44 protein-coding genes and 2 pseudogenes are annotated in these 49,128 nt (G+C 71.4%); 17 read left to right on the top strand and 29 right to left on the bottom strand.

The window, feature by feature from the left end; all coding sequences use genetic code 11:
• Positions 1 to 20: 20 nt before the first annotated feature.
• On the bottom strand, positions 21 to 803 hold the full coding sequence (locus ACFXB5_RS19860; protein ID WP_385209478.1) for a helix-turn-helix domain-containing protein: 783 nt from the start codon (positions 801 to 803) through the stop codon (positions 21 to 23).
• A gap of 13 nt (positions 804 to 816) precedes the next feature.
• Positions 817 to 1,059 carry a hypothetical protein gene (locus ACFXB5_RS19865; protein ID WP_201846368.1) on the bottom strand — a complete coding sequence of 81 codons (243 nt, stop codon included), beginning with the start codon at positions 1,057 to 1,059 and terminating at the stop codon, positions 817 to 819.
• Between the two features lie 685 nt (positions 1,060 to 1,744).
• On the opposite strand from ACFXB5_RS19865, the gene ACFXB5_RS19870 reads away from it, so the two are divergent.
• Complete coding sequence (locus ACFXB5_RS19870) at positions 1,745 to 1,954, top strand: hypothetical protein (RefSeq protein ID WP_385209481.1); 210 nt, start codon at positions 1,745 to 1,747, stop codon at positions 1,952 to 1,954.
• 34 nt (positions 1,955 to 1,988) lie between these two features.
• Here ACFXB5_RS19870 and ACFXB5_RS19875 read toward each other — a convergent pair whose 3' ends face one another.
• Positions 1,989 to 2,195, bottom strand: a complete 207-nt coding sequence (locus ACFXB5_RS19875; protein WP_385209484.1) for a hypothetical protein — start codon at positions 2,193 to 2,195, stop codon at positions 1,989 to 1,991.
• Here ACFXB5_RS19875 and ACFXB5_RS19880 point away from each other — a divergent pair.
• Positions 2,188 to 3,381: an MFS transporter gene (locus tag ACFXB5_RS19880; protein ID WP_385209487.1), complete on the top strand. Its 1,194-nt coding sequence runs from the start codon at positions 2,188 to 2,190 to the stop codon at positions 3,379 to 3,381. The genes ACFXB5_RS19875 and ACFXB5_RS19880 overlap by 8 nt on opposite strands.
• Before the next feature lie 371 nt (positions 3,382 to 3,752).
• Here ACFXB5_RS19880 and ACFXB5_RS19885 read toward each other — a convergent pair whose 3' ends face one another.
• The 3 genes from ACFXB5_RS19885 to ACFXB5_RS19895 are packed head-to-tail and all read right to left on the bottom strand — an operon-like array spanning position 3,753 to position 9,594.
• On the bottom strand, positions 3,753 to 5,210 hold the full coding sequence (locus tag ACFXB5_RS19885) for a short-chain fatty acid transporter (RefSeq protein ID WP_385209489.1): 1,458 nt from the start codon (positions 5,208 to 5,210) through the stop codon (positions 3,753 to 3,755).
• Positions 5,207 to 6,172 (bottom strand): ornithine cyclodeaminase family protein, encoded by a 966-nt coding sequence (locus tag ACFXB5_RS19890; RefSeq protein WP_385209492.1) that lies wholly within the window; start codon positions 6,170 to 6,172, stop codon positions 5,207 to 5,209. The genes ACFXB5_RS19885 and ACFXB5_RS19890 overlap by 4 nt, the downstream gene beginning before the upstream one ends.
• Before the next feature lie 29 nt (positions 6,173 to 6,201).
• Positions 6,202 to 9,594, bottom strand: coding sequence for a molybdopterin-dependent oxidoreductase (locus tag ACFXB5_RS19895; protein WP_385209495.1), 3,393 nt, complete (start codon positions 9,592 to 9,594; stop codon positions 6,202 to 6,204).
• 105 nt (positions 9,595 to 9,699) lie between these two features.
• Here ACFXB5_RS19895 and ACFXB5_RS19900 point away from each other — a divergent pair, with 105 nt between their 5' ends.
• Positions 9,700 to 10,440: a GntR family transcriptional regulator gene (locus tag ACFXB5_RS19900; protein WP_385209498.1), complete on the top strand. Its 741-nt coding sequence runs from the start codon at positions 9,700 to 9,702 to the stop codon at positions 10,438 to 10,440.
• Positions 10,441 to 10,469: 29 nt separating this feature from the next.
• On the opposite strand, the gene ACFXB5_RS19905 is transcribed toward ACFXB5_RS19900, so the two are convergent.
• A complete protein-coding gene (locus tag ACFXB5_RS19905; protein WP_385209501.1) occupies positions 10,470 to 11,357 on the bottom strand; it encodes an aldo/keto reductase in 888 nt (295 codons plus the stop codon).
• A gap of 83 nt (positions 11,358 to 11,440) precedes the next feature.
• Here ACFXB5_RS19905 and ACFXB5_RS19910 point away from each other — a divergent pair, with 83 nt between their 5' ends.
• Complete coding sequence (locus ACFXB5_RS19910) at positions 11,441 to 12,019, top strand: TetR/AcrR family transcriptional regulator (RefSeq protein WP_385209504.1); 579 nt, start codon at positions 11,441 to 11,443, stop codon at positions 12,017 to 12,019.
• 75 nt (positions 12,020 to 12,094) lie between these two features.
• Here the strand turns inward: ACFXB5_RS19910 and ACFXB5_RS19915 are convergent, their stop codons facing one another.
• Both ACFXB5_RS19915 and ACFXB5_RS19920 read right to left on the bottom strand, forming a co-directional pair.
• Entirely contained in the window at positions 12,095 to 13,573 is a 1,479-nt protein-coding gene (locus ACFXB5_RS19915; protein ID WP_385209507.1) for an ATP-binding protein, read from the bottom strand.
• Positions 13,570 to 14,304 carry a response regulator transcription factor gene (locus ACFXB5_RS19920; RefSeq protein WP_385209510.1) on the bottom strand — a complete coding sequence of 245 codons (735 nt, stop codon included), beginning with the start codon at positions 14,302 to 14,304 and terminating at the stop codon, positions 13,570 to 13,572. Before ACFXB5_RS19920 ends, ACFXB5_RS19915 begins: the two co-directional genes overlap by 4 nt.
• A 148-nt stretch (positions 14,305 to 14,452) precedes the next feature.
• Here ACFXB5_RS19920 and ACFXB5_RS19925 point away from each other — a divergent pair, with 148 nt between their 5' ends.
• The 3 genes from ACFXB5_RS19925 to ACFXB5_RS19935 are packed head-to-tail and all read left to right on the top strand — an operon-like array spanning position 14,453 to position 17,082.
• Positions 14,453 to 15,817, top strand: coding sequence for a ferric reductase-like transmembrane domain-containing protein (locus ACFXB5_RS19925; RefSeq protein ID WP_385209513.1), 1,365 nt, complete (start codon positions 14,453 to 14,455; stop codon positions 15,815 to 15,817).
• Between the two features lie 37 nt (positions 15,818 to 15,854).
• Positions 15,855 to 16,307 carry an FMN-binding protein gene (locus ACFXB5_RS19930; RefSeq protein ID WP_385209516.1) on the top strand — a complete coding sequence of 151 codons (453 nt, stop codon included), beginning with the start codon at positions 15,855 to 15,857 and terminating at the stop codon, positions 16,305 to 16,307.
• 43 nt (positions 16,308 to 16,350) lie between these two features.
• Positions 16,351 to 17,082, top strand: coding sequence for an FAD:protein FMN transferase (locus ACFXB5_RS19935; protein ID WP_385209587.1), 732 nt, complete (start codon positions 16,351 to 16,353; stop codon positions 17,080 to 17,082).
• A 30-nt stretch (positions 17,083 to 17,112) separates the two neighbouring features.
• Here the strand turns inward: ACFXB5_RS19935 and ACFXB5_RS19940 are convergent, their stop codons facing one another.
• Positions 17,113 to 19,749, bottom strand: a complete 2,637-nt coding sequence (locus tag ACFXB5_RS19940; RefSeq protein WP_385209519.1) for a cation-translocating P-type ATPase — start codon at positions 19,747 to 19,749, stop codon at positions 17,113 to 17,115.
• A 194-nt stretch (positions 19,750 to 19,943) separates the two neighbouring features.
• Here ACFXB5_RS19940 and ACFXB5_RS19945 point away from each other — a divergent pair, with 194 nt between their 5' ends.
• The gene (locus ACFXB5_RS19945) at positions 19,944 to 20,822 is read left to right on the top strand and encodes a universal stress protein (protein WP_385209590.1); all 879 of its coding nucleotides are present in this window, start codon (positions 19,944 to 19,946) and stop codon (positions 20,820 to 20,822) included.
• Positions 20,823 to 20,843: 21 nt separating this feature from the next.
• Here the strand turns inward: ACFXB5_RS19945 and ACFXB5_RS19950 are convergent, their stop codons facing one another.
• The 3 genes from ACFXB5_RS19950 to ACFXB5_RS19960 are packed head-to-tail and all read right to left on the bottom strand — an operon-like array spanning position 20,844 to position 25,136.
• Positions 20,844 to 23,573 (bottom strand): GNAT family N-acetyltransferase, encoded by a 2,730-nt coding sequence (locus ACFXB5_RS19950; protein WP_385209520.1) that lies wholly within the window; start codon positions 23,571 to 23,573, stop codon positions 20,844 to 20,846.
• Entirely contained in the window at positions 23,570 to 24,451 is an 882-nt protein-coding gene (gene ppk2 / locus ACFXB5_RS19955) for a polyphosphate kinase 2 (RefSeq protein WP_385209523.1), read from the bottom strand. The genes ACFXB5_RS19950 and ppk2 overlap by 4 nt, the downstream gene beginning before the upstream one ends.
• Positions 24,420 to 25,136 carry a universal stress protein gene (locus tag ACFXB5_RS19960; RefSeq protein ID WP_385209526.1) on the bottom strand — a complete coding sequence of 239 codons (717 nt, stop codon included), beginning with the start codon at positions 25,134 to 25,136 and terminating at the stop codon, positions 24,420 to 24,422. Before ACFXB5_RS19960 ends, ppk2 begins: the two co-directional genes overlap by 32 nt.
• A gap of 271 nt (positions 25,137 to 25,407) precedes the next feature.
• On the opposite strand from ACFXB5_RS19960, the gene ACFXB5_RS19965 reads away from it, so the two are divergent.
• Complete coding sequence (locus ACFXB5_RS19965) at positions 25,408 to 26,661, top strand: Acg family FMN-binding oxidoreductase (protein WP_385209529.1); 1,254 nt, start codon at positions 25,408 to 25,410, stop codon at positions 26,659 to 26,661.
• Positions 26,662 to 26,758: 97 nt separating this feature from the next.
• Here ACFXB5_RS19965 and ACFXB5_RS19970 read toward each other — a convergent pair.
• From ACFXB5_RS19970 to ACFXB5_RS20035, 14 genes and pseudogenes are all read right to left on the bottom strand, one after another.
• Positions 26,759 to 26,981: pseudogene (locus ACFXB5_RS19970) on the bottom strand (HPP family protein); the annotation flags it as partial.
• A gap of 5 nt (positions 26,982 to 26,986) precedes the next feature.
• Entirely contained in the window at positions 26,987 to 28,006 is a 1,020-nt protein-coding gene (hypE, locus tag ACFXB5_RS19975) for a hydrogenase expression/formation protein HypE (RefSeq protein ID WP_385209592.1), read from the bottom strand.
• Between the two features lie 34 nt (positions 28,007 to 28,040).
• Entirely contained in the window at positions 28,041 to 29,162 is a 1,122-nt protein-coding gene (gene hypD, locus ACFXB5_RS19980; protein ID WP_385209532.1) for a hydrogenase formation protein HypD, read from the bottom strand.
• Positions 29,159 to 29,458, bottom strand: a complete 300-nt coding sequence (locus ACFXB5_RS19985) for a HypC/HybG/HupF family hydrogenase formation chaperone (protein WP_385209535.1) — start codon at positions 29,456 to 29,458, stop codon at positions 29,159 to 29,161. Before ACFXB5_RS19985 ends, hypD begins: the two co-directional genes overlap by 4 nt.
• 18 nt (positions 29,459 to 29,476) lie before the next feature.
• On the bottom strand, positions 29,477 to 31,792 hold the full coding sequence (gene hypF, locus ACFXB5_RS19990) for a carbamoyltransferase HypF (RefSeq protein WP_385209538.1): 2,316 nt from the start codon (positions 31,790 to 31,792) through the stop codon (positions 29,477 to 29,479).
• A gap of 190 nt (positions 31,793 to 31,982) precedes the next feature.
• Positions 31,983 to 32,492, bottom strand: a complete 510-nt coding sequence (locus tag ACFXB5_RS19995) for a hydrogenase maturation protease (RefSeq protein WP_385209540.1) — start codon at positions 32,490 to 32,492, stop codon at positions 31,983 to 31,985.
• Complete coding sequence (locus ACFXB5_RS20000; RefSeq protein ID WP_385209543.1) at positions 32,489 to 33,844, bottom strand: Ni/Fe hydrogenase subunit alpha; 1,356 nt, start codon at positions 33,842 to 33,844, stop codon at positions 32,489 to 32,491. Before ACFXB5_RS20000 ends, ACFXB5_RS19995 begins: the two co-directional genes overlap by 4 nt.
• Positions 33,841 to 34,683 carry an oxidoreductase gene (locus tag ACFXB5_RS20005; protein ID WP_201846412.1) on the bottom strand — a complete coding sequence of 281 codons (843 nt, stop codon included), beginning with the start codon at positions 34,681 to 34,683 and terminating at the stop codon, positions 33,841 to 33,843. Before ACFXB5_RS20005 ends, ACFXB5_RS20000 begins: the two co-directional genes overlap by 4 nt.
• Before the next feature lies 1 nt (position 34,684).
• The gene (locus ACFXB5_RS20010; protein ID WP_385209545.1) at positions 34,685 to 35,497 is read right to left on the bottom strand and encodes an FAD/NAD(P)-binding protein; all 813 of its coding nucleotides are present in this window, start codon (positions 35,495 to 35,497) and stop codon (positions 34,685 to 34,687) included.
• A complete protein-coding gene (locus ACFXB5_RS20015; protein WP_385209547.1) occupies positions 35,494 to 35,949 on the bottom strand; it encodes a cyclic nucleotide-binding domain-containing protein in 456 nt (151 codons plus the stop codon). Before ACFXB5_RS20015 ends, ACFXB5_RS20010 begins: the two co-directional genes overlap by 4 nt.
• On the bottom strand, positions 35,946 to 37,103 hold the full coding sequence (locus ACFXB5_RS20020; protein WP_385209550.1) for a 4Fe-4S dicluster domain-containing protein: 1,158 nt from the start codon (positions 37,101 to 37,103) through the stop codon (positions 35,946 to 35,948). The genes ACFXB5_RS20015 and ACFXB5_RS20020 overlap by 4 nt, the downstream gene beginning before the upstream one ends.
• Before the next feature lie 160 nt (positions 37,104 to 37,263).
• Positions 37,264 to 38,010, bottom strand: coding sequence for a hypothetical protein (locus ACFXB5_RS20025; RefSeq protein WP_385209553.1), 747 nt, complete (start codon positions 38,008 to 38,010; stop codon positions 37,264 to 37,266).
• A gap of 253 nt (positions 38,011 to 38,263) precedes the next feature.
• Positions 38,264 to 39,370, bottom strand: coding sequence for a M20 family metallopeptidase (locus tag ACFXB5_RS20030; RefSeq protein WP_385209555.1), 1,107 nt, complete (start codon positions 39,368 to 39,370; stop codon positions 38,264 to 38,266).
• A gap of 32 nt (positions 39,371 to 39,402) precedes the next feature.
• On the bottom strand, positions 39,403 to 40,440 hold the full coding sequence (locus ACFXB5_RS20035; RefSeq protein WP_385209558.1) for a LacI family DNA-binding transcriptional regulator: 1,038 nt from the start codon (positions 40,438 to 40,440) through the stop codon (positions 39,403 to 39,405).
• Between the two features lie 155 nt (positions 40,441 to 40,595).
• On the opposite strand from ACFXB5_RS20035, the gene ACFXB5_RS20040 reads away from it, so the two are divergent.
• The 8 genes from ACFXB5_RS20040 to ACFXB5_RS20075 all read left to right on the top strand — a co-directional run bounded on the left by ACFXB5_RS20040 (position 40,596) and on the right by ACFXB5_RS20075 (position 47,726).
• A complete protein-coding gene (locus ACFXB5_RS20040; RefSeq protein WP_351904564.1) occupies positions 40,596 to 41,480 on the top strand; it encodes a BtpA/SgcQ family protein in 885 nt (294 codons plus the stop codon).
• A complete protein-coding gene (locus tag ACFXB5_RS20045) occupies positions 41,477 to 42,415 on the top strand; it encodes a carbohydrate kinase family protein (protein WP_385209561.1) in 939 nt (312 codons plus the stop codon). Before ACFXB5_RS20040 ends, ACFXB5_RS20045 begins: the two co-directional genes overlap by 4 nt.
• Before the next feature lie 14 nt (positions 42,416 to 42,429).
• Positions 42,430 to 43,440, top strand: a complete 1,011-nt coding sequence (locus tag ACFXB5_RS20050; RefSeq protein ID WP_201846427.1) for a substrate-binding domain-containing protein — start codon at positions 42,430 to 42,432, stop codon at positions 43,438 to 43,440.
• A complete protein-coding gene (locus tag ACFXB5_RS20055) occupies positions 43,440 to 44,207 on the top strand; it encodes an ATP-binding cassette domain-containing protein (protein ID WP_044566644.1) in 768 nt (255 codons plus the stop codon). The genes ACFXB5_RS20050 and ACFXB5_RS20055 overlap by 1 nt, the downstream gene beginning before the upstream one ends.
• Position 44,208: 1 nt before the next feature.
• Entirely contained in the window at positions 44,209 to 45,228 is a 1,020-nt protein-coding gene (locus ACFXB5_RS20060) for an ABC transporter permease (protein ID WP_385209564.1), read from the top strand.
• Positions 45,225 to 46,280 (top strand): phosphotriesterase, encoded by a 1,056-nt coding sequence (locus ACFXB5_RS20065; RefSeq protein WP_385209567.1) that lies wholly within the window; start codon positions 45,225 to 45,227, stop codon positions 46,278 to 46,280. Before ACFXB5_RS20060 ends, ACFXB5_RS20065 begins: the two co-directional genes overlap by 4 nt.
• A 76-nt stretch (positions 46,281 to 46,356) precedes the next feature.
• Positions 46,357 to 47,103 carry a glutamine amidotransferase gene (locus tag ACFXB5_RS20070; protein WP_385209569.1) on the top strand — a complete coding sequence of 249 codons (747 nt, stop codon included), beginning with the start codon at positions 46,357 to 46,359 and terminating at the stop codon, positions 47,101 to 47,103.
• Entirely contained in the window at positions 47,100 to 47,726 is a 627-nt protein-coding gene (locus ACFXB5_RS20075; protein WP_385209572.1) for a TenA family protein, read from the top strand. The genes ACFXB5_RS20070 and ACFXB5_RS20075 overlap by 4 nt, the downstream gene beginning before the upstream one ends.
• Before the next feature lie 21 nt (positions 47,727 to 47,747).
• On the opposite strand, the pseudogene ACFXB5_RS20080 reads toward ACFXB5_RS20075, so the two are convergent.
• A pseudogene (locus ACFXB5_RS20080) lies at positions 47,748 to 48,415 on the bottom strand (nucleotidyl transferase AbiEii/AbiGii toxin family protein).
• On the bottom strand, positions 48,412 to 48,771 hold the full coding sequence (locus tag ACFXB5_RS20085; protein WP_385209594.1) for a hypothetical protein: 360 nt from the start codon (positions 48,769 to 48,771) through the stop codon (positions 48,412 to 48,414). The pseudogene ACFXB5_RS20080 and the gene ACFXB5_RS20085 overlap by 4 nt, the downstream one beginning before the upstream one ends.
• Between the last annotated feature and the right edge of the window lie 357 nt (positions 48,772 to 49,128).

Consider the following 49,128-nt stretch of genomic DNA (forward strand, 5'->3'; position numbering starts at 1 on the left):
TGTTATTTAATACCTCTGGTTTAATTAATACCCGCGGCGGGCCGTTGCCGCGGCACACCACCCGGGGGCGGGCGCGGGCCCCGCCCCGCGCGCGGCGGGGGGCGGGGGCAATCGCCCTGACCATGGCGGTTCAGGCGGGCCCTCATGTGCTGATGGTCGTCGTGCTGTGCACCAGGAGCGCCGCGGTGCGCCGAACGGCTGTTGCTGCCCGTGGCCCACCGGCGGTAGGCGTCGGCCCGGGCCCAGGCGTCCTCCCAGGCGCCGGTGGGCGCGCGGGAGACGCCACACGCCTGAACGAAGTGGATCAGCAGCATTCTCGAGGGCATCCGCTCCCCGCGGAGTACCGCGCCGACGGTGCTGTGCGGCAGGAGCGTCACTCCGTGGGAAGTCGCCCTGTCCTCCAGTTCCCGCAGGGACAGGCCACCGGCCTCGATCTGCATCGCGCGCATCGACTGGAGCAGCTGCGCCGGGTTGTGGATGAATTCCGGACGCAGGACCGGCTCACCGCGGTCACCCGGCACGGCCGAGCGGAGGGAGCGGCGCTGCTCCGCGGCAACGGCCCACATCCGGCGAGCCTGCTCCAGATCGCCACCACAGGCGGTGGCGAAGGCCTCGACGACGGGCCAGCGCGCCACGGTGGTACCGCGGGCGGCCCGCCAGAGCGTGGCCGGTGCGAAGCCGGCCTGCGTCTTGTGCGCCATCTGCTGGTAGGTCAGTCCCGCCTGCCGGCGCAGCGACCGCAGCCACTGCGCCAGCTCGACGGCGAGATCAGCCTCCGCGGGGGCGCTTAGGGTGCGCCCCATTCCGGTTCTCCTTCTACAGAGTCCGGGAACGGGGGGCGAGGGCCGCGATCGCGCGGCGGAGGAGCTCCACCGCGAGGAGACCACCGGCGGTGATGGTGCTGATGACCGTCTCCAGCGGCATCCGGCAGACCACCATCGCGGCGGTGAGGAGGACGACCACGATCACGACGGCCACGGCAGGGGCCGGCAGCCGCGTGCTGCCGGCCCGGCCGGGGCCCTCCACACACAGCAGGTGAACCGGAATTTCGTTGTTCAAATTCTTCTCCCTCGGCTCGTTGCCACCCGACTCGGCCCCGGCACGGGATCCGCCGCGTTGCAGCGCAGCGAATACGGGACCTCAGCGAAATGGTCGGCTGTCAAGGGATGAGGCGACAAGGCGCTTATGCGCTTTCATTTCACCTTGTCCCAGCTGGAGTTGAAACGTCGATCAGGCAGCCCCGCAGGTCACCGGATACTTCGGTACTACCGACGCGGGGTCCGTCACCTACGTCTGTCCGACATAGCAGCCTTGATCGGCATTGCGTCTCCCCCACCCTCATCTGCTTCTCTGTACTGGTAACCCGCCACGGCACCGCGCAACTATCCGGAAGGGAGGCGGAGATGACCCCGGCCGTCCACGGGGGAGATCCAGCAGGCCCTCCTTCGCGCCACCCTGGCCGTGCGCACACGGCGCCCCGCACACGCATGGGCGTGTGACGCCCGGGCCCGAACATCTCACACAAGGCTTCCCCGGCCGTTGCCACTCGACGCAACAGGGGATTCGGTCGTCAGTTGTTGCAGCGGCGGCGACCTTTGGTGTGGCCGCCCGCGACTCGCGTACGGCCACACCAAAAAGACTCCACCGTCTTTTCGGGACGAGCGGGACTCTCGCGCAGCCGTCGGGTGTCCGGACCCGCCCCGATCAGGGCGTTGCCGACCTCGCCCAGCCCGTGCATCGCTCGGTGGAAGAAGCCACCGTATTGGCGTTGATGATGGAACATGCCGCCGCGCTCCAGATCCGCGCCGAGTCGACCGGCGGCACCATTGCTGCCATCCCGGATGCCTTGGCTCGGGAGGCCCAGGAGTTCCTTCTCCAGCCCGCCATCATCGAAGCCACGTTCAGGTCGTTCGCCGACCGGATCCTTCGAGAGCATCCGACGATGCTCGACTGAGATCGAACCACATGGTGCCACTCGCCGAACGCGGTCACCGCAGGAACTGGCGCAGCATGCTGGTCAGTTCGCGAGGCTTCTCCTCGGTGACCCAGGGACCGGAACCACGGAGCACCCTCCCTCCGACGTGTGTCACGTACTCGCGCCACTGGTCGGCGACGCTTTCGGCGAGTGCCTTGTGTCCGCCGGTCGCGAGGACCGGCATCGGCAGCTTTCGCGAGGAGACGCCCCCCGTGGCCACCACATCTCTTGCCCCGCCCCCCACCCATGCCCGGCAGGGCCTTCCCGTCCTGGCACTGGCCATGATGGCCTGCACCGGATTCCTCGTAATCACGACTGAGACGCTGCCGGCCGGTCTGCTGCCTCAGCTGGCATCGGGACTCCGGGTCTCCGAAGGCGGCGCGGGCCAGTTGGTCAGCGCCTATGCGCTCGGCACGGTGCTCGCGGCGATCCCCGCGGCCGCGCTGACCCGCGAGCTGCGGCGGCGGGGCCTTCTGCTGGCCGGCCTCGGGGGATTCCTGGTGGCGAACGCCGTCACCGCCCTGGCGCCCTCCCTCACCCTCGCCCTGGCAGCCCGGTTCGTCGCGGGAGCCTTCTCCGGCCTGCTGTGGGGCATGCTCGCCGGTTACGCACGCCGCATAGCGGCACCCGAGCACGCCGGGCGGGCCCTGGCCGTCGCCATGGCCGGAACCCCGGTAGCACTGTCCGTCGGGACGCCTCTGGGGGCGTGGCTCGGCGGCACGCTCGGCTGGCGGTGGTCTTTCGCCGCGATGTCATTGCTGGCGGCGTTGATCATGATCGCTGTCCGCGCCGTAGTGCCCGACGCCCCGGGACAGCGCGCACAGACACAGATGCCACTCCGGCGAGTGCTGACATTTCCCGGGGTGCCCACCATCCTGGTGGTCGTCTTCACGTGGATGCTCGCCCACAACCTTCTCTACACCTACATCGCCCCCTACCTGCGGGAATCGCACCTCCCGCTGCGCCCGGACCTCGCCCTGGTCGCCTTCGGTGTCGCCGCTCTCATCGGGATCTGGATCACCGGCCTGTTCATCGACCGTGCTCTGCGCAGGCTCACGCTGGTGAGCGTGGCACTCTTTGCCGTCGCCGGGGCGATTCTCCTGGCCACCCAGGGTTCTCTCTCCTTCGCACTCCTCGCCATCGCTCTGTGGGGAGTGGCCTTCGGCGGCGCGGCAACGCACCTGCAAACAGCCATGGGCGCGGCCGCCGGCGAGAACGCCGATGTAGCGAACGCTATGCTCACGACCGCTTTCAACGCCGCGATCTTCGGCGGTGGAGCCCTCGGGGCGGTCGTCGTCGACGGTCTTGGTGCCCGAACGCTTCCCGCAGTACTGGTCGCCCTCGTCCTCATCACGCTCGTCGTCGTCGGCTTCGGCCGACGCGAAGCCTTCCCCGTGAACACATGAGCGCGGACGAACGGGCAGAAAGCACCGGTCACGCCGTACGGGCCGACTGTCCCACCGGGGGCTGTGGCCAGGAGGCCGCCGACCGCCTTCCCCCAGCAGCGCGGCTGAGTGCGCGTCCATATGACGGGATCGGCCGAGCCCGCCCGCGACTTCTGCTCCGGATCCTGCGCGACGTACGGCATCGCGCTCGCGGAACTCCGCATGAGCAACGTTGCCTGAGCTGGGGGCCGCCCGTGCCGTCCCAGCCCGTTCACCAAGGCAGGGGCGGCCGGACGGACCCGCGGCCTGCGCCGAATCCCCAAGAGAAGGATCAGGTGTTGCCTTGCTCCGCCTAGCCAATTGTGGTGGTTGGCTCGGACATGGCCCGTGACCTAGGGCTGGACAGGCGGGTGGTAGGGCAGCGTGGTGGACAGCAGGGTGAGCAGGCCGAGCACGATGGGCAGCAGGGCGACGAGGTAGAGGAAGGTGTAGCCGACGATGTCGCGGGCCTTGAGGCCGAGGACGCCCAGCAGCGGGAGCATCCAGAACGGGTTGATGAGGTTGGGAAGTGCTTCGGCCGCGTTGTAGACCTGGACGGTCCAGCCGAGGTTGACGTTGAGGTCGTTGGCGGCCTGCATGACGTAGGGCGCCTCGATGATCCACTTCCCGCCGCCGGAGGGGATGAGGAAACCCAGGACGACGGAGTAGGCGCCCATCATCAGCGGGAAGAGGGTCGAGGATCCGACGCCGGTGAAGGCCGAGGCGAGGTAGTGGGACAGGCTGTCGCCGCCGCCGTTGGTGGCCTGGGTCATGATGGCGGCGATGCCGGCGTAGAAGGGGAACTGGATGAGCACGCCGGCTGTGGCCGGAACCGCCTTGGTCACCGCCGCGAGGAACCGGCGCGGGCGCCAGTGCAGCAGCATGCCGAGCGTCAGGAAGAGCAGGTTGTAGGTGTTGAGTGCGGAGATCGCGACGATGGGGTCCTTGTCGGCGAACTCCTGCACGGCCCATCCGGCGACAAGGGCGACGACAACGAAGGTGAGCAGAGGGCTGTACTCCAGCCACTCCCCCGGCCGGGTGCGGGGCTCGTCGTCCTCGACCGGGTCGCTGGGGTCAATGCCGAGGTCGGTCGCGGTGCGCACGCTGTCGCCACGTGGCGCGGTGAGGTAGGCGACGGACACGCAGACGACGATCACGACAGCCGCGAGGGTGAGGGACTGCCAGGTGAAGATGGTTTCCCGGAAGGGGATGACGCCGGTGATCGACAGCAGGGAGGGCGACAGGCTCTCCGCGTTGGCCTGGAGCTGAGCGGCCGAGGAGCTGAGACCGAGCGCCCAGCTGCCGCCCAGGCCGAGGTACGCGGCCGCTGAGGCGGCCCGGTAGTCGACGCGCAGATTGTCGCGTTCGGCCAGGCGCCTGACCAGCAAGGCGCTGAAGATGAGGCTGAGTCCCCAGTTCAGCAGGGCGGAGGTGAGGCTGATGGTGGCGACCATGGCGACGGCACCCCGCTCTGTAGCGGGGATCTGGGCCAGGCGGACGATGACTCGCTGGACGGGGCGGGAGGTGGCCACGACATAACCGCCGATGGCGACCATGGCCATCTGCATGGTGAAGGGGATCAGGTCCCAGAAGCCGTTGCCGAAGACAGAGGCGACCTTTGCCGGGCCTGATCCGATGCCCATCGCCGCGATGGCCACGACAGCCACGGTGAGGAGTGCGAAGACGAGGGTGTTGGGGAACCACCGCTCGGCCACGGCCGCGCTGCGGGTAGCGGCGCGGGCGAGGAATCCATCGCGTGGCGGTTGCTGCGGTGCGGAGTCGTCGCCCCCTTTGGGCCTCTGCTCGATCATGATGGCTCCTGGCGGGTGTGGGCCCGGGGGGACGGGCCGTGTGAGCGGTAGACCGCCGAGGCGGCGGTGAGGTCGGCGAGTGCGCTGCCGACCGCTTTGAAGACGGTGATCTCTTCCTGGGTGCGGCGGCCGGGGATGGTGCCGGCGCACAGATCGGGCAGGGTGCCGGCGATGTCGTCCGGGGTGAGGAGGCCGGCGTCGATGGGCTGCGTCAGATCACCGGATTCGTGCAGCGCCTGTGGCGTGTCGATGAAAATGGTGCCGCGGCGTATGCACTGGTCGTCAGCCTCTCGCATGGTGGGGCGGAAGCTGCCGATGAGGTCGAGGTGAGTGCCGGGTTCCAGCCAGTCGCCCTTGATGACGGGCTCGGTCGCGAGGGTGGCACAGCTGATGATGTCGGCTTCGGCGGCCGCGGGGGCCAGGTCGGCGACGGCACGGGCATCGAGCCCCTGTTGGTTCAGGGTGTCGGCCAGGCGATGGGCGTGGCCGGAGGACCGGTCGTGGACGAGCACTGTCCGGATGTCGAAGACGCTGCGGTAGGCCTCGGCGACGAGGCTGCCCACATGCCCTGCTCCGACCACCAGGTGGGTGGTGCTCTCGGGCCGTGCGAGGTAGGTGGCGGCCAGAGCGGAGGTCGCCACGGTGCGGCGCCGGGTCAGTTCATTGCCGTCGATGATGGCCAGGTGCTCCCCGGTGGCGGCGCTGGCCAGGACGAATGCGGAGGACAGGGCCGGCCTGCCGTGGAGGGCGTTGGCGGGGAAGACGTTGACGAGCTTGACACCCAGGAACTCGCCATGGGACCAGGCGGGCATGAGCAGGAGGGTGGCGTCGGTGTCGGCGTCGACGGTGTGGTGGTGGCGGGCCGGAGTACTGGCGCCGTGAACGAAGCCTTGCCGGAGCGCGGGGATGAGGTCGTGGAACGGCAGTGCGGTGATGGTCTGTTGGGCGTCGATATTCAGCATCGTCGTCTTTCGATCAGGCGGTCAAGCGGTCAGGCGTCGAGAGTGACGTCGGTCACGGGCATGGCCTGGCAGGTCAGGCACTGGTCGTCGGCCAGGTCCTCCGGGCGGGTGACCAGATGCGCGACGCGCCCGTCCAGGACGGTGATGGCGCAGCTTTCGCACTGGCCCAAGCGGCAGCCGCTGGGCAGGCGGATCCCTTCCCGCTCCGCCAGTTGCAGCAGAGTGCCGTCTTCTCTGCGCCAGGTGACCTCGCGGTTGGCGCGGGTGAAGCGGACGGTGGCCTGTGCGCTGTCGGGGATCTCGACGCGCTGTGGGGCGGCGTGGAACCTTTCGGCGAAGATGTCGAAGCGCGGCACGCCTCGGGCGACAAGGCCGACGGTGAGGTCGGAGAGCATGTCCTCCGGTCCGCAGAGGTAGAACCGGGCGCGGCGTTCGATGAGTCGGGCATCGACGTCGGTGGCGCTGATGCGTCCGAAGTGGTGGTAGTCGCGGCCGAGGGCGTCGTGGGGTTCCGGTCGGCTGTAGTGGGTGTGGACGCGTAGCTGCGGGATGGCGTCCCGTAGTTCGCTCGTGCGGTCCCGGAAGGCGTGTGAGGTGGAATTTCGGCTGCCATAGTGCAGTACGACCTCGGGGACGCCGCCGCCGCTGCGGGCCAGCGTCTCGAGGTAGCCGATGAACGGCGTGATCCCGATTCCGGAGGCGAGGAGCACGACTGGCCGGCTGATGTCGGGCGGGATGGCGAAGAGTCCTGCCGGCGCCGTCAGTCGCACGCGCTTCCCCGCACGGGCGGTCGCGTGCACCTGGCCGGAGACCTGTCCGTCCGGTACGCGGCGTACGGCGATGCTGTACGAGGTGCGGTCCTTGTCCTGCGCGGGGCCGGTCAGGGAGTAGCAGCGTGCCGGTGATCGTTCCGCGCCTGCGGGGCCGGTGGTGGGGAAGCCGAGGGTGATGTGCTGTCCTGGCCTGAAATCGGGCAGCTCAGAACCGTCGGCGGGTTCCATGCTCAAGGCCAGGACATCGGCTCCCTCCGGTACGGCGGAGACGATGACGAACTCCTTGGTTCCTTCCCAATGAGACGTCGCGATGGGCCGGATGTCGCAGCTGCCGGACCTCATCGGCACCGAACCGCTGATCGGGTCGCGTACGTCGTCGCCGATCAGGAGGTTGTAGTTGCTGCCGGCTTCGTCATAGGGATCGAAACTCGGTAGTGCCAGGTCCGGAGCCTGCTGCCACCAGCCGTATTCGGCGCATACGACGTCCTCGTGCAGATCGTGGTCGATACGTGCGCGCATGCGGATCGTCCCCATGCGCGTGGACAGCGCCACCCACTGGCCATCGCTGATGTCGCGCCGCTGTGCCAGTGCCCCGCTGATGTCGACCGTGGGTTCCGGGCTGCGCTTACGCAGGGAGGACAACCCGCGGTGCTGGCTGTGGCAGAAGTAGCCGTTCTTCGCGCACGTCAGCGACAACGGGTAGCGGGAGTCGGGTTCGGTACCGGGCGCGGAATGGATGGGGACAGCGGAGTAGCCGTGCGACGCGAGCCGTTCCGAGTACAGCTCGACCCGTCGGGTCGGGGTGGCGAACCCGGTGACCTGGCCGTCTTCCGTGCTCTGGGCGTACTTGCGGTAGACCGTTTCGAGTGGGACCCGGAGGCCGCGAGGATGGCGGCGGAGTTCGTCGACGGTCAGCCCCAGGGGCCCCAGTTGATGATTCCAGCCGGCCGTGACGGCGCCGTTGAAGAAGTCGGCGCCCATGCCCAGACGCTGCGCGAGGTCGAAGACGACTTCGGTGTCGGAGCGGGACTGGCCCACCGGCTCCACCATGCGCGGCCGGAGCTGGACGTGTTCCTGAGCCCGCCGGCTGATCTCGAATCCCGCTCTGATCGCCTCGTGTTCCCAGGGGCTGTTGACCGGAAGCACAATGTCGGCGAACTGGGAGGTGGGGTTGGGGAAGAGGTCGAGGTGTACGTAGAAGTCGAGGTTGCGAAGAGCGGCGGCGGTGCGTCGCGGATCCGGCTGTGAGAGCACCAGGTTGCTGCCGAATCCGACCAGGGCTCGTACCGGGTAGGGATCGTGCGACAGGATCGCGCGGCACAGATCCCGGCCGCTGATCCAGCCCTGGGCAGGGGGGCCGAGCGGGTGTTCCGCCATGCCGAGGGCCTTGGCCCGCTGGTCGTGCGGGAGCTGGGTCAGGTCGGTGGCCGGGTTCAGGGCGTGCCGTGGCCATATGACGTTGCCTCCGGGCGTGTCGTAGCTGCCGGTCAGCGCGTACAGCGTGGCGATGGCTCGCTCGGTCTGGGTGGCATTGGCGTGTTGCCCGACGCCGGTCCACGCGTGGTAGGACACGGACCGTGCCCGGATGAGTGCGTCGGCGAAGGCGGTCAGCTCCGCCGGTTCGATGCCGGTGGTGCGGGCGGTTTCCTCCACGGTCCATGGCCGGCAGGCGTCGCGGTACCGCTCGAAGGCGGGCTCGCAGTCGACCGTGCCGCCGGTGCGGGTGCGCACTCGATGGGTGCCGTGCAGGGCGAAGCGGCCGGGGTCCCGCGCGGCGCGGAGGGTGTCGTATGACCGCCAGGTGTCGTCAGCGGTGTCCCAGACGACGTAGCCGTCGAGGTCCGGATCGACCTCTTGGGCACGCAGAAAGCGTCCTGTGTCACGGCGAACGAGCAGGGGAGCGTTTGTCCAGGCCCGAACGAATTCGTCGTCGTAGCCGTGACGTTCCAGCACGAGCCGGGCGATGCCCAGGGCGAGGGCCGCGTCCGCACCGGGGCGGACCCGCAGCCAGTGGTCCGCTTCCAGCGCACTGGTCGAGCGGCGGGGGTCGATGACCGCCAGGCGGGCTCCATCGGCTCGGGCTCGCGCCAGGGCCGCCGACTGAGCCAGCCATGTCTTGGCGGGGTTGTGGCCCCAGAGCACGGCGAGGTCTGTCGCGGCGAAGTCCGCGGTCGGCAGTGAACTTCCGAACGTGAAGGCGTGGGCCCAGTCCTTGTGCCAGTTGCAGACTTCAGTGGAGTAACAGGTGTTGGGGCTGCCGAAGAGGCGGATGAAACGCTCGATCCAGTCGATGGAGTCCGACAGTGGGGTACCGCTGGGCGACGTCACGGCGAAGGCCACAGCTTCCGCGCCGTCCTGAGCCTTGATCCGTCCCAGCTTTTCGGCGGTCTCGCTCAGTGCCTCCTCCCAGCCGATGGGCTCCCACCTGGGGTCCGGATCGGACTTGGGAGTGGTCCGCCGAAGCGGCTGGGTCAGGCGGTCGGGGCTGTGCACGATCTCTGGTGCCGCCCGTCCTTTCGGGCACATCGCCGCACCCGTCGGATGCTCGGGGTCGGGCCGCACTCCCCGCAGAGCGCCTGCCTCAATGGTGTAGACGGCACCGCATCGAGAGCGGCACAGAGTGCAGTATCCGTGCTTCTCAGTCATCATTACTCCTGAGTAACCGGTTACCGGCCACCGGTCGCCGGTAAGACGCTAAGATGCATCCAAGTGGGAGCCACGTCAAGAAGAGATGAAGAGATGAACGGAGAGCCGATGGCACCCGACGCGCTCACCGGACCGCTTCAGCGCACGAACCTGCGCGAACAGGTCCTTGCCCTGGTCCGACAGGCCTTGGTATCCGGGGAGATCCGACCGGGAGACATCTATTCGGCCGCGGCCCTGGCGACCAGGCTGGGTGTCTCCAGCAGCCCGGTCCGGGAAGCCATGCTGACACTGGTGAACGAGGGCCTTATGGAGCCCGTCCGCAACCGCGGCTACCGAGTGATCCCCATGAGCGAACACGACCTCGACGAGGTCTACACCATGCGGTTGCTGTTGGAGGTCCCCGGCACTCTGCAAGCGGCCGCGAATGCCCAGCCTGAGGATCTCACTCGCCTGACGGTCATCGCGGACGAGATCGAGAAAACGGCTCGGGAAGGTGATGTCGTCGGCTTCCTCGAAGCGGACCGACGCTTCCACCTCGGCCTGCTCCAACTGTGTGGCAACCGGCGCTTGGTGGCCACTGTCGCCGCGATGCGGGATCAGACCCGGTTGTACGGCCTCGAGGCACTCGCGGAACGGGGGGTTCTCGACAACTCCGCCCACGAGCACCATCACATGCTCGAAGCCATCGCCCGCGACGACATGGACAGCCTGGAGAACCTGATCCGCCACCACCTGCTGCATGTCCGCTCCGACTGGGCCCGACCTGACAGCGTCTCCCCCGCTGGCGATCGCCGGCCGCGAGCGGGCGGGAAGCATGACATTCGGGGGACTTCAGCGCTTGAGGGCTGAGTGGCCGCGAGGAGCGCTGGAGGCGCGGGCTATCCCTCCAGCGCGGCCAGCGCCTCCTTATCGAGCATGACGTCGCCGGCCGCGAGGTTCTCCTCAAGGTGGTCGATGCTGCGGGTGCCGGGGATGAGGAGCGTCCGCGGCCCCCGGGTGAGCACCCATGCCAGCCCGACCTGGGACGGGGTTGCGCCCAGCCGCGTCGCCACCTCCCGCACGGCGGGCTGGTCGGCGACCTTCGGCAGCTCCGGGAACCCCGACCCGAGCGGGAAGTACGGCGCCCAGGCGATGCCCTGCTCGCGGCAGAGGTCGAGCACGGGCTCGGACGAACGGTCGACGAGGCTGTAGGCGTTCTGTACGCAGACGACACCGGCCGGCAGGGCGTGCCGTAGCTGGTCGGCGTCGACGTGGCTGAGGCCGATTCCGCCGAGCAGCCCGGCGTCGCGCAGGGCGATCAGCTCGGCGAGCTGGTCGTCGAAGTCGACTCGCTGGTCGGCGGGGATTCCTGGCGTCCGGTACATCGGGTAGATGTTGACCACGTCGAGGCGCTCGGCGCCCAGTGTGCGCAGGTTCGCCGTCAGCTCGGAGCGCAGTTCGGCGGGTTTTTGCGCCGGACGTAGCCCGTATTGGCCGCCCGGGTCGCTGGTGGCACCGACCTTGCCGGCCAGCACCAGGTGCTCGGGGTAGGGATGCAGTGCGGCCCGGATGCGCGCGTTGACGCGGCCCGCTCCGTAGAACTCGGCGGTGTCGATGTGGTCGACGCCCAGCTCGACGGCCCGGCGCAGCACGGCGAGGGCGGGCTCGTCGTCACCGTGCTCGAGCTGCATCGCGCCGTAGCCGATGCGGGCGACGGGACGTCCGGCGAGAGACGTGAGCCCGCCGGGGTGTGGGCGTGCGCCCGAAGTGGTGCGAGTGGTGGTCATGGTGGGACTCCCGTGGAACGGTAGGCTCACGGTTAAGCGGAGGGTCCTCCGCAACGTAGCACAATCGGAGGTGCCTCCGCTTCATGGCCGCTGCCGACCGTGAACCACGCCTGCGGGCCGACGCCCAGCGCAACCGGGACCGCCTCCTCGAGGTGGCCCGCGCCGCCTTCACCGCCGGACAGACGCCGACTCTGGAGGCCGTCGCCCGCGAGGCCGGCGTCGGGATCGGCACGCTCTACCGGCACTACCCGACCCGCGAGGCGCTGATCGAGGCGGTCTACCGCGCCGAGCGCGCGCAGTTGTGCTCCCGTGTGGAGCCGCTGCTCGCCGAGCACGAGCCCGTCACCGCACTGCGCACGTGGATGGACGACTACGCCGACTTCATCGCCACCAAGCGCGGCATGGCCGAGGCGCTCAAGGCGATCACCGCCGAGGGCACGGTCGCCTCCGCCCGCGCGCGAGCGGACATCAACGGCGCCGTCGGCACGCTGATCGCCGCCGGGGCGCGGGAGGGCACGCTCCGGGCAGACGTGCGCCCCGACGATGTCGTCAGCACCCTGGTAGGGATCTTCCTCGCGACCGACGACCGCGAGCAGGCCGGGCGGATGCTCGACCTGCTCGTCGACGGCTTGCGGGCCGGAACGTCAGCGAAGCGCGGCTGACGGGGTCCGGGCTCTTCTCAGTGTCGAGAGCGTGATCTGGACGATCTCCGGCCGTGGTCCTCTTGCGGTGTCACGTCAGCCCGGATCGGGTGCCGTGGTGCGGCGGGGTAGCCGGGCCCGGAAGACGGTGGCGCCCGGTTCGCTGGTCAGCAGGACCGTGCCGCCGTGCGCCGCGGTGACGGCCCGGACGATCGCCAGACCCAGTCCGGTGCCGCCTGCGGTCCGCGCCCGCCCCGGGTCCGCGCGGGCGAACCGCTCGAACACCTCGTCCTGGAGCGACTCGGGGACCCCCGGCCCGTCGTCCGCCACGCTGAATTCCACCCAGTCCTCGCCGGCCGGTCTCAGCCGGACCGTGACCCGGGTGCCGGGCGGGGTGTGGGTACGGACGTTGGTCAGCAGGTTGCCCACCACCTGCTGGAGCCGGTGCTCGTCGCCGAGCACCGTCACCGGTTCCTCGGCCAGCTCCAGCGTCCAGTGATGGTCCGGCCCGGCGGCCCGTGCGTCGCCCGTCGCGTCCAGTACCAACCGGGTCAGATCGACCGATCGGCGGGCCAGTGGCCGTCCGGCGTCGAGCCGGGCGAGCAGCAGCAGATCGTCCACCAGCGTGGACATCCGCTCCGACTCGGCCTGGATCCGCTCCAGCGCGTGCCGCACCTCGTCCGGTACCGGGCCCGGATGGCGCAGCGCCAGCTCGGCGTGGCCGCGGACGGATGCCACCGGGGTGCGCAACTCATGGCTGGCGTCGGCGGCGAAGTGCCGCAACCGTTCCTCGCTCGCCTGGCGACGGGCCAGCGCGTCCCCGACGTGGCCGAGCATGCGGTTGAGCGCGGTGCCCACCTGGCCGACCTCGGTGCGCGGATCGATGTCCGGCACCGGTGGCGGCATGGCCACCTCACCGCTGGCCAGCGGCAGCTCGGCCACCCAGGCGGCGGTCGTGGTCACTCGTCGCAGCGGCCGCAGCGACAGCCGTACCCACAGCGCCCCGGCCACCCCGGTGACCAGCAGCGCGCTGCCGAACACCACGGTCTCCACGATCTCCAGCCGGTGCACGGTCTCCTCCACCGGACGCAGTGGCAGCCCGGTGACCAGGACATCCCCGTCGTCTCCGTGGACGGCGACCACGCGGTAGCCGCCGAGCGCGGACAGACGCACGCTGTGACCGTCGCCGTCCACCGGAAGCCCCGCCAGGACCCGCCGGTCGGCGCCGGTCAGCGGCACGGCGGCGTCCGTCTGGTCGCGCACCACGGCGGCATCGGTCGTCGTACCGCGCAGCAGCCGGGCGCCGAAGGTGCGGTCCGACTGGCCGCGGGTGTCGGGCGCGTTGTCGGCGTCGGGGTGCCGCTCACCGTGTTCCAGGCTGGCCGGGAACCGGCCTCCGGTCGCCGTCAGCTGCTGGTCCAGCCGGCGCACCAGAAATCCCTCCAGCGCGAACACCGTGGTCAGCCCCACCGCCAGACTCGCCACCGCCAGCAGCACCACCAGCCCGGCGGTCAGCCGGGCACGCAGCGTACGGGGCGGCCACCACGACAGCCACCTGGTGAGCGGCCGCGTCATGAAACCTCCGCCTTCAGGACGTAGCCGACCCCGCGCACGGTGTGGATCAGCGGCGCCCGCCCCGCGTCGAGCTTCTTGCGCAGATAGCTGATGTACAGCTCGACCACATGGGCCTGGCCGCCGAAGTCGTAGCTCCACACCCGGTCCAGGATCTGCGCCTTGGACAGCACCCGGCGGGGGTTGCGCATCAGGAACCGCAGCAGCTCGAACTCGGTGCGGGACAGCTCCACGGCCACACCCCCGCGGGTCACCTCCCGCGCCTGCTCGTCCATCACGAGATCCGCGACCACCAGCCGGTCGTCCCCCGGCTCCCGCGCCATCCCGGCCCGGCGCAGCAGCCCGCGCAGCCGGGCCAGCACCTCCTCCAGGCTGAACGGCTTGGTCACATAGTCGTCACCGCCCGCCGTCAGCCCTGCGATCCGGTCCTCCACCGCGTCCCGCGCGGTCAGGAAGAGCACACACACATCCGGCAGCTCCGCCCGCACCGCGCGCAGCACCGCCAGCCCGTCGGTGTCCGGCAGCATCCAGTCGAGCACCACCGCGTCCGGCCGGAACGCCCGCGCGGCGTCCAGCGCGGACCCGCCGTCGGCGGCGGTACGGACCTCCCAGCCCTCGTAGCGCAGCGCCCCCGACAGCACCTCGTTCAGATCGGGCTCGTCGTCGACGACGTGGACGCGGACCCTGGCGCCATCGGGGCGCAGCAGAAAGCGGCCGGTGGAGTGCGTATCCATGATGAATCCAGCATCCCTCGCGGTGCACTGTGCCGAGGCCCGCCCTTCCTCTGAGTTTCCTCTGAATCCGAACGTGTCCGCCCGGGTTCATAGGGTCCTCAGAGCTTCGCCGGTGACGCTGACCGGGCACGTCGCCGAGAGGACTCCCATGACCAGCACGACGCCGCCGGCCCCGGCCAGGACCCGCCCGTCCCGGTCGGCACCGCGCCCGCCCAGCCCCGTCCCGGCCCTCGCGCACCTGATGATCTGGGGCGGGGCCGCCGCTGTCCTGGCGCTGTGGTGGAAGGACACCCCCTCGGTCGTCGGCGCCGTCGGCTGGCTGACCGGTGCGGGGCGGATCACCGGACTGCTCGCCGGTTACGCCTGCGCGATCCTGCTGCTGTTGATGGCGCGCGTACCGCTGCTGGACCGCGCCATCGGCACTGACCGGCTGGCCCGCTGGCACGCCCTGGGCGGCCGTTACACGATCTCGCTGGCCTGTGCCCACGTCCTGCTGATCGTCTGGGGGTACTCGCTGGAGTCGCACACCGGCGTGCTGGACCAGACCGCCACCCTGGTCCTCCACTACCCGGATCTGCTCAAGGGGACGATCGGCTTCCTGCTGTTTCTCATCACCGCGATGGTGTCCGCGCGCGCCGTGCGCCGTCGCATCCCTTACGAGACCTGGCACCTTCTGCACTTCGCGACCTATCTCGCGGTCTTCCTGGCCTTCGGGCACCAGCTCTCCGACGGAGCCGACTTCACCGGAAACCGACCCGCTCAGGTCGTCTGGTACGCCCTCTACATCGTGGTGGCGGCGCTGCTGGCCTGGTACCGGTTCGCCGTCCCGGTGCGCCGGGCGCTGCGCCACCGGCTGTACGTCACCGAGGTCCGGCCCGAGGCCCCGGGCGTCGTATCGGTGTATCTGTCGGGCAGCAGGCTGGAGGAGCTGCGCGCGGAGCCGGGCCAGTTCTTCCGCTGGCGGTTTCTGACCCGCGGCCTGTGGTGGGCCGCCAATCCGTACTCCCTCTCGGCCGCGCCGCACCCCGCCTATCTGCGGATCACGGTCAAGGCGTCCGGTGGCCACAGCGCGGCCCTGGCCCATCTCCGGCCCGGCACCCGGGTACTCGCCGAAGGGCCGTACGGGGCTTTCACCGCGCGCCGCCGCCGCGCCCGCAAGACCCTCCTGCTGGGCGGCGGCGTCGGGATCACCCCGCTGCGGACGCTCTTCGAGACGCTGCCGGGCGAGGTGATCCTGGTCTACCGGGCCCGGCGTCCCGAGGACCTGGCCCTGCGCGGCGAGCTCGATGCGCTCGCCGCCGCGCGCGGGGCGGCCGTCCACTACATCGTGGACGAACCCGCCGCCTACTCCTCGCCGCTGACTCCGGAGGCGCTGCGCGGTCTGGTGCCCGACCTCGCCGAGCGCGACGTCTACCTGTGCGGGCCGCCCGGGATGACCGAGGCCGCGTCCGCGGCCCTGCGCGGGGCCGGGGTGCCACGCGGCCGTATCCACCACGAGTCGTTCGCGCTCTGAGCCGCGATCCACCTCCCCGACGAACAGGAGTCAGACCGTGCGCAAGGCCGCCGTGACCACCGTATCCACCGTGGCGGGAGTGATCCTGCTGCTCTCGCTCAAACCGCACCAGAACCCGGCCCCGGACATGGCGGCGTCGCCACCCTCCTCCGGGGCACCGGGAGCGTCGTCGTCCCCCGCGCCGGCCGGGGGCCGGCCCTCGAACGGCGGCGCCTCCGGCACGTACACCGGCAGCGTGATGAATACCTCGTACGGACCGGTCCAGGTGTCCGTCACGCTCTCCAACGGCAGGATCACCGCCGTCAAGGCGCTCCGGACTCCGTCCGACCGCCCCCGCTCCCAGCAGATCGCCGCGGACGCCGTGCCCCGGCTGACGCAGGAGGCGCTGAGCGCCCAGAGCGCGCACATCGACGCGGTCTCCGGTGCCACGTACACCAGCGAGGGGTACACCCGGTCCCTGCAGAGCGCACTGGACAAGGCCGGTGTCTGAGGTGTCCGCCCGCGCGTGCGGGCTACGCCACGTCGAGCACGCCATGGGAACGGTGTTCTCCTTCGGCCTCCGCGACCCGGTCACCCCACCCGTCCGCCGGGCCCTGAAGGAGGCCGTGGCCTGGTTGCACCACGTGGACGAGGTCTTCTCGACCTACCGCCCCGGCAGCGCGATCAGCCGCCTGGGCCGTGGCGAGCCGGTTCCGGAGCGGTACGGGCCGGACGTGGCCGAGGTGATGGCGCTGTGCGAGGAGGTGGCGCACGCCACCGGCGGCTGGTTCAGCCACACCCCCGGCGGCCGGCTCGACCCGTCCGGATTGGTCAAGGGCTGGGCGATCGAGCGGGTCTCGCGGATGCTGTACGCGGCGGGCGCCCACAACACCTGCGTCAACGGCGGCGGCGACATCCAGCTGCGCGGCGAGGCCGCCCCCGGCATGCCCTGGCGGATCGGCATCGCCCACCCCACCCGCCCCGGGAAGCTGGCCGCCGTGGTCACCGGTCGCGATCTGGCCGTCGCCACCTCGGGGACGGCCGAGCGCGGCCCACACATCCTGGACCCGCACACCGGTGAGCCCGCCACCACCCTGGCCTCCCTCACCCTGACCGGCCACGACCTCACCCGGACCGACGCCTACGCCACGGCCGCGTTCGCCATGGGCGCCGGGGCCCGTGACTGGGTCGAGGCGCTGGACGGCCACGAGGGGCTGGGGATCACCGCGGCGGGCGAGATCTGGCGCACCCCGGGCTTTCCCGCGGCCAACGGGGCAGGCCCCTGAGGCTGCGCCACCACCCGGCCGTCGGCCGGTTCACCCATGGGCCGGGCCGGGTGCCGAGCGGGCGCCGGGCGGGCGCGCCGGGAAGAGCCGTCTCTGCCCGCGCATGACGACATGCCCCAGGCCGGAGAGCGCACCGGCGATGGCGAGGTCGACAGGTGGCAGTGGCTCCGTACCCAGCAGGGCGCGCAGGGGCGGGAGATAGACGCCCGCCACTTGCAGGACCAGGGCCGTGCCCACGGCCAGCAGCAGGAATGGGTTGGCGAGGCTGCCCGGGCGGGCCCGGGAGCCCAGCGCGACGCCGAGCTGGGTGGCGCCCAGGATCAGGAACATCATGGACTGCCAGGGGCGGCCGGTCTCCCGCGCCCAGACTCCGGCGGCCAGAGTGACACCGGCGACGATGACCCCCATGGCCAGGAGCCGCGGCCAGAGTCCGGCGCCCAGGACGCTCTCCTCGGGCGGGCGCGGTGGGTGGCGCATCACCCCCGGTTCCACGGGTTCGGCTCCCATCGCCACACCGGGGAGGCCGTGGGTGAGCAGGTTGATCCACAGGATCTGGGCGGGGAGCAGGGGCAGGGGCATGCCGAGGAACGGGCCGAGGAGCATGACCAGGATTTCCGCCGTTCCTCCGGCGAGGGCGTAGAGCAGGAACCGGCGCACATTGGCGTAGACACGGCGGCCTTCCTCGACGGCGGCGACGACGCTGGCCAGGTTGTCGTCGGCGAGCACGAGGTCGGCCGCCTGGCGGGCCACCTCGGTCCCGCGCTGTCCCATGGCCACGCCGATGTCCGCGCGGCGCAGCGCGGGGCCGTCGTTGACGCCGTCGCCGGTCATCGCCACCACCTGCCCCGAGGCGCGCCACGCCTGGACGATGTCCAGCTTCTGATCGGGCGTGGTCCGGGCGTAGACGCGCAAGGCGGTCAGCGAGCCCGCGGTGCCGTGGCGGATCCGTTCGCCCGTGGTGACCTCGTCCTCCCGGGCCACGATGCCCGCACGCGCGGCCACCGCCCGTGCGGTGAGAGGGTGGTCGCCGGTGATGAGGACCGGGGTGATGCCGGCGTGTTCGCACGCTGTGATGGTGGTCCGGGAGGTGTCGCGCGGCGGGTCGAGGATGCCGACCAGGCCGAGCAGCGAAAGTCCCGATTCCCAGGCGTCGGGGCTCCGGGGCCGTGTGTCGTCGTGGTCGGCCGACGCGATGGCGAGGACACGGTATCCGTCGCGGGCCAGGGTCTCGGCCTGGGCGGCGGCCCGAGTCCAGGTGTCCGGGGGATCGGAGAGGACCGGCGGCCGGAGCATGACCTCAGGGGCTCCCTTGCACATGACCCGCAGTCCGCCGCCGGGCGCGCGGTGCACCGTTGTCATGCGCTTGCGTGCGCTGTCGAAGGGGATCTCGTCGACCCGTGGCAGTTCGCGTTCCAGCGCGGCCCGGTCCAGGCCGAGTCTGGCCCCTGCCGCGAGCAGGGCCGCCTCGGTGGGGTCGCCCATCGCACGCCACCGTTCGTCACCGTCCGACGGAGGCTCCAGCGCGGCGTCGTTGCACAGCATCGAGGCGCGCAGCAGCGCGGCCAGGTCCGGGGCGTCGCGCACGGTCGCCGGGTGGCCATCGCGTGTGACGCGGCCTTCGGGGCTGTAACCGATGCCGCTGACCGTGGCCTCACCCTGGGGGGTCCACAGCCTCTCCGCGGCCATCCGGCCCTCGGTCAGGGTGCCGGTCTTGTCGGTGGCGAGCACCGTGACCGAGCCCAGGGTCTCCACCGCGGGCAGCCGCCGGACGATGGCGCGTCGCTCCGCCATCCGCCGCGCCCCGAGGGCCAGGGCGAGGGTGACCACGGCGGGCAGGGACTCGGGTACGGCGGCGACGGCGAGGCTGATCGCGGCCACGACCATCAGCTCGACCGGCTGCCCGCGAACCAGGCCCAGGGCGAGCACCACCGCGCACAGTGCGACGGTGACGGCCGCCAGCACCCTGCCGAACCGGGCCAGTCGACGCTGCAGCGGGGTCAGTCCGGGCGCGGTTCCCATCAGCGCGGCGATCCGGCCGAGCGCGCTGTCCGGGCCGGTTCCGGTGATCCGGACCCGGCCACGGCCGCGGACGACCACCGTGCCCGCCGAGACCGTGTCCGCCGGGCTCGTGTCCGCCGGGCTCGTGGACGGCGGCCGGTTCGCGCCGGTGGCCTTCTCCACCGGGACGGACTCGCCCGTCAGCGCCGACTCGTCGACCAGGAGCAGTGCCGCGTCGATGACCTCACCGTCCGCGGGCACGATGTCCCCCTCGCCCAGCAGGACCAGGTCTCCCGGCACGACGTCGGCAGCCGGTACGGAAGACTCCCCGCCGTCGCGTATCACCCGGGCGGTGGGCGCGCTGAGGGCCGTCAGGGCGGCCACGGCCCGTTCCGCCCTCACCTCCTGGACGACTCCGGCCACGGTGTTCACGGTGATGACGAGCAGGATCACCAAGGCGTCCGGGAGATCTCCTGTGGTCAGGGTCAGCACGGCGGCCACGAGCAACACCACGATCAGCGGGTCGCGCAACTGCCGCAGCACACGGCGCCACACCGGGGTGCGCCGTTCCCGGGCGACGACATTGGCCCCGTACTCCCCCAGCCGCCGCGCCGCTTCCTCCCGCGACAGGCCTGCGGCAAAGCGCTCGGCAGGGCGAGGGGTCGGCATGCCTTCATCGTGTGGCCGATGTTCCCGGATCGCATCCGGCGCCCCCGGGACCGGCAACGGGGGCCCGAGCCGAAGCCGCGCACGGTCCACCATCGGACCCGATCGGTCCGAGTCAAGAAGCTGGGCGGTGTGTCCCGTGGTCACGGGGTACCCCGAATGCGGATGAATCGACCGCAGGAAAGGCGGTGGGGATGATGGCGCTCCCGCTGGTCGTGGGTGTCGATGGATCGGAGTCCAGCCTGCAGGCCGTGGACTGGGCCGTGGACGAGGCGGCACGCCATGAACTGCCCTTGCATCTGGTCAACGCTTCCCGATGGGAACGGTACGAGGGACGCCTGCCCTCGTTCGGCACCGACCGTCCGACCGGGGATGTAGCGGCCGAGAACATCGTCGCGGCCTGCGCGGAACGTGCGACGTTGCGTAACCCTGACGTGAAGGTGTCCGCCGAGGTCCTGGCCGAGGACACCGTGATGGCGCTGCTGGAGCAGAGCCGTGAGGCGTTCGCCGTGGTCACGGGCTCCCGTGGCAGAGGCGCGATCGCGGAGACGCTTCTGGGGTCGGTCAGCCTGGCCGTGGCGGCACGTGCCGTCTCCCCGGTGGCCGTGGTCCGGGGCGGGGAGAAGAACCGCGCGGGCGCCCTGCGGCGCGTGGTCCTCGCGGTCGGCGACCTGGTGGAAGGGTCGGCGGCCGTACGGTTCGCCTTCCGTGAGGCGCGGGCGCGGGACGCCGCGCTGCACGCCGTACGCTCCTGGCGGCGCCCCGCGCGCCCCCACGCGGGCCAGTCGCCGCTGGAGCGTGAGGCGAGCGGCCTGATCTACGAGGAGCAGGCGGCGGGCGTCCTCAGCGAGGTGCTGGACCAGGTCGAGCGCGAGCACGACGACATCACGGTCCATCGCGAAGTCGTCGAAGGAGCGGCACACCGGGTCCTGCTGGACGTCTCGGAGCAGGCCGATCTGCTGGTCGTCGGCGCCCTCCGGCGCCATGACCACATCGGGCTGCAGCTCGGCCGGGTCAGCCACGCCGTACTCCACCGCTCCGCATGCCCGGTCGTGATCGTGCCGCAGCAGGTGTGACCGCGCACGGCACGGGCGTACTCAGGCCCGCCACTGCCGGGCGGCGCGCAGTCGCCGCAGATAGGGGTCGTGGGCGTGGCGTGGCAGGAGGCGCAGCCGGACGTCCAGGGCGACGACTCCGTCGGGCCGGGCCACCACCGGGTTGAGGTCGGTCTCGGCGAGCTGGGGAAGGTCGCAGGCCATGCGGGACAGCCTCAGCAGCAACTGTTCCAGTCCCTCCAGGTCCACGGGATGGCCGCCCCGGTAGCCGAAGAGCAGCGGGGCGCAGCGCGGAGCGGTGAGGAGGCTGTGCACATCGCGGTCGGTGAGCGGGGCGAGCCTCGCGGCGTGGTCGGCGAGGAGCTCGGTGGCGGTGCCGCCGAGGCCGAAAAGCACCAGGGGGCCGAACACCTCGTCCTGGGCGACGCCCGCGAACAGTTCGACACCCCGGCGCGCCATGGGCTGGAGGAGCGCACCGGTCATACGGTCCCCGAAGCGCTCCCGCAGGTCCCGGTAGGCGTGGCGCACCTGGTCCGGCCCCTCCAGGTCGAGCCGCAGCGCTCCCAGGTCGCTCTTGTGCACCAGCCCCGGCCAGTACGCCTTGACGGCCACCCGGCCGCGCTTGTCCGCCACCAGGTGTCGTATTGCGGCCACGGCGGTGTCCTCGTCCTCCGCCCAGGCCCAGGACAGCTGGGGGATGCGGTAGCGGTCGAGGAGGGCCGCGCAGGCACGGGGGTCGGGCCATCCCCCGTCGGGGTGACGGGTGAGGAACTCCTCCACGATGGCCGTGGCACCGGCGGGGTCCATGCCCGACAGCGGTGGCACGCTGCCCGGCGGTTCGGCGCGCCAGCGCGCGTAGCGGGCGGCGTGGACGAGCGCGCGGGCCGCCGACTGGGGCTCGGAATAGGCCAGGACAGGGTGGTCGTCGGCGCTCGCGAGCAGCCGTACGGGGGCCTCCTGGTCGAGGAGGACCGCGGCCACCGGCCGGGACCGCACTCCCGGCGCGCCGGTGAGGGCCAGCAGCGGGTCATCCCGCGTTCCGGTGGCCAGGGCGGTGGGCACGAGGACCACCAGCACGGCGTCCACGGTGCCGTGTGCCGCCAGCCGTTCCACGCAGGAGCGCATCCGGTCGGCGGTGACGGCGGCCGTGGTGTCCACGGGGTTGCCGGTGGCGGCTCCGGGCGGCAGGACTGACCGCAGTTCACCGGCCAGACCGGGGTCCAGGGCGGGGACGGTGAGTCCGGCGTCGGCGCAGGCGTCGGCGGCGAGCACACCGGCGCCCCCCGCGTTGCTCACCACCGCGACGCGGATGCCCGCGGGCAGCGGCTGGGCGTGCAACAGGGCCGCGGTGTCGACCAGTTCGGCGATGCTCCGGGTGGCGATGATGCCCGCCTGGGTGAACAGGGCACCGCGGGTCATGGTGGGGGTGGCCGCGGCGGCGGTGTGCGAGGCGGCCGCGCGCCGCCCGGCCTCCGAGCGGCCCGCGTCCACGGTGAGCACGGGCATGGTGCGAGCCACTCGGCGCGCGGTGCGGGAGAAGGCCCGCGGATTGCCGAAGGACTCCAGGTGGAGCACGGCGAGCCGGGTGCGGGGGTCCGCCTCCCACCACTGGAGCAGGTCGTTACCGCTGACGTCGTACTTGTCGCCCAGCGACACGAAGCTGGACACGCCGACGCCGAGCCGGCCGAACCGCTCGAGCAGAGCGATGCCGACCCCTCCGGACTGCACGGCGACCCCCGCGCACCCCGGCAGCGGGGGATGCGCGGCGAACGTGGCGTTCAGGCGCACTTCGTCGGCCGGATTGGCGATCCCCAGGCAGTTGGGGCCCACCAGCCGCATCCCGTGGCGTCGGCAGCAGGTGAACAGCGCCTCCGCCTGGCCGGTGTCGAGCCCCGCTGTCAGGACGGCCAGCGCCCGCACCCCCGCGGCGCCGCACTGCCCGGCGACGTCGGGCACCGTGGGCGCCGGTACGGCGAGCATGACGAGATCCGGTACGAGCGGGAGGGCCGCCACTGAGGGGAACGCGGGTGTCCCCTCGATGACCCGGGCGTGCGGGTTGACCGCGTACAGCGCCCCGGTGAAGCCACCGGACCGCAGGTTTCCCAGCACGGCCCGGCCGACCGATCCGGGCCTCCGGCCCGCCCCCGCGACGGCCACCGACCGGGGCCTCAACAGTGGCCGAAGGCTGGCCACGTCAGCGGTCCGGCCCCGTCGGTCCACCGCCGACAGGTAGTGCTCGTCCTCCGCCAGGTGGACGGTGCAGCGGACGTCGGTGCCGCCTGCGCACCGGGAGGTGCGCAGGCCCAGATCGGCGAAGACCTTCAGGACCTCATGGTTCTCGGCGAGTGCTTCGGCGGTGAAGCCGGAGATGCCCGCCTCCCGGGCCGCGTGGACCAGGTGTTCGAGCAGCAGTGTGCCGATGCCCTGCCCGTGGCGGCCCTCGGCGACGGCCAGTGCGATGTCGGCGGACACCGGTTCGCCGGGGGCCGTGGGCAGCATGGTGTACTCGGCCACCCCGACCACCCGGCCGTCCGCCAGCGCGAGGAGCGCACGGTAACCGCGGTGCCCCGGCGCGCACACGCGGTCCGCCGCCTCCTGTGCGTAGCGCGGGTTGACGGCGAAGAACCGCAGCCGCATGGCCTCCGGAGACATCTCCTGATGCATGCGCAGGACCTCGTCCCGGTCCTGTGGTCGGGCGGGGCGTATCTCGACGGTGGAGCCGTCGGCGAGCAGGGCGTGGACGGTATCGGAGCGGGATGTGGTGTCCGTCATCGGTATCCCCTTCCGTCGGCCGTGTCCGCGTCGGAGGCCGGTACGCGGCCCGGTGCCCGGAGCGAGGCCGCGTGGTCGGGCACGAAGGTCTGCAGGTGCCTGGGCGGTCGCTGGTAGCCGGTGGGCTCGGGGCGGGGCGGCAGACGCAATTCCGGGAGCCGGACGTCGCCGTACGGAACGGTCGACAGCAGGTGAGCGATCATGTTGATCCGGGCGGCGCGCTTGTCGTCGCTCTCGACGACGTACCACGGGACCTCGGGGATGTCGGTGCACGCGAACATCTCGTCCTTGGCCCGGGAGTACGCCTCCCAGCGGGTGATGGACTCCAGGTCCATCGCGGAGATCTTCCAGCGTCGCGTGGGATCGTCCAGGCGCTGTCGGAACCGCCGTTCCTGCTCGGAGTCGCTCACCGAGAACCAGTACTTGCGCAGCAGGATCCCGTCCTCGACCAGCATCCGCTCGAAGACCGGGCACTGGTGGAGGAAGCGCTGGTACTCCCCCTCGGTGCAGAACCCCATGACGCGTTCGACCCCGGCCCGGTTGTACCAGCTGCGGTCAAAGAGCACGATCTCCCCCGCGGCGGGAAGCTGCTCGACATAGCGCTGGAAGTACCACTGGGTGCGTTCGCGGTCCGTGGGCACGGGCAGGGCGACGGTGCGGACGACACGCGGGTTGAGGCGTGCGGTGACCCGTGTGATCGCGCCGCCCTTCCCAGCCGCGTCCCGTCCCTCGAAGACCACCACGACACGCTGTCCCTCGGCCCGCACCCAGTCCTGGAACTTGACCAGTTCGATCTGCAGACGGCGCAGTTCCTTCTCGTACGGGGCACGCGGCAGTCGTACTGGTTCACTCTCGTTCGGCGGCGTGCGACGCGCCATGGGTTCTCCCTTCCGGGCCTGCTGAGGCACGTGACGTCACGGGGGCGTGGGGCACGACAGCGACGGGGCACGCGGCGTGGTGAAGGAGCGCGTGAGCGACGTGGCCGAGGCACGGGCCCACGACGGGCCGGTGGGTGGGGCGGCCGACCACCATCACCCCGGCCTGCGCGGCCGCCCCCAGCAGAACCTCGGTGGCGAAGGCGAATTCGATCGACGCGGCCGACTCCGGCGGATCCTGGATGCCGACGACGACATCGCGGGTGCCAACCCCGGTCCGCGCCCCTCCGTTCCCCCGCATCATCACGACAGGGCTCTTGGACAACGCAAGTACATGCAGACCGACGGACCCGAGCAAAAAGCCCCCCACAGCACCACGCCCGTGTGAGCCGAGCACCAGCATCTCCGAGGCCGCGCCCCAGGCCACCGGGGCCTCAACTGCCGTCTCGGAGACCAGTTCAGTCGAGGCTGACACCCCCGAGCAGTCGGCAGGCAGACGCGCCTTGGCATCCTCCAGGGCCTCCTGAGCCCAGAGTTTGCGCATCTCAGGCGCTTGGGCGGTACGAGCTGTCCGCGGCGGCAGCTCACGCCGCTCCGCCTCGTCGGCGGCCCAGTGCGCGGCGGCCAGGTTCTCGGCCGAGCCGTCGAGCCTCACGGTGACCACTTGTTCCATGGCGGCTTGTTGCATGGCGGTGCCTCCTGCTGAGTTTCCCGCTCCTCTCGCAGACTCACTCGCGGTGGGTCAGCCGGTGTTTCCGTCGCAGAGCCTGGCTCCCTCGTCGAGCCCGGCTCCGTTACCGAGCCTGCCAGCTCCCCCGCGCCGCCGAATGAGCCTCATGGCTCCCCCTGACGGCCACACGGCCCACCACGGGGCCATCCGACCCATCGATCCAGGGCTCTCCGTCCCCACGACACCTCTCACCCGCGGTGACACAGTGGAAGTGAGACAGAGAGGCGGGATGCCGATGCACGCCCATGTCGGCGACCAACTGATTGTCGAGAGCCCTACCACCGGTGCCGCCAAACGGGACGGTGAGATCGTCGGGCTCCACCATGACGACGGGACACCTCCCTACGACGTCCGGTGGTCGGACACCGACCAAGTCACCCTTGTGTTCCCCGGCCCGGACGCACACATTCACCCCACCGGGCACGAACCGGAAGGCCGTGGGCCGAAAGGGCGGCGGGAGACGACCGGGGACCGCATCTCCACCGCTACACACGGCAGCGCTCGTTCGCTTTCCGACGCGGTGGTCATGGCGCTGGTGGAGGACGCCACGGCCGCCCCGTCGATGCACAACGCCCAGCCCTGGCGGTTCCAGTACTTCCGGCGGAGGCGTGTCTTCTATCTGCGGGCCGATCTCCGAGGCGCTCTGCCGCACACCGACCCCGAACTCCGCGCCCTGCACATCGGCTGTGGCGCCGCCCTGATGAACCTGCGGGTCGCGGTGGCCCACGAGGGCTGGGAGGCGCAGACCCGGCCGCTGCCCGACCCCGGCGACCCCATGCTGCTGGCGTCGGTGACCCTGACCGGTCCGCTCGGTGACGAGGCCGATCCGGCCGACTTGTACCCGGCCGTGCACACCCGGCACACCAGCCGGTTTCCCTTCGCCGAGACCGAGATCCCCGCGTCCGTACGGACCTCCCTCGTCGACGCCGCACACCGGGAGCACGTCGCGCTGTCCTTCGCCTCCGGCTGGCATCTGCAGTCCATCGTGGACCTGGCGCTGGAGGCCGAGGCCCGCAACCTCACCGACGCCGGCGCCGCCGCGGACCTGGCCCGCTTCACCCGCGCCACGGACGACACCCGGCCGGCCACCGAAGGCGTTCCGGAGTACGCCTTCGGGCCCCGCCGCCGGATCGGCAAGGCTCCCATGCGTGACTTCGCGGGCGGCAAGACCGTCCCCGGCCGCCCGACCGCCGACTTCGAGACCTTCCCCCACCTGGCGTTGCTGTCCACCTCGCGCGACCGCCCGGTGGACTGGCTGCGCACCGGCCAGGCGGTGGAGCGGGTGCTGTTGCGCGCCACCCTGGCGGGACTGTCCGCCTCGTTCGTCACCCAGGCCCTCGAATGGCAGGATCTGCGGTGGCCACTGCGCGACCCCACGTCGGGCATGGCCTATGTGCAGATGATGCTACGGCTGGGGTACGGCCCTCCGGGCACGCGGACCCCCAGGCGGCCGGCCCGCGACGTGCTGGACATCGAGCCGTAGCTCCGGCCGCGCCCGTTCTGGAGGAATCGTCCTCAGGGCGTGCGCTCTGCCTCGTCCCGTCCGACGCCCCAGAAGTGGCATCCACGTCCACGGCCCCCTCCTCGATGTCCTGGTCCGGACGGAGGAAGACCTTCAGCAGATCGCCCCGGCTGACGATTCCCCGCAGCTTGCCCTCGCCGTCGACCACGGCAAGCCGTTTGACCCCTCTGACGGCCATGATCCGGGCCGCCTCGGCCGGCGTGCCGTCCGGATGCACGGTCACCGCCGGGGGCCAGCAGATCCGCCTCGGAGACGACGCCGATGACACGCCCCTCGCCCTCGCTGTTCAGCAGATCCGGGGCAGTTGCTCGCCGAGCGGCAGATCCACGATCCGGGTTCCGCCCAGTCCGGTACGGGCCACGACCATGCCGGAGTGTTCGGCCACGCACGCGCCGATCACGGCCGCCTCACGTCCCAGCGGATGCGCGCGCATCGCGTCCAGGACCGCCTCCGCGTGCTCCCTGGGCACGAAGGCCACCAGGCGGCCCTCGTTGGCCACGTACATCGGGTCCAGGCCGAGGAGGGCACAGGCGGTGGCGACCGCTTCCGGGACGGGCACCGCCCCCTCGTCCAGGACGACACCGGTGTCGGAGGCTGCGGCGATCTCGTTGAGAGCGGCGGCCAGGCCGCCTCTCGTGGGGTCGCGCAGGACATGGATCTCGGGCGTGACGGCGAGCATCGCCCGGACGAGTCCGGCCAGGGGCCCGGTGTCACTGACCACCTCGGTGCCGAACGTCAGCCCTTCGCGGACGCTGAGGATGGCGATGCCGTGCTGTCCGATCGGCCCGCTGACGATCACCACGTCACCGGGCCGCGCTCGCTGCGGACGGATGTCCACCCCCTCGGGGATCAGCCCGATCCCCGCCGTGTTCACGTACACACCGTCGCCATGCCCGGAGTCAACCACCTTGGTGTCGCCGGTGACCACGGTGACGCCCGCCTCTCGGGCGGCCGCCCCGAGCGCCTGGGCGACCCGGCCGACGGTGCTCAGCTCCGTACCCTCCTCCAGGATGAACGCGCAGGACAGGTACGCGGGAACGGCTCCGCTCATGGCCAGGTCATTGACGGTGCCGTTGACCGCCAGATCTCCGATGCTCCCGCCAGGGAAGAACAGCGGGCGGACGACGTAGGAGTCGGTCGAGAACGCCAGCCGGGTACCGCCGAGTGTGACGGCGGCCGAGTCGGTGAGCCCTCCCAGCGTCTCGCCACCGTAGGCCGGGAGGAACAGGTGCCGAGTCAGCTCCGCGGAAAGCGCTCCGCCACCACCGTGGCCCATCACCACCACCGGGTGGTCGCGCAGCGGCATCGGACAGGACCAGCCGGTGGTGCTCGTGGTGCTGTCAGTCAACGGAAGCCGTCTCCTCCGTGCGGGGCGTGGCCAGACGCCGGTACAGGTAGTAGGCGGCGCACGCGCCCTCGCTGGAGACCATGGTCGCGCCGAGCGGTGTGCGCGGAGTACAGGCGGTGCCGAAGGCCGCGCACTCGTGGGGCTTGATCAGCCCCTGGAGCACCTCTCCACTGCGGCACACCGCGGGCTCGTCGGTGGCCAGGCCGGTGACCTCGAACCGGTGCTCGGCGTCGTGGTCGCGGTAGGCGTCCGCCAGCCGCCAGCCGCTGTCCGGAATGGTGCCGATGCCGCGCCAGGCGCGGTCGGTGGTGGTGAACACCTCTCTCAGCGCACTCAGGGCGACCGGGTTACCCTGCGGGCGCACGGCGCGCGGGTAGGCGTTCTCGACACGGTGTTCCCCTCGCTCGAGTTGGCGGACCGCCCGGCGAATGCCTTCCAGAATGTCCAGCGGCTCGAATCCGGTGACCACGATGGGCACCTTGTAGGCGTCGGCGAGGGCGGGGTACTCCAAGGTGCCCATCACGCTGCACACGTGTCCGGCGGCGAGGAACGCCTGGACGCGGCAGTCCGGCGATCGCATGATCGCCTCGATGGCCGGTGGCACCCGGACGTGTGAGACCAGCAGGCTGAAGTTCCGAACCTCGAGCCGTTTGGCCTGGTGGGCCGCCATGGCGATGGCGGGCGCGGTGGTCTCGAAGCCGACGCCGAAGAACACCACCTCCTGGTCCGGGGCGCGCTGGGCGATTCGCAGCGCGTCCATGGGTGAGTAGACGACTCGGACGTCACCGCCGTCGCTCTTGACGCGGAACAGATCGCGGTCGCTTCCCGGCACCCGGAGCATGTCGCCGAACGAGCAGAAGACCACGCCCGGTCGGGACGCGATCTCCAGCGCCTTGTCGATCATCTCCAGCGGAGTGACACAGACCGGACAGCCCGGCCCGTGGATCAACTCAAGTTTCTCGGGCAGCAGTTGGTCGATGCCGTGCCGGATGATCGAGTGGGTCTGACCGCCGCAGACCTCCATCATCGCCCATGGCCGGGTGACCGTCCGGGCGATGTCGTCCAGGAGCCGTCGGGCCAGGCCGGGGTCCTGGAATTCGTCGATGTACTTCACCGGTTCTCCTCCTCGGATACCCTTTCCGCCTCGGCCGCCGCACGGGCCCAGGCATCGCCGAACTCTTCGTCCAGCGCACCGATCCGCTCGAAGAGCCGAAGGGTGGCCAGGGCGGACTCCTCGTCGAGCCGCTGGATCGCGAAGCCGACGTGAACGATCGCGTACTCACCGACCTCGATCTCCGGCAGATAGGCGAGGCAGACGTCCTTGACCACCCCGCCGAAGTCGACCCGCGCCATCGGCGTACCGTCCCGTTCCTCGATGCCGACCACGCGGCCGGGTACCGCCAGGCACATGTGCTCCTCCTCGATTGCTCAGGTGTCGGCGACACGGGCGGCGACGACCGCCTGCCCCAGGGCCAGGCCGCCGTCGCCGGGCGGCACCACCGTGTGCGCGAGAACGGTGAATCCGTCCTCGGCCAGCCCGGCGGTGCACATCCCGTCCAGGAGGGCGTTGGCGAACACCCCGCCGGTGAGGACGACCGTCCGCACGCCCGTGCTCCGATGTGCCCTCCGGCAGGCCGTGCGGACCGCACCGGCGACCGCCAGATGGAAGCGGGCGGCGATCAGCGGGACCCCCGCACCCGCGCGGAGATCGGCCACGATCGCCGCCAACATCGGGGCGGGATCCTCGAGCGCGAAGGCATAGCCGTCCCGCACCTCGTCGGCGGTCACGGCCGCGGCCTCCAGCTCCACGGCGGCCTGAGCCTCGTACCCCGCCCGGTGACAGACGCCCACCAGCGAGGACACGGCGTCGAACAACCGTCCTATGCTGGATGTCGGCACACACCCGATGCCACGTGCCAACTGGACCTGCAGCAGGCGAAGTTCATCCGGTGGGCAGGCGGCGGTGCACGGCAGGTCGGGCGACCAGGCGAGGCGGGCCGCGCGCAGATGGGCCAGTGCCATCCGATACGGATGGCGCACCGCCGCGTCACCGCCCGGCAGGGGTACGTACGCCAGATGCGCCAGGCGGCGGTAACCCGCGTAGTCGGCCAGCAGCACCTCGCCGCCCCATACGGCGCCGTCGTCGCCGTAGCCGGTGCCGTCGAAGGCGACACCGAGCACCGGTTCATCCAGTCCGTGCTCCGCCATCGCGGAAGCGATGTGGGCGTGGTGGTGCTGCACCTGGGTCAGCGGCCGACCGTCCCGCCGGGCCCATCGCGCGGACCGGTAGCCGGGGTGGCGGTCGGCGGCGATACGGACCGGTTCGACTCGGGTGAGCGCCCGCAGATGGCTCTCGGCACGCTCGAAAGCGTGCTGGGCGGCCAGGCTGTCCAAGTCCCCGATGTGGGCGGACAGCCAGGCGGCGTCGCCCTCCGCCAGGCACAGGGTGTTCTTCAGGTCCCCGCCGACCGCGAGGACCGGACGGACGGCCACCGGAAGACGAACGCACGCCGAGGTGAAGCCGCGCGAGCGGCGGATCGGCAGTGGCGAACCGTCCGCACGGGCCCGGATCACCGAGTCATCACAGGCCACCACGATGGGCCGGTCGTGCCAGAGCCAGGCGTCGGCCAGCCGGTCCAGGCGGAGCATCGCCTCCCGGTCGTCGGTCACCAGCGGCTCGCCGGAGAGGTTTCCGCTGGTCACCACCAGGACGCCGGGACTGGGTGGGTCGTCCGGGAGGCCGAACAGGAGCCGGTGCAACGGGGTGTAGGGCAGCAGCACCCCGATGTCCGGGCTCCCCGGACACACCTGTGGCGCGAGCGGAGTCGGGGACCGGCGGCGCAACAGCACGATGGGTCGGGACCGCCCCACCAGGAGGCGGCACTCCGCCGGGCCGAGGTAGCCGAGCCGGGCGGCGGTGTCGGGGTCGGGGGTCATCACGGCGAACGGCTTGTCGCCACGGGCCTTGCGGCGTCGCAGTTCGCCCACGGCCCTGGGGTCGGTGGCGTCGCAGACCAGGTGATAGCCGCCGAGGCCCTTGATCGCCAGGATCGCCCCGGCCGCCAGCATCCGCCGGGCCTCGGCCAACGCGGCCCCGTCTTCCCGTCGTACGGCGCCGGTGAGCCTCAGACGTGGCCCGCAGGCCCAGCAGGCGATGGGCTGGGCGTGGAACCGCCGGCCGGACGGGTCCGTGTACTCCGCCGCGCACTCCGGGCACATGGGGAACGCCGCCATGGTGGTCGTGGACCGGTCGTAGGGCATGGTGGTGGTGATGGTGAAGCGTGGACCGCAGTCGGTGCAGGTGATGAACGGGTGCCGGTGGCGGCGGTTGGCCGGATCGGTCAGCTCGGTGAGGCAGGCGTCGCAGGTGGCGGCGTCGGGCGGGACCAGGGTGCGGCCGTGGCCTGTCGTGGAGGGCACGATCGCGAAACCGGTGCCACCGGTCGGGCACAGCTCGGAGGTGGCCACCGAGACGATGTCCGCCAGCGGGGGTGCGTCCACCGTCAGCCGGTGGCAGAAGGCGGCCACCGCGTCGGTGCCGCCCTCGATCTCGATCCGCACCCCGGCTGGTCCGTTGGCCACCTGCCCGGACAGGTCCAGTTCGATGGCCAAGGCATGGACGAAGGGCCGGAAGCCGACTCCCTGTACCACTCCACCGACCGCCACCAGGCGGCGGACCGGCCGTTGCGAGCCGTTGGTGTCCGGCTCCGCCGCGGCTGTGCCGGACACCAATGGCTGTTCCATGGACACGGCACTTCCGTCCCGGAGTGGTCATGAGCCCGCACGAGGTTCCGGCCGTGGTACGAAGGCCGTCCGACTAGGGCGTTCGTCATGTTAGGTACGGGTGCGGCCACGGTGGGAGAACACACCCGCGCGGCGGCCCGACGTGCCCCGAACGGCCCAGGTGGCGCACCACGTTGCCACGCCAGGCGGACTATGCCCTTCCCCGGCCGTCGGTCAGGGCGCTCGCGTGCCGAAGCCGGTGGTGCGCCTCGTCGATGGCCTCGGCCACGTGACGGATCAACTCGGGGAGCGCGTCGGCCACCGCGGTGCTGAGCCCGCGGCCGAGGCCGAAGTCCTCCCCTTCCACCGCGTGCACCGTGAGCTCCTCGGGCATCCGGTCGAGCGCCGCGGCCAGGGCGAAGGTCTCACCGAGCCCGAGGGCGTGGGTACTGGCGGAGCGCGCGGCGCATCGCGCGGCCCGCTCCGCCGTCAGGGTGTGCAGTCGCCCCGGCTGCCCGGGGTGGGCGTGCACCACTTCGACCACGACAACGGCGTCCTGACGGTGCCAGAGGCCGAGCATCCTCCCGGGCTCGCCGTCGCTGTCGGTCAGCACCGTGCCCTCGGGCACTCGGCCACGCAGGGCCTCGATGACGGCCGGGCCCGCTCCATCGTCCCGGCGGAACGGATTGCCCACGCCGATGACCACGACCCGGCCCGTCATCCACGCTCCACCGTCAGGTCCAGAAAGTGCGCGGAGCAGGAGATGCACGGGTCGTGGTTGCGGACGCCCCGCTCGCACAGTGCGGTCAGCTCCTCGTCGCCGGGCGGCTCACCCGGCCCGTCCAGGCGGGACTGCACCTGGCGACGGAGGTCGTACTCGATGGCGGCCTGGTTCTGCGCGGTGGGCGGCACGATACGGGCGAGGGTGATGGTGCCGTCGGCGTCCATGGCGTAGCGGTGGTAGAGCAGCCCGCGCGGCGCCTCGGTGGCCGCGCAACCGGTCGCCAGGCGCGGTGGCACCGCGACGTACGGCCGGGAGGGCGGCTCGTAGGCGTCGATGATCCGCAGCGCCTCGGCCACGGCGTGGGCCACCTCGACGGCGCGGACGATGATGCTCCGGAACGGATTGCGGCACACCGCGCCGGTGGCCGGATCGCCCAGCCCCGCCCCCCGCGCGGCGTCGAGGGCCGAGGGGTGGAGCCACCGCCCGCTGACCGCGTACCGGGCCAGCGAACCGGTCAGGTAGTGGTGACCGTCCAGCTCCGACACCAGGGCGGTCGAGTGGCGGACCTGCCGTTCCACCACATGGCGCTCGAACTCCTCCACCGGAAGAGTTCGTACGGGGGCAGGGCCGTCCGAGCCCGCCCCCGCGGCCATGACGGCCGGAGTTCCGGAGTCGATGGCGTACCGGCCGGGGTCGCGCATCGCCAGCAGCGGGCCGTCGTACGTGGCGTCGGGGAAGTCGAAGCCGGCCACCCAGCGCACGGTCTCCAGCGCGTCGTCATGGGCCCGGCGCAGCCGCTCGGCCAGCGGGGCGAGTTCGGCCGGGGCGGGTACGCGGTAGAAGCCGCCGACGCGGACGTTGATCGGGTGGATGGCGCGGCCACCGAGTTGCTCCATGACGGCGTTGCCCGCTTGTTTGATCCGCAGGCCGCGTTCCACCGCCGCGCGATGCTCTCGGGCGAGCTCGACCGCGCTGGGATGGCCGAGGAAGTCGGGGGCGTGCAGCAGGTGGATGTGCAGGGACTGGCTCTCGATCCATTCGCCGTAGTAGAGCAGCCGCCGCAGTTGCGCGAGCGGTCCGTCGACCGTCACCCCGCAGGCACTCTCGATGGCCTGACATGCGGTCGTGTGGTACGCCACCGGGCAGATTCCGCAGATCCGTGAGGTGATGTCGGGTGGCTCGCCATGGCCGCGGCCGATGAGGAAAGCCTCGAAGAAGCGCGGCGGCTCGTAGATCCGCAGTCGCAGCTCGGCGACCGTCCCGGCGCGCACGGCCAGGTGGAGTGCCGCTTCCCCCTCCACTCGGGCGAGTGCGTCCAGACGCAGCACACGGGATCCGCGGTGGCTCATCGAGGCTCTTCCTCCGCCGGGGGCTCGTGGGCCTCCCGGGCCGCGAGCTCGGGTACGGGGCCGTATTCGGGCGAGGCGGCGTTGAAGGTGCGGAAGACGCGCACGATGTCCCGCTCGGTCATACCGTCGTGCCGCAGCTCTCGCACCATGGCCTCCAGGTTGGGGTGAGCCATCGGCCCGAAGCAGCCGTAGCACCCACGCCCGTAGGCGGGACAGAGCGCACCGCACCCCGCATGGGTGACTGGCCCCAGGCACGGGATGCCCTGGGCGACGGTGATACAGGTCGTGCCGCGCCGCTTGCACTGGAAGCAGACGCTGTGGCTGGAGATGTTCGGCTTTCGCTCGGCCAGAAAGGCCGTGATCACTTCCAGTAGCTGGCCGCGGTCGATCGGGCAGCCGCGCAACTCGAAGTCGACCGGTACATGCGCCGAGATGGGGGTGGAGGTGTCCAGGGTCGCGATGTACTCAGGACTGGCGTAGACCGCGGCGCGGAATTCCTCGACGTCCGCGAAGTTGCGCAAGGCCTGAATGCCGCCCGCGGTGGCGCAGGCCCCGATGGTGACCAGTCGACGGGAGATCCGCCGGATGTGGTGGACACGCCGGACGTCCTCGTCGGTGGTGATGGACCCGTCCACCAGGGAGAGGTCGTACGGTCCGGAACCCGCGAGGGTGGCGGGCTCCCGGGAGTCCTCCGCACTGGACATCTCGAGGAAGTGCGTGATGCGCACCCGGTCGGTGAGCGGGAGCAGTTCGTCCTCGCAGTCGAGCAGGGTCAGCTGGCAGCCGTCGCACGAGGCGAACTTCCACACGGCGAGGGAGGGGCGGCGGTCGGGTTCCATGTCACAGCTCCCTGACGGCGAGCAGGGGCCGGGCGCGGTCACAGCCGACCACCGGACCGTCCCGGCACAGCAGCAGCGGCCCGAGCTGGCAGTGACCGCAGTGGCCGGTGCCGCAGCGCATGTTCCGTTCCAGTGACACCTGGGCCCGGCGCGCGGGCAACCCGCGGGCGAGCAGCGCCCCGGCGGTGTGCCGGATCATCACCTCGGGGCCGCAGAGCAGCGCGGCGGTCCGATCGGGGCGCCAGCCGACCCGGTCCAGCAGGGCGGTGACCACGCCCACGCTGCCACGCCAGCCTGGGCCGGGCCGGTCGACGGTCACCTCCACCTGGGCCGAGGCACGCCGCCAGTGCTCCAGTTCCTCCCCATAGAGAAGATCCTCAGGGGTGCGGGCCCCGATCAGCACATGAAGGCGGCCGTAGTGCCCGGGGTGGTCGAGCACATGACGCACCACCGGGCGCAGCGGGGCGAGCCCGATGCCACCGGCGATCACCAGGACGTCCAACCCGGCTGCCGCGCCGAGATCCCAGCCTGTGCCATAGGGGCCCCGCAGGCCGATCGCGTCCCCCGCCCTGAGCCGGCACAGCGCACCGGTGACCGCGCCGATGGCGCGCACGGTGTGCACCAGACGGTGACCGTCACCAATCACGCTGACCGAGATCGGCACCTCACCGACACCGAAGGCGTACACCATGGCGAACCGGCCCGGCGAGAACTCCGGCAGCGCCCGCCCCACCGGTGCGACCTCCAGCGACACACAGTCCGCGGTCTCCGCCGAAACGGCGGTCACCCGGTACGGCAGGGGCACGGTGGTCACGGCGGGACGCTTCCGTGCGGCGTGTACAGGTCGAGCAACCGCAACCGGGTGGCCTGGAGCCGGTCGGCGATCAGTGCCGCGCACCGCAGCATCAGCTCGTACCCGAGCTCCGTATCGGCCATGCACAGCTCACGCACCTCAGCTGCGGGAAATTCCCAGGTCCGCACGGGGCCCAGGGCCCGGGCGCCCAGATGCCAGCGATACGGCGGGAAGATCCATGACCATCCGAGCTGCTGCCGCGGCCCGAGGGTTTCCACCACCTGGGCCCGACGGCCGGGAACGTACACATCCAGGGCGACCTCGCCGGAACGGATCAGCCAGAACCGGTCGGCGACACCGCCCTCGTCGAACAGGGTGCTGCCGGCCCGGAAGTCCCGCTCGTCGGCGAGCGTGAACAGCCGGTCGCGCTGGACCTGCGGAAGGGTGTCCAGCAACAGGGGCCACCCGGTCATCGTGGCTCGTCCTCCGTACGCCGAGTCCAGTCGTGCAGGGCCGCGGCCTCCTCGGTGATGTCGATGGCGACCGGACACCAGACGATGCACCGACCGCATCCCACACACCCCGACGACCCGAACTGGTCGTACCAGGTGCCCAGTTTGTGGGTGAGCCACTGCCGGTAGCGGCTGCGCGGCGAGGCGCGTACGGGACCGCCCGGCAGATAGGAGAAGTCCAGGTCGAAGCAGACGTCCCAGACCCGCCAGCGCTCCGCGTGGTCCCCGGTCAGGTCGGTGACGTCCTCGGTGGTGGTACAGAAGCAGGTGGGGCACACCATGGTGCAGTTGCCGCAGGTCAGGCACCGGGAGGCGACGTCGTCCCAGCGGGGTGCCTCCAGCGTTTCCGCCATCAGCCGCCGCATATCGGTGTCCGGCATCGTGCGGCCCATCCGCTCTGCGGCGGACGCGACGGCGCCAGCGGCGGCCCGGCAGACGGCCTCCGGGGCCGGTTCGCCGGGCAGCTCCGCCAGGATCTCGGCCCCCTCCGGGCTGCCGGCGCGGATCCAGAACCGGTGTCCCTCGTCGTCGACCAGTTCGGTCAGCACCAGGTCGTACCCGGGCCCGGCGGCGGGACCGGTGCCCATCGAGACGCAGAAGCAGGTGCCCCCGGGCTCGGTGCACTCGACCGCCACCAGAAACGCCCCGGACCTCCTGCCCCGATAGACCGGGTCGGAGTGCGGCCCGGCGGTGAGAATCCGGTCCTGGACGGCGATGGCCCGCAGATCGCAGGAGCGGACGCCGAGGAAGGCGAAGCGAGGAGGAGTGGTGTCGTCCGCCTCGATGACCAGCTCTCCGCCCGCGCGTTCGGCCGTCCACTGACGGACCCGGGCGGGGTGCAGAAACGTCTTCCACGACTGCGGACCGGCCGCGTTGGCGAAGGCCGCGCCATCCGTACGCGACCGCAGCCGGTACTGCCCGGCTTCGAGGTCCACACCCCATCCGTACGGCAGCTGAGCAGCGGATTCCAGCTCTTCCAGCACGATGGCACGGTCCCGGACCGTGGGGCCGATCACCGTGTACCCGCGCGCCCGCAACACATCGACCAGAGCGGCCAATCCGTCCGTGCCGATCACGGCTCCCTCGGCCGAAGGAAGCGTCGACGCACTCACCACAGTCCACCTCGGTCATCGCCGAACAACAAGGCCCATGTGTGCACACATCCCGCCCTGAGTGCGGGAATTCCGGCCCCGACACGGCCGTGATCGGCCAAATGCGCGGGGCGCCACCACCGTGTGGGCGTATCGACGACACCTCACCGCCGCCCGGAGCACGTCACGCGTCGTCCTGGTCCTCCTCCAAGGCATCGCGGATGTCGTCCGCCTGGGGGGCGTTGGGGGGCCAGGCGGCCACCAGGCGTTCGAGGAGGGGGCGATGCGTGTCGAGGTGGGCGGTGAGGACAACGGCGCAGGCCATCTGGAGCTCGAGTTCCGGGAGGTCGGTCAGCCGTACCGCGAGTTCGGCGGCCTGGTCGGACTCCGCCGAGGCCAGCGCCCTTGCGCACGCCACGCGGACTCGCAGTGGGCGGTCCTCGTCCAGGGCCATCGCGCCGAGCTGGGCGACAAGTTCTCGGTCCTCAGGGACATCGCAGGCGTAGAGGCACTGCCCGGCTGCGGACACGGCGCCATCGTCGACGACGTCGCCGTTCACGGCGCGCAGCGCGGCGGTGATCAGTGGAGCGTCCGCAGCCTCGGCGTGGTTCTGGATCGCCCACAGCGCGCTGGCCCGGTCCTGCCCTCGCACTTCCGGCAGCGGCGTCCCGCGCAGCACCCACCGGGCGCGGTCCAGAACCTCCGCGGCGTACTCGTCCAGTGGGTTGCCAAAGCCCCATCGGGCTTGCCGGTCCTCATAGTGGAAGTACTCCAGCGCCGCGCACACCGCGTCCCGCCGCCCAGAACGCAGCAGGTTGAGGAAGGCGGCGCACGGGTCCGGGTTCTGGTCCGCCGGCTTGAGCAGTTCGTCCCGCTCGGCCGTCACCGCAAGGTCGTCGAAGCTGTGCCGTTCCCAGTACCCGAGCGTCATGGCGGGAGCCTAGTAAAGACGCCTGGAGTCATTCCGTTAGGGGTTCTGAGCCTTTCCTTCCGTTCAGGGGTGCCACATGTTGGGCCTTGCTGGAGCCCTTGGGGGTAGGGAAGAGGACGTCGATCCGGTCGGCGACGAGGCCAGCCGCGGGCCGTCCGTTGTCGGGCGGCGCCGAGCGGGAGTCGTGGTAGCACACGGCACCCGTGGAGGCGGTCTGGGGACCCGGGCCCGGTACGGCACCGCGCTCGTCGGGCTACCAGCGCCGCAGCAGCCGGTGCATCGCCTCCGCGGACTCGGTCATGGCGGCCAGCGAGCAGGATTCATCGGTGACATGGGCCTGATCCGGGTCGCCCGGTCCGTACACCACCACCGCCGGATCGCCGAGCCGGCCGGTCAGCACCGAGGCGTCGGTGAAGTAGGTCGCGTACTCGGCCGGGCGGGCCGAGGAGCCGGGGGCCAGGATTTCCCGCGCGGTGGCGGCGGCCGACGGGTCGGTGGCGACGCCGGGCAGGTCCAGCAGCGGTTCGAGGGCGATGCCGTCGCCGCAGAGCCGGGCGATCTCCGCGATCGCCTCGTCCCGTCCGAAGCCGGGAACGGTGCGCACGTCCAGCCGCATCTCGGCGCGGTCCGGCACCAGGTTGGGCTGCTCGCCCGCGTGGAACGTGCCGATGTTGACCGTGGCCGGGCCGTGGGTCGGGCTCACCGGCCAGTCACGGTGCCCGTGGATGCTGCTCGCCGCTGCGGCGAGCGCGGCGATCGCGTTGCGGCCCAGCTCCGGGCGGGAACCGTGCGCGGAGACCCCACGGGCCGTCGCGGCGAGCCACAGCACGCCCTTGTGGCCGAGGACGGTCCGGTTGCCGGTCGGCTCGGCCACGATGAGCAGGTCGGTGGGGGTGAGTGACGCCGCGTCGATCTCCTCGGCCCCATGGCAGCCGGTCTCCTCGCCGAAGGTGAAGATCAGCTGTACGGCGGTGTCCCGCCGGCTTTCCCGGGCGGCCCGGATCGCCGCCTCGACCTGGCAGGCCACGCCCGCTTTCATATCGCTGCTGCCGCGGCCGAGCAGCCGGCCGTCGCGCAGCTCCCCGCTCATCGGGTCGAACGACCAGCCCGACGGGTCGGCGGGCACGGTGTCCAGGTGTCCGGTGAAGGTGACCGGCACCCGTGGTACCGCGGGCCCGAACCGGGCGACGACGTTGGCCCGGCCGGGTATGGGCTCCTCGACCCGGACGTCGAACCCCGCGCCGTCCAACCGGTCCGCCACCAGTGCGGCGGCCGGTGCCTCCCGGCCGCCCCGGGTGTCGATCCGCACCAGCCGCCGCGCGAGGTCCGTCGCACCGCGCCAGGTGTCCGCGTCGTCCATCGGGGTCCTCCTGGGGTTGTGGTGAGTCGCCGTCATATGCGGTCCTGGGGCGCTTGGGCGGCCCGGGTGCTGTCGCGCACCACCAGGGTCGGCACGAGTGAGATACGCGCGTGCGGACCGCGCTCGGCGTCCTTGGCCAGGCTGGCCGCGGCCAGCAGCCGTACCGCCTCCGCGGCGATCCGGTCGCGGGGCTGATGGACCGTGGTCAGGGCCGGTTCGGCCAGCCGGGAGAACTCGATGTCGTCGTAGCCGGTCACCTGCACCTGCTGGGGCACCGCGAAACCGTGGGCCCGGCAGGCGCGGGTGGCCCCGAGCGCGATCAGGTCATCGGCGCATACGAGCGCGTCGGGGAGGCCGCCCTCCGCGATCAGCCGGGCCACGGCTGCCTCGCCCCACTCCACGCTGTAGTCCCCGAGCAGCACCTGGTCCGGCTTCACCTCGATGTTCAGCTCCTCGGCGCGCCGCCGGAACCCGGCGAACCGCTGCTCCGTGGAGGAGTGGGTCATCAGCGAGCCGATGAAGGCCGCCGATCGCGTCCCGCCGTCGTGGAGGTGGTCCATGACCTGCCGCATCGCGGCGACGTCGTCGACGCCGACCCAGTCGGTGGTGGTGCCGTCGACGAATCGGTCGAGCTGGACGAGCGGCAGCCGGTCCGCGGTCTGCTGCACGGCGGGCCGGCTGTCGACGCCGTGGCTCGGGCTGACGATGATGCCGTCGACGTTGCGCGCGGCGAGCGAGGCCAGCCGGCGCGCCTCGATCCGCGGGTCGGAGCGCGCGTCGCACAGGAACAGCTCCTTGCCCTCCTTCCCCAGGGCGTGTTCCACGCTCTCCACCAGCGAGGTGAAGAACGGGTTGGTGATGCTGGGCACGACCATCCCCACGGTGTCGGTACGACTGTTGCGCAGCGCCCTGGCGATGACATTGACCTGGTAGCCCAGGTCGTCGGCGGCGCGGCGGACCTTGCGCTCGACCGCGGCCGAGACCTGGCCCCGGCGGGAGAGCACCCGCGACACGGTGGCGGTGGAGACACCGGCCCGCTCGGCGACCTGAGCGATCGTGACCCGTTGCAATCGATTACCTTCCTGCCGGGAAACCTGGCGGCCACATGGCTCCAACACCGATGTGACCTGACGCGTTGAATCAGCATAGAGCCTTGACACGGCACCTGACCCCTGCCTACGGTCCTCCGCAACTCAGCTGTAATCGATTGCATTGAGGTGGCGCGATGACGACATCCGGGAGCACGAGCGGCCTTGGGGTGTTCCCTCCCCGGCCGAACGCGATCAAGGAGCTGTTCGGCACCCCGAAGGTCGTCATCGGCGTGGTGCACCTGCCGCCGCTGCCGGGCAGCCCGCATTACGAGGGCGCCCCGCTGGACGAGATCTGCGCCTTCGCGGTCGAGGAGGCGCGGGCCTATCTGGAGGGCGGCTGCCACGGGCTGATCGTGGAGAACCACTGGGACATCCCGTTCCTCAAGCCGGGCGAACACGGTTATGAGACATCCGCGGCGATGGCCGTGGTGACCGACCGGGTGCGGCACGCCGTGCTGGAGGGGGCCGGCGGCAGGCTCGGGGTCAGCGTGCTGTCCAACGCCGCCGAGTGCTCCATCGCCTCCGCCTGGTCCGGCGGCGGCGGATTCGTACGGGTCAACCAGTGGGCCAATGCCTATGTCGCCAACGAAGGCATCATCGAGGGCCAGTCGGCACACGCCAGCCGCTATCGCAGCCGGATCGGCGCCGGCCCGGTCAAGGTCTTCGCCGATGTGCACGTCAAGCACGGTTCGCACGCCATCGTCGCCGACCGCACACTGGCCGAACAGACTGAGGACGCCGAGTTCTTCGGCGCCGATGTGCTGATCGCCACCGGCTCCCGGACCGGGGACGCCGCCTCGCTGGAGGAGGTCGAGGGCATCTCCGCCCACACCACCCTGCCGGTGGTGATCGGCTCCGGTATCACCGCGGGCAACATCGGCGGTCTGCTGCCCGCCTGCGACGGGGTGATCGTCGCGTCCTCGGTGAAGGACAACGGCCGCTGGTGGGGCCGGGTCGACCGGGCCAAGGTCCGCGAGCTGACCACCGCGGCGGCCAAGGCCGGAGTGGTGCTCCCGTGATCGTCTTCTGTGGGTACGCCAACATCGACCTGACCGTCGGTGTGCCGGCGCTGCCCGCTCCCGGTGACCGCGTGCAGGCGACCGCCATCCGCCACGGCCACGGCGGGATGGCCGCCAACGCCTCGGCGGCCGCGGCCCGGGCGGGGGCCGACGCGTGGTTCGCCGGTGTGGTCGGACCGGAGCCGCGGAGCACGGCGTTCCTCGCCGCGCTCGCCGCCGACGGGGTCCGCACCGACTGGACCGCCCGCACCGGCACCCTCACCACCGCCGTCGTACTGCTCACCCCGGACGGCGAACGCGCCGTCATCAGCCAGGACGACGAGCTGGACGCCCGGCACATCACCCGTACGGCACGGGCCGCGCGCGAGGCCGGGGCGGACTGGCTCTGCCTCGACGGCTACCGCTTCCCCGGGGCCGCCGCCGCGCTGGCCGAGGCCACCGCCGACGCCCCGCCCGGGACGCCCGGACCGGGCCTGGTGGTGGACCTCGACGGCTGCGACCGGGCGGAGACGATGCGCACCGCGCTGTCCGCGGCCGATCACGCCGTCGTCGGCCGCCCGCTGGCCGTCGCGCTGCTGGGCGGAGAACCGGCCCTGGTCCGGGCCGCCGCCGACCATGACGTCCATCTGGTCGTGACCGACGGTTCGCGCGGCTGGACCCTGCTGACCCCGGCCGGTGAACGCCACGACGGTCCGGCGATCGAGGTCGACACGGTCGACGCCACCGGGGCCGGAGACTGCTTCACCGGCGCGTACTGCGCCGAACTGGACCGGGGCCGGTCCCCGCTGGAGGCGGCGCGCTTCGCCGCCGTCGCCGCCGGTCTGTCCTGTACCCGGCCCGGCGCCCGTGACGGGCTGCCCGACCGGCGGGCCATCGACGCCTGGCTCGCGGCCCATCCCACCCCCGGACCCCCGGAGCCGACCCGCACCCAGTAGGACAAGGAGAGCAGATGCGCCAGAAAGTGACGGCCGTGGTCGCGCTGGGCCTGCTGCTGACGACCGTCGGCTGCGACACCCAGGCCCGCCGCGAGATGGCGGCCGAGAAGAAGACCACCGAGCAGGGCCCGCCGCCGCCCGCGGAGGTCGCCCGCTCCTGTACCGTCCGCGGCCACGCTCCGAAGATCGGTATCGTGCCCATCAACCTCCAGGCGCTGTTCTTCAACCAGATCAACACCGGCGCCCGGACCGTGGCCCACAAGGCCGGGGTGAAGACCCAGATCGTCAATGGCAACGACGACTCCGCCACCCAGGCCAACGCCATCGACGACCTGGTGGCCAACCACTACGACGCCATCATCGTGGACGCGGTCGACACCGAGGGCATCAAGCCCGCCATCCGCCGGGCCAAGGCGGCGGGCGTGCCGGTCGTCGCCGTGGACGCCACCGTCGACGACCCCGCGGTCTCCGCCCAGGTCGGCGTCGGCAACGCGGAAGGCGGCCGGCGGATCGGCGAGGCCCTGCTGAAGACGGCCGGCAACCGCGGTGGGATCGGCGTCGTCGGCGCGCTCAACAGCACCATCCAGAACGAGCGGCAGAAAGGATTCACCAACACCGTCACCGCCAAGGGCATGAAGATCCAGAACGTGGTCGACGGCCGCAACATCCAGGAGAACGCCCAGACCGCCGCCGAGAACCTGCTCACCCGCGACCCCGGCCTGAAGTACGCCTACGCCACCGGCGAACCCGCCCTGATCGGCCTGGCCGCCGCCGTGGTCAGCCAGCACCGCACCAAGGACCTCAAGGTCGTCGGATGGGACCTGTCCAGCCAGGCCGTCGACGGGCTGCGGGCCGGCTGGATCACCGGGGTGCTGCAGCAGAACACCTTCCGGTTCGGCTACGAGGCCATGAATTCCGCGATCGACCTGGCCTGCGGCCGCACCACCCGCCGGCAGGTGCCCGTTCCCACCCAGCTGGTGACCCCGGACAACGTCAAGAACTACCTCTACTACCTGGAGAAGTGATGGGCGAGAGCGCGCTGGTCTCCCTGCGAGGAATCACCAAATCGTTCGGCGCCGTCCGCTCGCTGCGCGGCGTCGACCTGACCCTGGCCCCGGGCGAGGTGCTCGGCCTGGTCGGCGACAACGGCGCCGGGAAGTCGACCCTGATGAAGGTCCTGGCCGGTGCGGTCCAGCACGACAGCGGGCAGATCTCCATCGACGGCCGCGACGTCCGCTTCACCAGCCCCGCCGACGCGCGCCGCGAGCGGGTCGGCATCGTCTACCAGGACCTCGCTCTGTGCGACACCCTCGACGTGGCCAGCAATCTGTTCCTCGGCCGTGAACCGCGCAGAGGCCCCTTCATCGACCGCGCCACGATGCACGCCCGAGCAGCCGAAACCCTCTCCGAACTGCACGTCCGGGTGAAATCCACCTACCAGGAGATCGGCGAACTGTCCGGAGGGCAGCGGCAGGCCGTGGCGATCGCCCGTGCGGTGTCGTTCCGGCCGCGCGTGCTGATCCTGGACGAACCCACCGCCGCGCTCGCCGTCGCCGAGGTCCGGCAGGTGCTGAAGATGATCCGCGACGTCGCCGCCCAGGGCGTCGGCGTCATCCTGATCACCCACCGGCTGCAGGACCTGTTCGAGGTCTGCGACCGGATCACCGTGATGTACGAGGGACGCAGCGTCGAGGACGCCCCGATCTCCGATCTGGACATCGAACGGCTCGTCGCCATGATCACCCGATCCGGCGCCACGAACGGCGGGCCCGGCACCGAGGAGGTGGCCTGAAATGAGCGCCGACACCGCGATGCGCACCACCGCCGTACTGGGCCGGCCCCCGGGCCGCTGGCAGCGCGCCAACAAGGCCACCCTGGCCATGCTCGGCGTGGGCGTCGCGCTCTTCCTCGGCTTCGGCATCGCCGCCCCCAACTTCCTGACCTTCACCAACCTGGCCAACCTGGCCACCCAGGTGGCGATCACCCTGATCGTGGCGGTCGCCATGACCTTCGTGATCAGCACCGGGCAGATCGACCTGTCCGTGGGATCGATCCTCGCGTTCACCGCCACCTGCTCCGCCGAGATGCTGCAGGCCGGCTGGGACTCCTCCGTGGTGATCGTCGTGGCGCTGCTCGCCGGGCTCTTCTGGGGCGCCGTCAACGGATGGCTGTCGGCCTATCAGAAGATCCCCCCGTTCATCGTCACCCTCGCCACCATGTCGGTCGTCCGCGGCCTGGCACAGCTGTGGACCAAGGGGTTCTCCGTCCCCATCGACGCCCGGCTCTTCGTCGCCAAGCTCGGCGACGCCGCCTTCCTCGGACTGTCCGCACTGGCCTGGATCGCCCTGGCCACGGTCGCCGTCGGAGCGGTCCTGCTGTCGAAGCTGCCGTTCGGCTCCTACGTCAACGGCATCGGCTCCCAGGAGGAGTCGGTACGACGAGCGGGGGTGAACACCGCCCGGATCAAGATGATCACCCTGATGCTGACCGGTGTGGCCGCCGGTATCGCCGGACTGCTCACCGCGGCCAGGCTCGGCTCCGGCTCCGCCAACTCCGGGCAGGGCTTCGAACTCACCGTGATCGCCGCGGTCGTGCTCGGTGGCACCAATCTGTTCGGCGGCCGGGGCACCGTACTCGGCACCGTCATCGGCGCCCTCATCACCGGAGTCATCGCCAACGGCCTCAACCTGCTCGGCGTGAGCCCGTTCCTCACCCCCATCGTCACCGGACTGGTGCTGCTCGCCGCGATCTGGCTCAACCTGCGCGGCCGGGCGATGGCCGATCTGTTCGCCCATCTGACGGGCCGCTCATGAGCGGCCCCTCCCCCCGCACCGTGACCACGGTGACCGGGCCCGTGCCCAGCACCGGGCTCGGCCTCACCCTCACCCATGAGCATCTGCGGAACGACGTCCGCAAGGCCGTCACCACCCCGGCCGACCCCCGGCTCGGTCATCTGCGCGACGCCCGCACCACACCCGGACTGGCCTGGCTGCTGCGCGAGCAGCCCTACGCCTGCCTCGACCACTGTGTGCTCGACGACACCGAAGGGATGCTGGCCGACCTGCGCGCGTTCGCCGCCGGCGGGGGCGGCACCATCGTCGACGTCACCCCGGGCGGACTGGGCCGCGACCCGGCGGCACTGCGCGCGTTCTCCGAGGACAGCGGCGTACGTGTGGTCATGGGCAGCGGCTGGTACCTGGAGCCCTACCATCCCCGGCCACTGTCATCGGCGGACGAGCGCGGCCTCGCCGTCGCGTTGCTGGCCGAGTTCACCGAGGGAGCCGACGGCACCGGGATCCGGCCGGGCGTCATCGGCGAGATCGGGGTCTCCCCGCGGTTCACCGAGGGCGAGCACACCGCGCTGCGCGCCGCCGCGCGCACCCAGCGCGAGACCGGTGTCCCGCTCTACATCCATCTGCCCGGCTGGCAGCGCCGCGCCCACGAGGTTCTCGACCTGGTGCTGGAAGAGTACGGGGTGGCACCGGCCGCCGTGGTGCTGTGCCATATGGACCCCTCGCACGCCGACCCGGACTATCAGCGGTCGGTGGCCGACCGCGGCGTCTGGCTCGAATTCGACATGATCAGCATGCCGTTCCACTACCCCGGCGAGGGGCAGTCCCCGGCACCCCACGAAACCGCGCACGCGATCGCCGGGCTCATCGCCCGCGGACACGGCGACCGACTGCTGCTCAGCCACGACGTGTTCCTCAAGAGCATGCTCACCGCCTACGGCGGCAACGGCTTCCGCTACGTACCCGAGCTGTTCCTCCCCCGTCTCGTCGAGCACGGCGTGCCGCGGCGGACCGCCGCGGGCCTGCTGCACATCAATCCGGCCCGGCTGTTCGAGCTCGCCGCCGCGTCCTGACGCCCTGACGCCCTGACCACCGTCCCGGCGCTTCGCCCCATCCCCGTATCCCCGTATCCCCGTTAAGGAGCACCCTGTGAGCCGCGTCCTGATAGCCGGTGAGAGCTGGATCTCCCAGTCCACACACATCAAGGGGGTCGACTCGTTCACCACCAGTGCCTATGTGACCGGCGTCGAGCCGTTGCGCCGGGCGCTGGAGGGCCGCGGGCACGAGGTCACGCACCTGCCCGCGCATCTGGTACCCGCGCAGTTCCCGGGCGATGCCGAGGCGCTCGCCCGCTACGACGTCGTCATCCTCTCCGACATCGGGGCGAACTCCCTCCAGCTCTCCCCCGAGGTGTTCGAACGGGGCACACCGGGAGCGGACCGGATCGACGCACTGCGCGGATGGGTCGGTGACGGCGGCGGGCTGCTGATGGTCGGCGGCTATCTCTCCTTCACCGGTTTCGAGGGCAAGGCCGCCTACCGCAACACCGCGCTGCACGAGGTGCTACCGGTCGAGCTGCTGCCCGAGGACGACCGCGTCGAACTGCCCGCGGGTGGCCGCCCGTCGGCCGTCGGTACCGGCCATCCCGCCCTCGGCGGGGTGACCGGCGAATGGCCGCCGCTGCTCGGCTACAACCGCGTCCGGCCACGTCCGGGCGCCGAGGTCCTGGCCACCCTGGGCGGCGACCCCCTGGTGGCGGTGGCCGAGTACGGCGCGGGACGCTCGGCGGTCTTCACCTCCGACTGCTCCCCGCACTGGGCACCCGCGGCCTTCTGCGAGCAGTGGGACGGCTACGCCCGGGTCTTCGGCGGCCTCGTCGAATGGCTCACCCGATGAGCCGGTCCGAGCGGCTCCTGAAGGCCGCCACCCCGCTCATGGAACAGGCGCTGCGCATGCGCTTCGTCACCGAGGTCACGGCCGGCACGATCAGCGACGCCGACTACGCCGACTACCTGGAGATCGAGGCCGCGTTCGTGGAGACGGCCACCCGGCTGCACGGACTGGCCGTATGGGGCGCCCCCGACCGGACGGCGCTGGAGCGCAACGCCCGTGCGGTCCACGCGCTGACCACCACCCAGGCGGACTACTTCCGCGAAGCCCGCGCCGCCTGGCCCGTCCCCGCCCGGCCGGACGCCGCCCGGCGGGCCGAGGTGCTGTCGCGGTACGCGCTCGACGTGGCACGGGAAGGCGGCTACCCGGCGGTGATGACCATGCTGTTCGCCGCGGAGACCCTCTACCTCACCTGGTGCACCCGGGCACACGAGCGCGGCGCCGTCCCCGACGGCGCGATGAGCGCCTGGGTGGCGCTCCACGCCGACCAGGCGTTCCGGGACGGGGTACGGGCACTCGCGGCGGAGGTCGACGCCCTGCCGGACGACATCCCCCAGGAGCGGCTGACCCGCTGGTTCACCGGCATGCTGGAGGCGGAAATCGCCTTCCACGACGCGGTGTTCGGGTGACCGGGCCCCGGCGGGGGCCGATCAGTCGTTCGTGGTCTCCTCGTGCAGCCGCTGGGTAAGGTCGTCGGCCCAGTCCCGAGCCCAGGCTCGCAAGGTGGCCGTGTCCGCCTCGGTGAGACCGTAAGCGATGAATTCCTCGTCCTCGTACCACCCCGCACCCGCCAGACGCGCCTGGAGATCCTCGAGACAGAACTCGTCGCGGGCGTGGCGGCGGCCGAGTCGCTCCAAGTCCACGGTGGTGTGGAGGCGGGAAGCGGGCGTGGACGTCGATCACGTCCCGCACGGCGCCGCGGTCGGCCAGCGCGCGCACCTTCGTGCCGATGACGTCGTCCAGGGCAAGGACGGGACCGTACTCGGTCGCTGTGGGTGGGCGCCAGAACGCCTCTTTGAGGATGACGACCTCGCACTGCTCACCGCTGGCGGGATCCGTGACCACGAGGCGGCCGGAGAGCGGGTCCACACCCACCTCCCTCACCTGCCAGCCGCGCTCGGCCAGCCCGGCGATGAGGGAGCGGGTGATCTCCGCCATGGGTGCGGGGTTCTCCGTGGCCACGTCGAGGTCCTGGCTGAGCCGGTCGACCAGGCCGTGCGCCTGGACCGCGTACCCACCGGTGATGACCAGGGGGTAGGGGGGTGCCGATGGCCAGGACGTCGGAGAGGAGCCTACGGTGGGGATCGCTCAGGTTCACGCCGCGGCTCCCGAGCGGGCCGAAGCCAGTTCGGGGAAGGCCTCCTCCCACACGTCACGGATGGCCCGGCTGATCAGCGTGCGCAGGACGGGCCACTGGCCGACGAGGAGATCCCGGTTCAGCAGGGCGATCAGGTCATCGTGCTGCCCTTCGGCGAGCACCGTGCGGTACATGCTCATCCTCGACCGTGGTCGGTCCAGGTCGAACCGCGTCAGTCCCGACCACGCCACATGCAGCGGCAACTGGACGGAGCCGTGGGTCGGCCCGGCCGGCCGGCCGAGCGCGTCGGGGAGCCTTCGCGCGTAGCGCTGCCGCAACACCTCGGCAGCGGGCGGGGACGGCTCAGCGGCAGGCATAGCGGACATGCGACCAGTATGAATGACACAGGCCGTCCCGGGCCTCACACCCGGCGAGGACGCCCATCGGTTCTTCTTCCGCCCGGGAGGACCTTGCCCACCCCCGAGACTTTCGAGCTCGCCGCGGGCCACCGTGAACGGTTGGGGTGCGGCCGTTCCACCCGTTCGTGGGCGGCGAAGACCCAGCGGGCCGATCCGCTCCAACAGCAGGTGGCCTCGGCACCCCGGACAACGTCCGCCGGCTCAACCGCATCCGGCCGCTCCGCCTGGTCACCGGCACCGCCGCCCCACACCCCGGTGGGGGGGGGGGGCTGCTCGCGCCCGAGCGCCGACCCGCACAGAGATGAAAGGAGCACG

Source organism: Streptomyces sp. NPDC059455, assembly GCF_042750115.1.
Classification (GTDB): domain Bacteria; phylum Actinomycetota; class Actinomycetes; order Streptomycetales; family Streptomycetaceae; genus Streptomyces; species Streptomyces endocoffeicus.

Bases quoted from the DNA above. Each gene is read 5' to 3' on its own strand.
- ACFXB5_RS19890 (WP_385209492.1), bottom strand. From the start codon at position 6,172: ATGCTGAATATCGACGCCCAACAGACCATCACCGCACTGCCGTTCCAC.
- ACFXB5_RS20060 (WP_385209564.1), top strand. From the start codon at position 44,209: ATGAGCGCCGACACCGCGATGCGCACCACCGCCGTACTGGGCCGGCCC.
- ACFXB5_RS20050 (WP_201846427.1), top strand. From the start codon at position 42,430: ATGCGCCAGAAAGTGACGGCCGTGGTCGCGCTGGGCCTGCTGCTGACG.
- ACFXB5_RS19920 (WP_385209510.1), bottom strand. From the start codon at position 14,304: ATGGATACGCACTCCACCGGCCGCTTTCTGCTGCGCCCCGATGGCGCC.
- ACFXB5_RS20040 (WP_351904564.1), top strand. From the start codon at position 40,596: ATGACGACATCCGGGAGCACGAGCGGCCTTGGGGTGTTCCCTCCCCGG.
- ACFXB5_RS19900 (WP_385209498.1), top strand. From the start codon at position 9,700: ATGGCACCCGACGCGCTCACCGGACCGCTTCAGCGCACGAACCTGCGC.
- ACFXB5_RS20005 (WP_201846412.1), bottom strand. From the start codon at position 34,683: ATGGAACCCGACCGCCGCCCCTCCCTCGCCGTGTGGAAGTTCGCCTCG.
- ACFXB5_RS19935 (WP_385209587.1), top strand. From the start codon at position 16,351: ATGGGAACGGTGTTCTCCTTCGGCCTCCGCGACCCGGTCACCCCACCC.
- ACFXB5_RS20015 (WP_385209547.1), bottom strand. From the start codon at position 35,949: ATGACCGGGTGGCCCCTGTTGCTGGACACCCTTCCGCAGGTCCAGCGC.
- ACFXB5_RS19965 (WP_385209529.1), top strand. From the start codon at position 25,408: ATGCCGATGCACGCCCATGTCGGCGACCAACTGATTGTCGAGAGCCCT.
- ACFXB5_RS20000 (WP_385209543.1), bottom strand. From the start codon at position 33,844: ATGAGCCACCGCGGATCCCGTGTGCTGCGTCTGGACGCACTCGCCCGA.
- ACFXB5_RS19995 (WP_385209540.1), bottom strand. From the start codon at position 32,492: ATGACGGGCCGGGTCGTGGTCATCGGCGTGGGCAATCCGTTCCGCCGG.
- ACFXB5_RS19940 (WP_385209519.1), bottom strand. From the start codon at position 19,749: ATGCCGACCCCTCGCCCTGCCGAGCGCTTTGCCGCAGGCCTGTCGCGG.
- ACFXB5_RS20065 (WP_385209567.1), top strand. From the start codon at position 45,225: ATGAGCGGCCCCTCCCCCCGCACCGTGACCACGGTGACCGGGCCCGTG.
- ACFXB5_RS19910 (WP_385209504.1), top strand. From the start codon at position 11,441: ATGGCCGCTGCCGACCGTGAACCACGCCTGCGGGCCGACGCCCAGCGC.
- ACFXB5_RS19885 (WP_385209489.1), bottom strand. From the start codon at position 5,210: ATGATCGAGCAGAGGCCCAAAGGGGGCGACGACTCCGCACCGCAGCAA.
- ACFXB5_RS19860 (WP_385209478.1), bottom strand. From the start codon at position 803: ATGGGGCGCACCCTAAGCGCCCCCGCGGAGGCTGATCTCGCCGTCGAG.
- hypE (WP_385209592.1), bottom strand. From the start codon at position 28,006: ATGCCGCTGCGCGACCACCCGGTGGTGGTGATGGGCCACGGTGGTGGC.
- ACFXB5_RS19895 (WP_385209495.1), bottom strand. From the start codon at position 9,594: ATGATGACTGAGAAGCACGGATACTGCACTCTGTGCCGCTCTCGATGC.
- ppk2 (WP_385209523.1), bottom strand. From the start codon at position 24,451: ATGGCGCGTCGCACGCCGCCGAACGAGAGTGAACCAGTACGACTGCCG.
- ACFXB5_RS20030 (WP_385209555.1), bottom strand. From the start codon at position 39,370: ATGGACGACGCGGACACCTGGCGCGGTGCGACGGACCTCGCGCGGCGG.
- ACFXB5_RS20055 (WP_044566644.1), top strand. From the start codon at position 43,440: ATGGGCGAGAGCGCGCTGGTCTCCCTGCGAGGAATCACCAAATCGTTC.
- ACFXB5_RS19915 (WP_385209507.1), bottom strand. From the start codon at position 13,573: ATGACGCGGCCGCTCACCAGGTGGCTGTCGTGGTGGCCGCCCCGTACG.
- ACFXB5_RS19950 (WP_385209520.1), bottom strand. From the start codon at position 23,573: ATGACGGACACCACATCCCGCTCCGATACCGTCCACGCCCTGCTCGCC.
- ACFXB5_RS19945 (WP_385209590.1), top strand. From the start codon at position 19,944: ATGGCGCTCCCGCTGGTCGTGGGTGTCGATGGATCGGAGTCCAGCCTG.
- ACFXB5_RS19905 (WP_385209501.1), bottom strand. From the start codon at position 11,357: ATGACCACCACTCGCACCACTTCGGGCGCACGCCCACACCCCGGCGGG.
- ACFXB5_RS19960 (WP_385209526.1), bottom strand. From the start codon at position 25,136: ATGCAACAAGCCGCCATGGAACAAGTGGTCACCGTGAGGCTCGACGGC.
- ACFXB5_RS19925 (WP_385209513.1), top strand. From the start codon at position 14,453: ATGACCAGCACGACGCCGCCGGCCCCGGCCAGGACCCGCCCGTCCCGG.
- ACFXB5_RS20075 (WP_385209572.1), top strand. From the start codon at position 47,100: ATGAGCCGGTCCGAGCGGCTCCTGAAGGCCGCCACCCCGCTCATGGAA.
- ACFXB5_RS20085 (WP_385209594.1), bottom strand. From the start codon at position 48,771: ATGCCTGCCGCTGAGCCGTCCCCGCCCGCTGCCGAGGTGTTGCGGCAG.
- ACFXB5_RS19985 (WP_385209535.1), bottom strand. From the start codon at position 29,458: ATGTGCCTGGCGGTACCCGGCCGCGTGGTCGGCATCGAGGAACGGGAC.
- hypF (WP_385209538.1), bottom strand. From the start codon at position 31,792: ATGGAACAGCCATTGGTGTCCGGCACAGCCGCGGCGGAGCCGGACACC.
- ACFXB5_RS20025 (WP_385209553.1), bottom strand. From the start codon at position 38,010: ATGACGCTCGGGTACTGGGAACGGCACAGCTTCGACGACCTTGCGGTG.